The organism is Planosporangium mesophilum (genome assembly GCF_016863255.1).
In the GTDB taxonomy this organism is placed as follows: Bacteria; Actinomycetota; Actinomycetes; order Mycobacteriales; family Micromonosporaceae; genus Planosporangium; species Planosporangium mesophilum.
Window position 1 is genome coordinate 1 of sequence record NZ_BOON01000013.1, and the last position, 51,098, is coordinate 51,098.

The 51,098-nt window shown below is 72.4% G+C and carries 46 protein-coding genes and 1 pseudogene; 22 read left to right on the forward strand and 25 right to left on the reverse strand.

The window, feature by feature from the left end:
* Window positions 1-56: 56 nt before the first annotated feature.
* The gene (locus Pme01_RS06925) at window positions 57-1,019 is read right to left on the reverse strand and encodes a TIGR03557 family F420-dependent LLM class oxidoreductase (RefSeq protein WP_168114120.1); all 963 of its coding nucleotides are present in this window, start codon (window positions 1,017-1,019) and stop codon (window positions 57-59) included.
* Window positions 1,020-1,031: 12 nt separating this feature from the next.
* Window positions 1,032-2,663, reverse strand: coding sequence for a RecQ family ATP-dependent DNA helicase (locus tag Pme01_RS06930; RefSeq protein ID WP_168114121.1), 1,632 nt, complete (start codon window positions 2,661-2,663; stop codon window positions 1,032-1,034).
* 86 nt (window positions 2,664-2,749) lie between these two features.
* Here Pme01_RS06930 and Pme01_RS06935 point away from each other — a divergent pair, with 86 nt between their 5' ends.
* The gene (locus Pme01_RS06935; protein ID WP_239088062.1) at window positions 2,750-3,760 is read left to right on the forward strand and encodes a radical SAM protein; all 1,011 of its coding nucleotides are present in this window, start codon (window positions 2,750-2,752) and stop codon (window positions 3,758-3,760) included.
* Here the strand turns inward: Pme01_RS06935 and Pme01_RS06940 are convergent, their stop codons facing one another.
* From Pme01_RS06940 to Pme01_RS06955, 4 genes are all read right to left on the reverse strand, one after another.
* A complete protein-coding gene (locus tag Pme01_RS06940) occupies window positions 3,761-4,432 on the reverse strand; it encodes a response regulator transcription factor (protein WP_168114122.1) in 672 nt (223 codons plus the stop codon).
* A complete protein-coding gene (locus tag Pme01_RS06945; protein ID WP_168114123.1) occupies window positions 4,413-5,273 on the reverse strand; it encodes a sensor histidine kinase in 861 nt (286 codons plus the stop codon). Before Pme01_RS06945 ends, Pme01_RS06940 begins: the two co-directional genes overlap by 20 nt.
* Window positions 5,274-5,414: 141 nt before the next feature.
* On the reverse strand, window positions 5,415-6,098 hold the full coding sequence (locus Pme01_RS06950) for a response regulator (protein WP_168114124.1): 684 nt from the start codon (window positions 6,096-6,098) through the stop codon (window positions 5,415-5,417).
* 49 nt (window positions 6,099-6,147) lie between these two features.
* The gene (locus Pme01_RS06955; protein ID WP_239088063.1) at window positions 6,148-6,597 is read right to left on the reverse strand and encodes an SRPBCC family protein; all 450 of its coding nucleotides are present in this window, start codon (window positions 6,595-6,597) and stop codon (window positions 6,148-6,150) included.
* A gap of 86 nt (window positions 6,598-6,683) precedes the next feature.
* On the opposite strand from Pme01_RS06955, the gene Pme01_RS06960 reads away from it, so the two are divergent.
* A complete protein-coding gene (locus tag Pme01_RS06960; RefSeq protein WP_168114125.1) occupies window positions 6,684-7,697 on the forward strand; it encodes an SDR family oxidoreductase in 1,014 nt (337 codons plus the stop codon).
* A 123-nt stretch (window positions 7,698-7,820) separates the two neighbouring features.
* Here Pme01_RS06960 and Pme01_RS06965 read toward each other — a convergent pair whose 3' ends face one another.
* A complete protein-coding gene (locus Pme01_RS06965) occupies window positions 7,821-8,414 on the reverse strand; it encodes a DUF5709 domain-containing protein (RefSeq protein ID WP_168114126.1) in 594 nt (197 codons plus the stop codon).
* Window positions 8,415-8,569: 155 nt separating this feature from the next.
* Here Pme01_RS06965 and Pme01_RS06970 point away from each other — a divergent pair, with 155 nt between their 5' ends.
* Window positions 8,570-9,904, forward strand: coding sequence for a tetratricopeptide repeat protein (locus tag Pme01_RS06970; RefSeq protein ID WP_168114127.1), 1,335 nt, complete (start codon window positions 8,570-8,572; stop codon window positions 9,902-9,904).
* A gap of 30 nt (window positions 9,905-9,934) precedes the next feature.
* Here the strand turns inward: Pme01_RS06970 and Pme01_RS06975 are convergent, their stop codons facing one another.
* Window positions 9,935-10,612, reverse strand: coding sequence for an HAD family hydrolase (locus Pme01_RS06975; protein ID WP_168114128.1), 678 nt, complete (start codon window positions 10,610-10,612; stop codon window positions 9,935-9,937).
* Between the two features lie 131 nt (window positions 10,613-10,743).
* On the opposite strand from Pme01_RS06975, the gene Pme01_RS06980 reads away from it, so the two are divergent.
* The 5 genes from Pme01_RS06980 to Pme01_RS07000 all read left to right on the forward strand — a co-directional run bounded on the left by Pme01_RS06980 (window position 10,744) and on the right by Pme01_RS07000 (window position 15,236).
* Window positions 10,744-11,049, forward strand: coding sequence for an STAS domain-containing protein (locus tag Pme01_RS06980; protein ID WP_205863897.1), 306 nt, complete (start codon window positions 10,744-10,746; stop codon window positions 11,047-11,049).
* Window positions 11,050-11,197: 148 nt separating this feature from the next.
* On the forward strand, window positions 11,198-12,934 hold the full coding sequence (locus Pme01_RS06985) for an amidase (protein WP_168114130.1): 1,737 nt from the start codon (window positions 11,198-11,200) through the stop codon (window positions 12,932-12,934).
* An 86-nt stretch (window positions 12,935-13,020) separates the two neighbouring features.
* Entirely contained in the window at window positions 13,021-13,374 is a 354-nt protein-coding gene (locus tag Pme01_RS06990) for an STAS domain-containing protein (protein WP_168114131.1), read from the forward strand.
* A gap of 92 nt (window positions 13,375-13,466) precedes the next feature.
* Window positions 13,467-14,903, forward strand: a complete 1,437-nt coding sequence (locus Pme01_RS06995) for a PP2C family protein-serine/threonine phosphatase (protein WP_168114132.1) — start codon at window positions 13,467-13,469, stop codon at window positions 14,901-14,903.
* A 102-nt stretch (window positions 14,904-15,005) separates the two neighbouring features.
* The gene (locus Pme01_RS07000) at window positions 15,006-15,236 is read left to right on the forward strand and encodes a hypothetical protein (RefSeq protein WP_168114133.1); all 231 of its coding nucleotides are present in this window, start codon (window positions 15,006-15,008) and stop codon (window positions 15,234-15,236) included.
* A 15-nt stretch (window positions 15,237-15,251) separates the two neighbouring features.
* Here the strand turns inward: Pme01_RS07000 and Pme01_RS07005 are convergent, their stop codons facing one another.
* Both Pme01_RS07005 and macS read right to left on the reverse strand, forming a co-directional pair.
* Window positions 15,252-15,902, reverse strand: a complete 651-nt coding sequence (locus tag Pme01_RS07005) for a response regulator (protein WP_168114134.1) — start codon at window positions 15,900-15,902, stop codon at window positions 15,252-15,254.
* Between the two features lie 5 nt (window positions 15,903-15,907).
* Window positions 15,908-17,092, reverse strand: coding sequence for a MacS family sensor histidine kinase (gene macS, locus Pme01_RS07010; protein ID WP_239088064.1), 1,185 nt, complete (start codon window positions 17,090-17,092; stop codon window positions 15,908-15,910).
* Window positions 17,093-17,377: 285 nt separating this feature from the next.
* Between macS and Pme01_RS07015 the strand changes: the two genes are divergently transcribed.
* From Pme01_RS07015 to Pme01_RS07025, 3 genes are all read left to right on the forward strand, one after another.
* Window positions 17,378-18,865, forward strand: coding sequence for a catalase (locus tag Pme01_RS07015; protein WP_168114136.1), 1,488 nt, complete (start codon window positions 17,378-17,380; stop codon window positions 18,863-18,865).
* Between the two features lie 161 nt (window positions 18,866-19,026).
* Window positions 19,027-21,267: a putative bifunctional diguanylate cyclase/phosphodiesterase gene (locus Pme01_RS07020; RefSeq protein ID WP_168114137.1), complete on the forward strand. Its 2,241-nt coding sequence runs from the start codon at window positions 19,027-19,029 to the stop codon at window positions 21,265-21,267.
* Between the two features lie 119 nt (window positions 21,268-21,386).
* Window positions 21,387-21,977: a flavin reductase family protein gene (locus Pme01_RS07025; protein ID WP_168114138.1), complete on the forward strand. Its 591-nt coding sequence runs from the start codon at window positions 21,387-21,389 to the stop codon at window positions 21,975-21,977.
* A gap of 101 nt (window positions 21,978-22,078) precedes the next feature.
* Here Pme01_RS07025 and Pme01_RS07030 read toward each other — a convergent pair whose 3' ends face one another.
* Window positions 22,079-24,007 carry a putative bifunctional diguanylate cyclase/phosphodiesterase gene (locus Pme01_RS07030; protein WP_168114139.1) on the reverse strand — a complete coding sequence of 643 codons (1,929 nt, stop codon included), beginning with the start codon at window positions 24,005-24,007 and terminating at the stop codon, window positions 22,079-22,081.
* Window positions 24,008-24,306: 299 nt separating this feature from the next.
* On the opposite strand from Pme01_RS07030, the gene Pme01_RS07035 reads away from it, so the two are divergent.
* The 5 genes from Pme01_RS07035 (at window position 24,307) to Pme01_RS07055 (ending at window position 27,961) form a co-directional block, all read left to right on the forward strand.
* Window positions 24,307-25,515 carry an FAD-dependent oxidoreductase gene (locus tag Pme01_RS07035; protein ID WP_168114140.1) on the forward strand — a complete coding sequence of 403 codons (1,209 nt, stop codon included), beginning with the start codon at window positions 24,307-24,309 and terminating at the stop codon, window positions 25,513-25,515.
* A gap of 28 nt (window positions 25,516-25,543) precedes the next feature.
* Window positions 25,544-26,755, forward strand: coding sequence for a GNAT family N-acetyltransferase (locus tag Pme01_RS07040; protein WP_168114141.1), 1,212 nt, complete (start codon window positions 25,544-25,546; stop codon window positions 26,753-26,755).
* A 109-nt stretch (window positions 26,756-26,864) separates the two neighbouring features.
* Window positions 26,865-27,059: a hypothetical protein gene (locus Pme01_RS07045; RefSeq protein ID WP_168114142.1), complete on the forward strand. Its 195-nt coding sequence runs from the start codon at window positions 26,865-26,867 to the stop codon at window positions 27,057-27,059.
* Between the two features lie 116 nt (window positions 27,060-27,175).
* Window positions 27,176-27,322, forward strand: coding sequence for a hypothetical protein (locus Pme01_RS07050; RefSeq protein WP_168114143.1), 147 nt, complete (start codon window positions 27,176-27,178; stop codon window positions 27,320-27,322).
* Between the two features lie 315 nt (window positions 27,323-27,637).
* Window positions 27,638-27,961, forward strand: coding sequence for a peptidase inhibitor family I36 protein (locus Pme01_RS07055; RefSeq protein WP_168114144.1), 324 nt, complete (start codon window positions 27,638-27,640; stop codon window positions 27,959-27,961).
* A gap of 56 nt (window positions 27,962-28,017) precedes the next feature.
* Here the strand turns inward: Pme01_RS07055 and gad are convergent, their stop codons facing one another.
* The 5 genes from gad to Pme01_RS07080 form a co-directional block, all read right to left on the reverse strand.
* A complete protein-coding gene (gad, locus tag Pme01_RS07060; protein ID WP_168114145.1) occupies window positions 28,018-29,436 on the reverse strand; it encodes a glutamate decarboxylase in 1,419 nt (472 codons plus the stop codon).
* An 82-nt stretch (window positions 29,437-29,518) separates the two neighbouring features.
* Window positions 29,519-30,913, reverse strand: coding sequence for a helicase-related protein (locus Pme01_RS07065; protein WP_168114146.1), 1,395 nt, complete (start codon window positions 30,911-30,913; stop codon window positions 29,519-29,521).
* A 201-nt stretch (window positions 30,914-31,114) separates the two neighbouring features.
* Window positions 31,115-31,738, reverse strand: a complete 624-nt coding sequence (locus Pme01_RS07070) for a nucleoside/nucleotide kinase family protein (RefSeq protein ID WP_168114147.1) — start codon at window positions 31,736-31,738, stop codon at window positions 31,115-31,117.
* 4 nt (window positions 31,739-31,742) lie between these two features.
* Window positions 31,743-32,675 carry an NADP-dependent oxidoreductase gene (locus Pme01_RS07075; protein ID WP_168114148.1) on the reverse strand — a complete coding sequence of 311 codons (933 nt, stop codon included), beginning with the start codon at window positions 32,673-32,675 and terminating at the stop codon, window positions 31,743-31,745.
* A 133-nt stretch (window positions 32,676-32,808) separates the two neighbouring features.
* Window positions 32,809-33,102 (reverse strand): DUF6401 family natural product biosynthesis protein, encoded by a 294-nt coding sequence (locus Pme01_RS07080; RefSeq protein ID WP_168114590.1) that lies wholly within the window; start codon window positions 33,100-33,102, stop codon window positions 32,809-32,811.
* Between the two features lie 149 nt (window positions 33,103-33,251).
* Between Pme01_RS07080 and Pme01_RS07085 the strand changes: the two genes are divergently transcribed.
* Both Pme01_RS07085 and Pme01_RS07090 read left to right on the forward strand, forming a co-directional pair.
* Complete coding sequence (locus Pme01_RS07085) at window positions 33,252-34,070, forward strand: MBL fold metallo-hydrolase (protein WP_168114149.1); 819 nt, start codon at window positions 33,252-33,254, stop codon at window positions 34,068-34,070.
* Window positions 34,071-34,166: 96 nt separating this feature from the next.
* On the forward strand, window positions 34,167-36,062 hold the full coding sequence (locus Pme01_RS07090; protein ID WP_168114150.1) for a propionyl-CoA synthetase: 1,896 nt from the start codon (window positions 34,167-34,169) through the stop codon (window positions 36,060-36,062).
* 126 nt (window positions 36,063-36,188) lie between these two features.
* Here the strand turns inward: Pme01_RS07090 and Pme01_RS07095 are convergent, their stop codons facing one another.
* Both Pme01_RS07095 and Pme01_RS07100 read right to left on the reverse strand, forming a co-directional pair.
* Window positions 36,189-37,322, reverse strand: coding sequence for a serine hydrolase (locus tag Pme01_RS07095; RefSeq protein WP_168114151.1), 1,134 nt, complete (start codon window positions 37,320-37,322; stop codon window positions 36,189-36,191).
* An 86-nt stretch (window positions 37,323-37,408) separates the two neighbouring features.
* A complete protein-coding gene (locus tag Pme01_RS07100; protein WP_168114152.1) occupies window positions 37,409-40,639 on the reverse strand; it encodes a penicillin acylase family protein in 3,231 nt (1,076 codons plus the stop codon).
* Window positions 40,640-41,065: 426 nt separating this feature from the next.
* Between Pme01_RS07100 and Pme01_RS07105 the strand changes: the two genes are divergently transcribed.
* Window positions 41,066-42,280 carry a helix-turn-helix domain-containing protein gene (locus Pme01_RS07105; protein ID WP_168114153.1) on the forward strand — a complete coding sequence of 405 codons (1,215 nt, stop codon included), beginning with the start codon at window positions 41,066-41,068 and terminating at the stop codon, window positions 42,278-42,280.
* Window positions 42,281-42,308: 28 nt separating this feature from the next.
* Here the strand turns inward: Pme01_RS07105 and Pme01_RS07110 are convergent, their stop codons facing one another.
* From Pme01_RS07110 to Pme01_RS07125, 4 genes are all read right to left on the reverse strand, one after another.
* Window positions 42,309-42,458 (reverse strand): hypothetical protein, encoded by a 150-nt coding sequence (locus Pme01_RS07110; protein ID WP_168114117.1) that lies wholly within the window; start codon window positions 42,456-42,458, stop codon window positions 42,309-42,311.
* Window positions 42,459-42,584: 126 nt separating this feature from the next.
* Window positions 42,585-43,832, reverse strand: coding sequence for a zinc-dependent alcohol dehydrogenase (locus tag Pme01_RS07115; RefSeq protein ID WP_168114154.1), 1,248 nt, complete (start codon window positions 43,830-43,832; stop codon window positions 42,585-42,587).
* A 134-nt stretch (window positions 43,833-43,966) separates the two neighbouring features.
* Entirely contained in the window at window positions 43,967-44,743 is a 777-nt protein-coding gene (locus Pme01_RS07120; protein ID WP_168114155.1) for a DUF72 domain-containing protein, read from the reverse strand.
* Between the two features lie 29 nt (window positions 44,744-44,772).
* On the reverse strand, window positions 44,773-45,114 hold the full coding sequence (locus Pme01_RS07125) for an STAS domain-containing protein (protein ID WP_168114156.1): 342 nt from the start codon (window positions 45,112-45,114) through the stop codon (window positions 44,773-44,775).
* Between the two features lie 143 nt (window positions 45,115-45,257).
* Here Pme01_RS07125 and Pme01_RS07130 point away from each other — a divergent pair, with 143 nt between their 5' ends.
* Window positions 45,258-45,797, forward strand: a complete 540-nt coding sequence (locus Pme01_RS07130) for a DUF2231 domain-containing protein (protein WP_168114157.1) — start codon at window positions 45,258-45,260, stop codon at window positions 45,795-45,797.
* Window positions 45,798-45,834: 37 nt separating this feature from the next.
* On the opposite strand, the pseudogene Pme01_RS07135 reads toward Pme01_RS07130, so the two are convergent.
* Window positions 45,835-46,515: pseudogene (locus Pme01_RS07135) on the reverse strand (S1C family serine protease); the annotation flags it as partial.
* A gap of 371 nt (window positions 46,516-46,886) precedes the next feature.
* Between Pme01_RS07135 and Pme01_RS07140 the strand changes: the two are divergent.
* Complete coding sequence (locus Pme01_RS07140) at window positions 46,887-47,195, forward strand: antibiotic biosynthesis monooxygenase family protein (RefSeq protein WP_168114159.1); 309 nt, start codon at window positions 46,887-46,889, stop codon at window positions 47,193-47,195.
* 14 nt (window positions 47,196-47,209) lie between these two features.
* Here the strand turns inward: Pme01_RS07140 and Pme01_RS07145 are convergent, their stop codons facing one another.
* A complete protein-coding gene (locus Pme01_RS07145; RefSeq protein WP_168114160.1) occupies window positions 47,210-48,085 on the reverse strand; it encodes a serine hydrolase in 876 nt (291 codons plus the stop codon).
* Between the two features lie 279 nt (window positions 48,086-48,364).
* On the opposite strand from Pme01_RS07145, the gene Pme01_RS07150 reads away from it, so the two are divergent.
* Window positions 48,365-49,993 (forward strand): ABC-F family ATP-binding cassette domain-containing protein, encoded by a 1,629-nt coding sequence (locus Pme01_RS07150; protein ID WP_168114161.1) that lies wholly within the window; start codon window positions 48,365-48,367, stop codon window positions 49,991-49,993.
* A 349-nt stretch (window positions 49,994-50,342) separates the two neighbouring features.
* On the opposite strand, the gene Pme01_RS07155 is transcribed toward Pme01_RS07150, so the two are convergent.
* A complete protein-coding gene (locus Pme01_RS07155) occupies window positions 50,343-50,873 on the reverse strand; it encodes a GNAT family N-acetyltransferase (protein WP_168114162.1) in 531 nt (176 codons plus the stop codon).
* Between the last annotated feature and the right edge of the window lie 225 nt (window positions 50,874-51,098).

Here is a 51,098-nt window from a genome sequence, read left to right on the forward strand (position 1 = left end):
GAAGGCCGCGACCGGAGGTCGCGGCCTTCCGCTGTCGATGGGGTGATCAGTGACGGTCAGCTTCCCCGCAGGGCCGGCAGGAGCTCGCGCTCGGCGAAGTCGAGGAACGCGCCCTGGCCCTCGGCGCCGACCTGGACCACGGCGACGTGGGTGAACCCGGCGTCCACGAATGTGCGGACCGCCTCGACGTGCTTGTCGAGATCGGGGCCGCAGGGGATCGCCTCCGCGACCTCCTCCTCGCTGACGGAGGCGCTGGCATGGGCGAAGGATCGGGGGTTGGGCAGCTCGGCGTTGACCGGCCAGCCGAGGCCGAACCAGCGGAACTGCTCGTGTGCGATCTTGCGGCACTGCGCCTCGTCCGGGCCGTAGCAGACCGCGACCTGCCCGTACCGTGGCTTGCCGGAGCCGCCCGCGGCGTCGAACATCTCGCACAGCTCCCGCTTGGGCTCCACAGCGATCATGACGTCGGCGAACTCGCCGGCGATCTCGCAGGACGACGGGCCGGAGACCGCGATGCCGATCGGGACGCGCTCCTCGGGGAGGTCCCAGAGCTTGGCCTCGGGCGCCTCGAAGTACTCCCCGCCGTGGTGGATGGTCTCGCCGGCCAGCAGCGGCCGGATGATGTCGAGCGCCTCCACCAGCATGTCGTGGCGCTGGGCCACGTGCGGCCAGGCCCCCACGACGTGCTCGTTGAGGTTCTCGCCGGCGCCCAGGCCGAGCGTGAACCGGCCGCCGGACATGACGCCGATCGTGGCGGCCTTCTGCGCGACCACCGCCGGGTGGTAGCGCCGGATCGGCGAGGTCACGAAGGACATCAGCTCCATCCGGGACGTCTCGTACGCCACCGCGCCCAGGACCGACCACGCGTACGGTGAATGACCCTGCTCCTCCAGCCAGGGGTAGTAGTGGTCGGAGATGACCGCGAAGTCGAAACCGGCGCGCTCGGCCCGGATCGCGTCGTTGACCAGTTGGGTCGGTCCGGCCTGCTCGCACATCAGGGTGTAGCCGTAGCTGGCCACGAAGATCCTCCCTTATCCCAGCTCCGTCAGTAGTCCCTGCTCCTCGACGACCGGGACCGACAGGGTCTTGTACCCGAGGTCGTCGAAGAGCACCGTCATCTGATCGCCGGAGTAACGCAGGACGGTCCCGTCGCCCCACTCCGGATGGGCCACCCGGCCGTTCACCGGGTAGGGGCCCTCGTCGCGAGCCGCCTCGACCTCGTCCGCCGCGCCCGACAGGCAGTTGTCGCAGTGCCCGCACGGCTGGTCCAGGTGCTGGCCGAAGTAGGCGAGCAGGGCCTGGCCCCGACAGCTCAGCGTCTCGGCCAGGTTGCGCATCATGTCCAGGCGCGAACGCTGTACGGTCTGCCGCCGCTCCGCCTGCTCGACTGCTGCCTCGGCGGCCTCGGCCGGGCCCGGCGCGTACGCCGCGGCCCGCCACTTCCCGCCCCGGCCGGCCACCGCCGCGCCGACCTCCTCCAGCAGGGACAGGTGCTCGCCGAGCTTGCGGGGGCCCAGCCCGGTCTTCTCCCGCAGCGCGGTCCGCGTCGCCGGGCCGATGCGCAGCGCCTCCGCGAGCCGGGACAGGCCGTCGACGGCCGGGATGCCCCCGGTGAAGAACTTGCGCAGGCCGGTGTCCTCGGTGCGGAACAGCAGCAGGGCCTGTGCCGGTTCGCCGTCCCGGCCGGCCCGGCCGATCTCCTGGAAGTAGCTGTCGGGGGAGTCGGGCAGCGAGACGTGGTTGACCCAGCGGATGTTCGGCTTGTCGATGCCCATGCCGAAGGCGCTGGTCGCCACCATGACGGGTACCTCGTCGGCGAGGAACGCCTCGTGGCGGCGGGTACGCTCGCGCGCCGACATCCCACCGTGGTACGCGGCGGCTTCGATCCCCGTGTCGGTCAGCCATGCCGCCAGCTCCTCGGCGGCGCGACGGGTCGACACGTACACGATTCCCGGTGGTTGCGACTCCCGCAGCCGGCCGAGCAGGCGCTGCCGGCGCTGCTCCTCGTCGACGCACTGGACCGCCTCCAGGAGGATGTTCGGCCGGTCCAGGTCGGAGATCACCACCTCCGGGTCGCGCATGCCCAACCGGCTGAGGATGTCCTCGCGTACGGGTGGGGAGGCGGTCGCGGTCAGCGCGACGACCGGCGGGTGCCCCAGGTCGCGGACCGCCCGCCCGAGCTGAAGGTAGTCGGGGCGGAAGTCGTAGCCCCAGGCGGAGATGCAGTGCGCCTCGTCGACGGCGACCAGGCTGGGCCGGGCCTCGCGGATGGCCGCCAGTTTCTCCGGGTCGGCGAGCTGTTCGGGGGTCACGAACACGTACTCGACGCGCCCGGAGTGCAGTGCCTCGACGGCGGCGCGCTGTGCGGACGCGCTCTCCGCGGAGCTGAGGCGGACGGCGGCCAGGGCGGCGTCGTCGCGGTCGGCGAGCCCGGCGATCTGGTCGTGCTGCAGCGCGAGCAGCGGTGAGACCACGACGGTCGGGCCGGCGAGCAGGGTCGCCGGTACCTGGTAGATCGCGGACTTCCCGCCGCCGGTGGGCGCCACCACCAGCGCGTCACGGCCGGCCATCAGGGCCCGCATCGCGGTCTCCTGCTCCGGGCGCAGTTCTTCCCAGCCGAAGCGCTCGCGCGCCGCGGCGCGCAGTTGAGCTGTCACGTCCATCGAACCTGCGCCGTACCCGTACGCCGCATTGGCAAACCATCGCGGTTGGGTGGGGTGGCGCAGGGTACCCGGGAGCCGTGGTATCCGTGGCCCGGGCGTGGCCGGAGGCTCCGCCGCTGCCTACCGAGTTGCAGGTCGAGATCACGTCCGCCTGCAACCTGCGCTGCACGATGTGCCTGGTCAGCTACCGGCCGCCGGTCAACAAGCTGGCCGGGGCGATGACGCCGGAGCTGTTCGACCGCGTCCTGGACGGGGTGCCGACGCTGCGCCGGATGACCATGCAGGGGCTGGGCGAGCCGCTGCTGTCGCCGTACCTGCTCGACCAGGTGCGGCGGGCCAAACGGCGCGGGTTGACGGTCGGCTTCAACTCCAACGCCACCCTGCTCAGTCGTGGCCGCGCCGACGAACTGGTCGGGGCCGGGCTGGACTGGCTGCACGTGTCCCTGGACGGCGCCACCGCCGGTACCTACGAGAGCATCCGCCGGGGCGCGACCTTCGACACCGTCGTGGCCAACCTCGCCGGGCTGGTCGCCGCGAAACGGGCCGCGGGCAGTGAGACCCCGTGGATCCGGGCGGTCTTCGTCGCCATGCGCCGCAACGTCGCCGAGCTGCCCGACCTGGTACGGCTGCTGGCCGGCATCGGCGTCGACGAGCTTCGGGTGCAGAACCTCAGCCACGACTTCTCCGACACCGACCCGGCGGGCCGCTACGCCGGCATCCGCGAGTTCGCCGGCGCCGAGGCACTGTGGACGGACGGCGTGTCGGACGGGGTACGCACCGTCTTCACCGCCGCGCGGACAGCCGCCGACGCGTACGGGCTGACACTGCGGCTGCCGCGACTGTCGGCAGGACCGTCCGAACCGGGCCGGCCGGGCTGCACCTGGCCCTGGGACTCGGTGTACATCACCAGCCAGGGCGTGGTGCAGCCGTGCTGCATGGTGATGGGCGACGACCGGGTGTCGCTGGGCCGGCTGACCGACCAGACCTTCGCCGAGATCTGGCACTCGGCCGGCTACCGGGACTTCCGCCGCCGGTTGGCGGCCGACGACCCGCCCGACGTGTGCCAGGGCTGCGCGCTGTACCAGCGGACGTTCTGACTAACTGCCCTGCCGGCCGCAGCCCAGCCAGGCGCCGGTCTCGGGGTTGACCATGCCGTGCCGTACCGCGCTCGTCGCCGCCTCCACCCGGGAGTGCGCACCCAGCTTGGTCAGCACGTTCTGGATGTGGCAGCGTGCGGTCGCCGCGGCGATGCCCAGCGAGCGGGCCAGCCTGGTCGTGTCGTCGCCGCGTACCAGGGCGCCGAGGACCTCGCGCTCGCGCGGGGTGAGGAACCCGGCCAGCCGCTGCATGTCACCGCGTGGATGGACGGTCGTGCGCGGCTCGGGCGCCCGGACGATGGCGTTGACGCACACCACCGACTCGCCGGCCCGTACCCGTCGCAGCAGGTCCAGAATCTCGGCCGGGGACCGTCGCTTGTCGGCGACGCCCCGGACGCCGGCTGCGCGCGCGGCCGCGAGCGTCGCGTCGTCGACCTCGCCGGTGAGCAGCACGACGGGGATGCCGGGGGAGGCCTCGCACAGGTCGGCGAGCCGGTTCTCCGGTCCGGAGCCCACATCGACCAGGCAGACCTCGACGGCCTCGCGCCGCAGGACGGCGACCGCCCGGTCGGGGTGGTGGGTCACCGCCACGACCTCGGCTCCGGCCGCGGTGAGCAGGTGGGCAAGGGCCTCGGCGAAGACGACCTGCTGGTCACAGATCAGCAGTCGCATCGCACTCTCCCGGTACCGGGCGCGCCTCGCCAGGCGGCGCGGCCCGCATCCGCAGCCGGACCCGGCAGCCGCTGGGGCTGCCCTGGCGGATCTCGACCTGGCCGCCGGCCGCGACGGCGAACTCCCGCACGATGCTCAGGCCCAGCGAGTCGGTGCCCGGCGGTACCGCGCCGAAGCCGGGTCCGTCGTCGTCCACCTGGGTCACCGTCCAACCGGCGGACTGGTAGATCCGCACGTCGACGTGGCCGTGCGGGCCCGCCGCCCGTACCGCGTTGCCGATCACGTTGCGCAGCGCCCGCCAGAAGGCGAGCCGGTCGGCGTACGCCCAGGTCTCCTCCGCCCGGAACCGGATCGTGGTCGAGGTGGACAGCCCGACCGCCGAGACCACCTCGGCGGCGAACCGGTCGAGTCGGATCGGCTCGGCGACGGCCGGCACGGACTCGTTCAGCCCGCCGAGCGTCTCCTCGTACGCCCGCTGCAGTTGCTCGAGCCAGCGCGTCTCGTCGAGGATCTGGCGGGCTCGCCGGCGGCTCTCCGGGCCGACGTCGGCGGCGGAGTCCAGCAGCGACGCGAGCAGGATGATCGTGGCGAGCTCGTGCCGGATGTCGTGGCCGAGTTGCCGCCGCCGCAGCCGGGCCCGGTCGCCCAGGCGGCCGTCGGCCGAGGGCTCCACGTCGCGCGACCGCGACACCGTCCCGTGCGCCAGCCCGCCGGCCACCGGCGCGGAGCGGCCCGGGCGCGCCACGTCCGGGAGTCCGGCCGGCGGCCCGGCCGTCGTGTTGGTGCACACCGTGGACACGCCGGTACCGGTCAGCCCACCCGTCGACTCGGAAACGCCCACGACATCCCCTTTGTACTCTCACATCGGTCGCCGTCGTCGAGCGGCGAGCGGCGGACCCGGACGGGCCACGCGCTACCCCTTGGCCCTGTTCCGAAACCGGCGCCGCGCCCGCCGCCGCGCCCGCTGTCACGGAGGTGTCGGCTAGTTCAGGGCGTCGGAGGCGCGCAGGCCATTGCGGAGCGCCACGGCGACGCACTCCAGTGTGGAGTGAACCCCGAGCTTCGCGATCAGATGCTGGAGGTGCGTCCGTACCGTGTTGCCGGAGACGCCCAGCCGCGCGGCGATCTCGGTACGGCTCAGACCGTCCACCATGAACTGGAGCACCTCGCGTTCGCGGGGACTCAGGCCGGCGAGCGGTGTGGACCGCCGGGTCGTCGTGCGCGCGGCCAGGTCGGCCAGTACCCGGCCCAGCAGGTCCGGCGCCAGCCAGGCCTCCCCGCGGTTCACGCCACGGATGACCCGGACGAGGTGGCCGGTGTCGACGGTCTTCGGCAGCCAGGCCCTGGCTCCGCGAGTGAGCGCCGCCACCACGTCGTCCACGGACTCCACCGCCGTCAGCATCACGACGCGGCTGGTCGGCGACGCCTCGCGCAGGTGGTCGAGCACGTCGATCCCGCTGCCGTCGTCGAGGACGACGTCGAGGACGACGACGTCGGGGTGGGTCACGGCGACCCGTTCGGCCGCCTCCCTGGCCCCGTACGCCACCGAGACCGGGCCGAGGTCGGGCTCCTGGGTCAGCCGGGCCCGCAGCGCCTCCGTGAAGAGCGCGTGGTCGTCGACGACCAGCACGGCGATGTCGGACGGCGCCATGTCGGACGGCGCCATGTCGGACGGTGCGGTGTCTGTCGATGGGGTACGCATCATCGGGCGCCCATCAGTGGCTGACCGGCACGCGCCGGGTCGCGAGATCGTCCAGGCGCCGCAGGGACTCCTTGTTGCGCCAGTGCATGGCGAGGTCGTTGATCCGCGTGTACAGCCACCGGATCGGGCCACCGGGGAAGTGTTCGATCATCGTGACCCGGGTGGCCCCGTCGCCGACCGGAGTGAGGATGAGCCGCACCACCCCTTCGCCGATCGGCCAGAGCCCGACCCGCAGCAGCAGCATCCGGTCCGGCTCCCGGTCGAGGACCACGGACTTGTCCCGCACCGCGAGCGGCCACGGGCCGACCTTGTGGTGCAGGGCCGTGCCGGGGTCGGGGTAGTCGCGGTCCACCGCGCGGATGTGGGCGGTGCCGACCACCCAGTCGCTGTACGTCCACCCGTCTGCGAGGACCGCGAAGACCCGGTCCGGGGTGGTACCGATGGTGTGCTCCGTTCTCGCCACGGCTACCCGATGCCCGCCGCGACCCCCGTTAACCGCCGCGCCAGGTCGGCCGATTGGATACCCCGCGCCGTGGGAAAGACCATGCCATGGGTACCGATGCGCATGATCAGGTGGTGGTGGTCACCGGGGCCAGTGGCGGGGTGGGCCGGGCCGTCGCCCGACGGTACGGCAGCCGGGGCGCCCGGGTGGCGCTGCTCGCCCGCGGGGAGGAGGGGCTCGAAGCGGCGGCCGCCGAGGTCCGCGCCCGCGGGGGCAAGGCCCTGGCGGTACCGGTGGACGTGGCCGACTTCGACGCGGTGGACGAGGCCGCCGAGCGTGTGGAGTCGGAGCTGGGGCCGATCGACGTCTGGGTCAACGACGCGTTCACGTCGGTCTTCGCGCCGTTCACCGAGATCGGGCCGGAGGAGTTCGCCCGGGTCACCGAGGTTTCCTACCTGGGGTACGTGTACGGCACCAAGGCGGCGCTGTCACGGATGCTGCCCCGCGACCGGGGGGCCGTCGTGCAGGTCGGGTCGGCGCTGGCGTACCGGGGTATCCCGCTGCAGACCGCGTACTGCGGTGCCAAGCACGCCATCCAGGGCTTCAACGAGGCGCTGCGCTGCGAGCTGCTGGCCACCGGCAGCCGGGTACGGACCACGATGGTGCAGTTGCCGGCGGTGAACACGCCGCAGTTCGACTGGGTGCTGTCGCGGCTACGCCGGCGCGCCCAGCCGGTACCGCCGATCTACCAGCCGGAGGTCGTCGCCGGCGCGGTCGTGTACGCCGCGGACCATCCGGAGCGCCGCGAGTACTGGGTCGGCGGATCGACGGTCGCGACGCTGATCGCCAACGCCGTCGCGCCCGGCCTGCTCGACCGGTACCTCGCCCGGACCGGCTTCTCGTCACAGCAGACCGACCAGGTGCGTGACGGGCACCAGCCGGCGAACCTGTGGGAGCCGGCCGACGCCGACGTCGACTACGGCGCGCACGGCGATTTCGACGACCGGGCGGTGTCGCGCTCGCCGCAGGTCTGGGCGTCCCAGCACCACGGCCTGCTGCTCGGCGGCGCGACGGTGGCGGCCGGCGTCATCGCGGCGACGATGATGCGGCGCTCACGCTGATCAGGCTGGGCTACAGGTTGTCGGCGGCGGCGACGTGGCCGTCACCACATCCCGACAGTCGTGGCCTGCCAAGGGGGTCGGAGGCCACGACTGCCGGGACGTTGTGACGATCAAGGGGGTCGGTCAGCGCGGGGGTTCCTCGTGGATGGCCATCTCCTCGGCGGTCGGGCCGCCGCCGTCCGGGCCGGCGTCCCAGGCGACCATGTCCTTCTCCCGGTCCTCGTGCACGCCCTCGTCGGGCTCGACCAGGCGGCCGATCGGCCTTCCGGCGTCGGGTACCACGCCCGGCCGGTCGTACATCGAGACCGGCGAGTCGTCGGCGTCCAGCGGCGGCTCCTGGGCCAGGCCGGCGTCCTCGTCGGGCCGGTCCACCTGGTCGTTGCCGAGGTCGACGTTGTCGCCCCGCTGGTCGTCCACGAGGTCGGCCTGTGCGCTCTCGCTCGGACTGGCCAGGCCGGCGCCCTCCTCGAGGGGATCCTCGCGGGCCAGCTTGTACTCCAGCGACTCGCCCAGGCGGCCCTCCTCGGGTGTCACCCCGTACAGGTCGATCGCCATCGGCGCGCGACCGGGCAGGGGCGCCGGGTCGGGGCCGTCCGCCTCCCGCGGTGACTCGGCCCTGCTCTCCTCGAACGCGATGTGGTCGTCGTCGGCCACATCCGGCAGGCCCAGGGACTCCGGGTCGGATACGGGTTCGGGGTAGTTGTCCAAACGTCGCATACCACCGATCTACCCATTGACCGGTTCTTGACACCTCGGCCTCCGTAGCCGTTTGCGCTGCCAGGATCGGATGCCACCTTGCGCACGCGGACCCTTCCCCTGCGTTATCCGCGCGCCTAGGCTCGGCGGGCGGCCGACGCGGGGAGGTGATCGCGGTGGCCACCCTGGCCGAAGGGCTGGCGGAGGCGGAGCGTCTGCGGGAGCGGTGGCAGTTCGCCGCCGCCCGGGACGTGCTGACCGCCCTGCTGTCCGAGTCGCCCGAGCCGGCCGACCGGCTGCCGATGGTGACCGGTCGGCGCATGCTCGCCGAGGTACTGCGCGACCTCGGCGAGGCCGACGAGGCGTACGCCGTGGCCCGGCCCCTCGCGGCCGAGTGCGAGGAGCGGTTCGGCGAGCGCCACCCGGCGACCGCCCGGGCGCTGACGGTACTGGCGACGGTCGTGCACGCTCGTGGAGACCTGGCCGCCGCCGCCGAGCTGTACGGGCGGGTGCTGGACGGCCGGTTGCGCGAGCAGGGCCCGACCGGGCGGGCAGTCCGCCTCGCGCGGGCGCACCTCGCCCTGCTGCACCGCGACCGCGCCGAGGCCGGCGGTCCCGAGAGTGCCGAGGCCGGGCGGGCGAGGGCCGAGCTGGACGCCGCGTACAAGGGGCTGCGCCGGGCGTACGGCATCACCGACCCGGACACCATCCGGTTCGGCCTGGAGCTGGCCCGGATGTACCGCAGCGCCGGGGACGGCGCCGTGGCGCGCCGGCTGCTCACGATCGCCCGCGCCGGCTGCCAGGCCGCCCTGGAACCGTGGCATCCGCTGTCCAGTCTGGTCCGGCGCGAGCTGGCCGAGCTGGAGCCGGCGCCGGCTCCCGCGCCGGCTCCAGCGCTGGCCATGGCCCCGGTGCTGGAGCTGGAGCCGGCGCCGGCTCCAGTGCAGGCGCCACTCGACGGCCCACCGGGCCGCCCTCCCGTGCAGCTGTGGACGGCTGCCGGGATGCCGGAGCAGCCCGCCGGGGCCCGGTACCTGCCCGCCCCGGTCACCGCCGAGGACCGCCGGCGCCGGGCCGGGCGGCGGCGCCTCGTGGTCCTGCTCGCCGTCGCGCTCGCGGTGATCGTGGCCGCGGTCGTCACCGTCACCGTCACCGTGGCCGTGCTCACCGGCGGGCGCGACGGGGGAGCGGCGCGGCGACCGGCCGCCCGTCCCGCGCCGGCCCCGCCCAGTGGTCACGAGCGGCTCCGGGTCGAGCTGCGCGACGAGGGTACGACGCTCGTCGCGAGCTGGCGCGACCCCGCCGACGGGCCGGCGCCGGTGGTGGTCGCGGTGGCCCGCGACGGCAAGGAGCCGGCCGTGGTCGCGAACCTGCCGGCCGGCACCCGGGAGTACACCCTGACCGCTCTGGATCCGAGGGCCGAGTACTGCGTGATCGTCGGCGCGATCTACCCCGGCGAGGCCGTCGCCGAGCCGACCACGACCTGCACCCGCCGCGCCCCGGGCGCCTGACCGGGGTGACTGGGCGCCTGACGGGGTGACTCAGCCCGTCAGCTTGGCGATCGCGGAGCGGTCCAGCTTCTCGCACAGCTCCGCCGGATCGTCGTACGTCTCCACCGCGCCGGCCTCGCGTAGCTCCGCGGCGTTGGTGCCGCCGCAGGTCAGCCCGATGCACCTGAGGCCGGCCCGTTCGGCCGCGAGCACGTCCCACACCGAGTCGCCGACCATCACCGCCCGGTCCGCGGACAGCCCGGACTCGGCCATCGCGACGGCGAGGATGTCGGGGTCGGGCTTGCTCGCGCCGGCGTCGCTCTTGCTGGTCGCCGCGGAGATGACGTCGTCGGCGTCCAGCGCCCGCCGCAGCACCCCCAGCTCCTTCTTCGACGCCGACGAGGCGAGGACGACCCGCAGGCCCCGGCCGGCGCAGGTGCGCAGGAGCTCCGCCGCGCCGGGCAGCGGCCGTAGCCGTTCCCAGTACGTGGTGTAGAGCGTCAGGTGCGCGGCGCGCAGCTCGTCGTCGGCCTCCCGGTCGCGGTCGGCGTCGAGGAGGTGGTCGAGCAGCTTGTCCGAGCCCATCCCGATGGCCCGGTGGATGCGTGCGGTCGGTACGGTGTGGCCGCCCTGCCGAAGCGCCTCCCACCACGACACCGCGTGGAGATAGTTGGTGTCGACGAGGGTGCCGTCGACGTCGAACAGCACGCCGCGAGCTGATTGGTCCATGCGGCGACTGGTACCCAGGAGACGCCGCCGTGATACGTTCCGGCGACCCGGTCCGGGCGTCGATAGCTCCGTACGGTAGAAATCTGGACGAGTTACCGGATTCTAGGAGTGCGACCGTGCCGGAGTGGCTGATGAACACGCGCCGTCTTGCCGACGGGACGGTGGTCATCGAGGTGCGTGGCGAGATCGATCTGGGCAACGCGGAGCGGTTGCGCGGCGCGCTCGCCGACACCGCCACCAGTGTCCGCCCGGTCCGCGTCGTCGTCGACCTGATGCAGGTGACGTTCATCGACTCCACCGGCATCGGCGCGCTCGCCGTCGGCCGCAACACCGCGCGCTCGGTCGGCGCGGCGTTCGAGGTCCGCAACCCGCCCCCGTTCGTACGCCAGCAGTTGCGCATGATGGGCCTGACCGAGGCCTTCGGCGTGCAGGGCTGACGCGGGTGGGTCGGATCACGGATCGCTTTAAAGATCAAGTACTGACGGCCGAATTCGCACCAGGCGGAATCGTCGGCCACGCCGGTTGGAAAGCGAGATCGACGGGTCTAAACACAACGGGGTCTGCCCACCGGCCCCGGAGGTGTCCATGCGACGGCTGCGCTCACCCGTCGTCCTCGTCAGTACCCTCGCGCTGCTCGGCGCCGCGGGCGTGACCGCCCACGCAGCCGGCGCGGAGACGACCTCCGCGGCCGCCGGCACCCGGCTGGCCGGCGTCGATCTCGACCGCGCGACCGTGCTCGACCTGCAGCGGGCGATGGACGGCCGCCGCTTCGGCTCGGTCGCGTTGACCGGGTTCTACCTGGCCCGCATCCGCCAGCTCAACCCGAAGCTCAACGCGGTGATCGAGACCAACCCGGACGCCCTTCGCGAGGCGCGGGCCAGCGACGAGCGGCGCCGCCACCACGGCGCCCGGTCCGCCCTCGATGGCATCCCGGTGCTGCTCAAGGACAACATCGACACGGCCGACCGGCAGCACACCACCGCCGGTTCGTACGCCCTCGCGGCCTCGACGCCGGCCCGCGACGCGCACCTCGTCTCCCGCCTGCGCGACGCCGGCGCCGTGATCCTCGGCAAGGCCAACCTCTCCGAGTGGGCCAACTTCCGCTCCACCAACTCGACCAGCGGCTGGAGCGGCCGCGGCGGGCAGACCAACAACCCGTACGTCCTGGACCGCAACCCGTGCGGCTCCAGCAGCGGATCGGGGGTGGCCGCCGCGGCGACCCTGGCCGCCGTGACCATCGGTACCGAAACCGACGGGTCGATCGTCTGCCCGTCCGGGATCAACAACGTCGTCGGGATCAAGCCGACGCTGGGGCTGGTCAGCCGGGGCGGCGTGGTACCCATCTCGGCGCAGCAGGACACCGCCGGGCCGATGACCCGTACCGTCACCGACGCCGCCGCGGTGCTCTCGGTGATCCAGGGCGTGGATCCGGCCGACCCGGGAACCGCCCCGGCCGGACCGTACGCGCGCCGCGACTACCTGCGCGCGCTCGACCGCGACGCGCTGCGGGGCAAGCGCATCGGCGTGTGGCGGGAGGCCGCCGGTACCAGCGCGGACGCGGCCCGCGTCCTCGACGCGAGCGCCGCGAAGCTACGTGAGCTCGGCGCCACCGTGGTCGACGTGACGCTGCCCGGGCTGGACGAGGTCGGCAACGCGGAGTACCCGGCGCTGCTGACGGAGTTCAAGCACGACCTCAACGCGTACCTGGCCCAGCGGCCGGGGCCCCACCCGGCCGACCTCGCCGGGCTGATCGAGTTCAACCGGCAGCACGCCGACTCCGAGCTGCGCTACTTCGGCCAGGAGATCTTCGAGCAGGCGCAGCAGACCACCGGCGACCTGTCCGACCCGCAGTACCGCGCGCTGCGCGCGACCGCGACGAACGGCGCCCGGGCGGCGATCGACGACACCCTGCGGGCCGGCCGGCTGGACGCGATCCTCGCCCCCACCAACAGCCCGGCCTGGGTGACCAACCTGGGCGGCGGTGACGACTTCACCGACTTCGCCGCCTCGTCCACGCCGGCGGCGGTGGCCGGCTACCCGAACATCACCGTGCCGGCCGGGTACGCGCGGGGCGAACTGCCGATCGGCGTGTCCTTCTTCGGTACCCGGTGGAGCGAGCCGCGGCTGATCTCCTACGCGTACGCGTTCGAGCAGGCCACCCAGGTCCGCCGGCCACCGCGCTACCTGCCCACACTGCCGAGCGCGGCCGCCGGTGGCGCGGCTGTCCCGGACGGCCCGGCTCGATCCGACGGCCCGACCGCGGACGGCCCGGCTCGATCCGACGGCCCGACCGCGGACGGTCCGGCGATGGCGACCCGGTAGTCGGCCGAGGGACCGGGCGGGGGGTGGCGGAAGCGGCCGTCACTGCCATCATGGGAGCGAGCAGAAACCGGCCTTTGGAGTTCTGGATGGCGACCCCCCGCACCTTCCTGCTGGTCGACGAGCAGGCCGGCGACCCGGACGGCGATACCGTGCTGCGGATCCGCGGTGAACTGGACCTCAGTACGGCCGAGCAGCTCCGCGCCGCCGCCGCGCCGTACCTCACGGCCGGCGGCCGGCTGGTGCTGGATCTTTCCGAGGTAACATTCTGCGACTCCACCGGCCTCGCCGTTCTGGTCGGTTTCCACAAGCGCCTCGCCGCGTCGGGAGGCGGTCTGGAGTTGTACGCACCGGTCCAGCGGGTGCGGCACCTGCTCCACATCACCGGGCTGAACCGGGTCTTCCGGGTCCGTACCGAGGGTGAGGAGGCCGCGCCCCGCTGACCCGCCCGTCCACCGGCCACATCCACCCGGGAACCGTCAGCGGCGCCCCGCGGCATCCGAGTCAAGTCACGCTACGTGTCAAGGAGGACAAGATGCCCAGGTGGCGGGCGGCGAGGCGAGCACTCGCCGCCTTCGGGCTGGGCATGGCGGCGGGCCTGGCCGTGTCGTACCGGTCGTCCGTGACGGCCTCGCGGCGGCCGGCTGTACCGCAGCCGCGGGCCGGCGGGGAGGCGGCGTTCACCCTGGACCGGGTGCAGCACATGGCCGGCTTCGCGACCTGGGAGTACGACCCGAAGACGGGGAAGGTCAGCTACTCCCGCCAGTTGAGCGCCATGATCGGCGTCGACGGGATCCCCGGCAACCTGGCCACGGTGGGCGCGTACGTGCACCGCGACGACGCGGCGCGGGTACGGGCGGCCCGCGACGACCTGGTGGTGCACCACAAGCCCTTCACCATCGAGTTCCGGCTGGTGTGCCCGGACGGCCGGGTGCTCGACGTCATCAGCTCCGGGGAGGCGGTGCGCGACACCTCCGGGCGGCTCGAACGGCTGTGGGGGACCATCCACGACGTGAGCGAGCAGCGCGCCGCCGAGCGCGCGGCGCGGGACTCGGCCCGTCACGCCGAGGAGGCCCGCGCGGATCTGGAGGTGGAGCACCAGGCGCTGCAGATGTTCCAGCGCGCCATGCTGCCGGCCGACCTGCCGCGCCTCGGCGGCGTCGACCTGTCGGCGGTGTACCTGCCGATGGCCGAGCGGATCGACATCGGCGGCGACTGGTACGACGCCTTCCTGCTGCCCGACGGCCGGCTGGCGCTCGCCGTGGGCGACGTGACCGGTCACGATCTGCGCGCGGCGACCGTGATGGGGCAGGTCCGCAACGCGGTACGCGCCTACGCCACCGAGTGCCCGGATCCCGGTACGGTCCTGGGGCGGGTCAACCGGCTGCTGGCCCGCCTGCCCGACCTCGACCTGGTGACGATGATCTACGGCGTGTACGACCCGGTCCGGTACGAGCTGGTGTGGAGCAACGCCGGCCATCCTCCGCCGCTGCTGCGCCGCGGGGGTACGGTCACCACCCTCACCGTGGAGGGCGGGCTGCTGCTGGGCGTCGTACCCTCCGACGAGCCGTACCCGGAGCACCGGTTGCGCCTGGGCCCCGAGCACTCGGTCCTGTGGTACACCGACGGGATCGTCGACCAACGCTCGGTCGATCCGGACGAGGCGCTGGAGCGGCTGTGCCAGGCGTACGCGCGGGCCGGCGGCGGGGCCGGTGAGCTGCTCGGCACGGTCTCGGTCGAGATGCTCGCCGAGGGGCAGCGCGAGGACGACGTCTGCCTGCTCGTGCTGCGCCGGGCGGCGCAGGACGTCGGGGGTCGGCCTTCCGACGCGCAGCCTTCCGACGCACAGCCCGCCGGCGCGCAGCCTTCCGACGCACAGCCCGTCGGCGCGCAGTCCGCCACGCCGGCCCGGGACGCCGGGATCGTGCCGGTGGACGACGAAGCGGACGCTGCAGCCGCGGCCCGCTCCTAGCGCCACCTCGCTCCTGGTGGGCCCCGGACGGCCGGGCCGGTTGGCCGGTCGGCCGACGGGTAAGCCCCCGGGGACGGAGGATCAGCAGGAGGGTGCGCGCGGATGGTCGACGAGATCGAGTCGCTACGGCGGGCGCGGGCGGCGGCCCGCAGCTACGCGGCGGTCACGCAGGACATGGTGGAGTTCCTCGACCGGACCTCGGCGGTACCCAGCCCGGAGCAGGAGGCCGAGTACGCGGCCCTGCTGGGCCGGGAGGAGCTCCAGTTGAAGGAGCGCCAGGAGGCGCTGCACGCGCTGGGCCTGGTGGTGCGCAGCCTCGAAGCCAAGGAGTGAGAGGCCGGAGAGTAGCTAGGAGTCCGTGTCGAGCCCGCGCTCGATCGCGTACCGCACCAGCTCCACCCGGTTGTGCAACTGCAGCTTGCCCAGCGTGTTCTGGACGTGGTTCTGCACGGTGCGGTGGGACACGACGAGGCGCTCGGCGATCTGCTTGTACGACAGCCCCTTCGCCACCAGCCGCAGGACCTCGGTCTCGCGGTCGGTGAGCCGGGGCGCGTCGTCGGCGGGCTGCGCCGCCGTGGCCAGCCGCCGGTACTCGCCGAGCACCAGGCCGGCCAGGCCCGGCGTGAACACGGCGTCACCGTCGGCGGTGCGCCGCACGGCGTCCAGGAACTCCTCGCGGGCCGCGGACTTGAGCAGGTAACCGGTCGCGCCTGCCTTCACCGCGTCGAGCACGTCCTGCTGCTCGCCGCTGGCCGAGAGCATGAGCACCCGTACCGGAGGGTGGGCCGCCAGCAGCCCGCGGATCACCTCGACGCCGGACAGGTCGGGCAGCTGCAGGTCCAGCACCACCACGTCGGGCCGGGCCGCGGCCGCCACCCGGACCGCCTGGCCGCCCTCGCCGACCGCGGCGACCACCTCGTACCCGGCCTCGTCGAGGTCGCGGGCGACCCCGTCGCGCCACATCGGATGGTCGTCGACGACCATGACCCGTACCGTCATGCGCGTCACGATAGCGAGCGGTACGGGATCGTGAGCTCCACCTCGGTGCCCTGGCCCGGCGCTGAGGTGATCGTCACCGTGCCGCCGAGGTCGCGGACCCGGCCGCGGATCGACTGCGCGACCCCCAGGCGCCCGGCGGCGGCGGCCTCGTCCAGCCGCCCGGCCGGGATCCCGGGGCCGTCGTCGCGTACCGACACCGTGACCGTGCCGCCGCCGATCACCCCGTCCTCGGACTCCACCAGTACCCACGCCCGCGCGTCGGGTCCGCAGTGCTGGCGGACGTTGGCCAGCGCCGCCCCGACGGCCGCCGCCATCTCGGAGGCGGCGTGCGCGGGCAGCGGTACCGGGTGGGCGGGGGTGGCGAGCGAGACCGTCGCGGTCGCGTGCGCGGCGAGCAGGGGCCGCAGGTCCACCGGCCGGTGACGATCCCCGGACGAAGGATCCCCGGACGCGGGGTGGCCCGATGCGGTACCGATCAGCGACCGCAGCGCAGCCTCCTGCTCGCCGGCCAGCCGCCCGAGTTCGGCGGCGTCCCCGCCGATCTCGGTACCGCGCCGCTGCACCAGGGCGAGGACCTGCAGGACCGAGTCGTGGATGCCGCGCGCGAGCCGCTCCCGCTCGCGGTTGGCGGCCTCCAGTTCGGTGGCCCGCTGCAGCGCCTCCTGGGCCCGTACCGCCAGCCGGGTGACGTGCCCGACGGCGATGCCCGCGAGCAGCATCAGGACGTTGCCGTCGAGGCTGTTCGGGGTGATCCGGCCGCGCAGCCCCTGGTCGCAGATGGTCAGCAGGACGGCGGCCGCCGCACCGCGCCGACGCCCGCCGCTGATCGCCCAGGCCAGGACCGGCCCGGCGATCCAGGCCGCGGGCAGGGTGGCGAAGCCCCGGGAGAGCCCGCTGGGGCCGAGCACCCACGGCGAGACCACCACGCACGCCGCCGTGACGGCCAGGTCGGCGCCGAGCAGCGGCCAGGCGCGCAGCCGGGGCCGGGCGTACCCGGTGATGGTGACCACGCTCCAGGTGGCCATGACCCCGGTCACGAACCAGCCGATCGCCGGGTGCTCGTAGTGGCGGAAGTTGAGCGCGACGAGCAGGCTCGCGTACCCGAGCGCGGCCAGCCGGAACACGGCCAGCGCCCGCCACAACGGCTCCTCCGGCGACTCCGAGTTCCTGGCACCTTTCGGGTCGAGCACCGGGTCACTGTACCGGCCACCGCACCCGTCATGATCCACTTTTCGTTCCCGGAGCGGCGGGATGCCACGCGTCGGTGCCGTCACTGTCGGCAAGATCATGCGTGAACCCGCGCGCCAGCCCGCCACTATTCTTGACTGATTCCAGAAAATAGGGTGGGCTGGAACAGTTCGTGATCAGTCCGCAGGTCACCCACGCGACGGTGCGGGCCATCCGCGGAACGCCGACAGGCGCCCGCCCGGGTGGCCGGCACCACGGGGGCCACGAGAGGTCAGGAGACGGTCTTCATGTCCGACAAGCCGGTGTTGACCACACGGCAGGGCCATCCGGTCTTCAACAACCAGCAGCAGCGCACGGTTGGCACCCGGGGTCCGGCGACGCTGGAGAACTACCAGTTCCTCGAGAAGATCAGCCACTTCGACCGGGAGCGCATCCCGGAGCGCGTGGTGCACGCCCGCGGCTTCGTCGCCCACGGCGAGTTCGAGGCGTACGGGACGATCGGTGACGAGCCCGCCAGCAAGTACACCCGGGCCAAGCTGTTCCAGGAGAAGGGTAAGAAGACCCCGGTCACGATCCGGTACTCGACCGTCATCGGCGGTCGGGACTCCTCCGAGGCAGCGCGTGACCCGCGCGGGTTCGCGGTGAAGTTCCGCACCGAGGACGGCAACTGGGACATGGTGGGCAACAACCTCCAGGTCTTCTTCATCCGCGACGCGATCAAGTTCCCGGACGTGATCCACTCGCTGAAGCCGGACCCCGTCACGTTCCGGCAGGAGCCCAACCGGATCTTCGACTTCATGTCGAACACGCCGGAGAGCATGCACATGCTGACCTGGCTGTTCTCCCCGTACGGGATCCCCGCGAACTACCGGACCATGCGCGGCTCGGGCGTCAACACGTACCGCTTCGTCAACGCGCAGGGCGAGGGCGTGCTGGTCAAGTTCCACTGGCTGACCCAGCAGGGTGAGCACAACCTGACCCAGGAAGAGGCCAACGCGATCCAGGCAGGCGACCTGGGCCACGCCTCCAAGGACCTGTACGAGGCGATCGAGCGCGGCGACTTCCCCAAGTGGGAGCTCAACGTGCAGATCATGAGCGACGACGAGCACCCGGAGCTGGACTTCGACCCGCTCGACGACACCAAGATCTGGCCGCGTGAGCAGTTCCCGTACCTGCCGGTCGGCATGATGACGCTCAACCGCAACATCACCGACCACCACAACGAGAACGAGCAGGCCGCCTTCGGCACCGGCGTGCTGGTCGACGGCATCGACTTCTCCGACGACAAGATGCTGATCGGCCGCACCTTCTCGTACTCGGACACCCAGCGTTACCGGGTCGGCCCGAACTACCTGCAGCTGCCGGTCAACGCACCGCGTCCGGACGTCGTGGTCAGCACCAACCAGGGTGGCGGCCAGATGTCGTACGGCGTCGACAACCGGGGCGACAACCCGCACATCAACTACGAGCCGTCGTCGATCGCGGGGCTGCGCGAGGCCGACGAGTCGTACCGGGAGTACCGCCCGTTCGTCTCCGGTCAGATCATGCGGGCTCCGATCGAGCGACAGAACAACTACAAGCAGGCCGGCGAGACGTTCCGGTCGTTCACCGACTTCGAGCGGGACGACCTGATCGGAAACCTCGTCACCAACCTTCAGCAGTGCGAGAAGCACATCCAGGAGAAGATGGTCTGGCACTTCTCGCAGTGCGACGAGGACTACGGCCGCCGCGTCGCCGACGGCCTCGGCCTGGACTACACCACGGTCCGCGCCTGAGCCGGCAGACGCCGGCCTCGCGGTAGCACCCGCCGGTGGCGAGCCTTCGGGCCCGCCACCGGCGGTCCGTACCTCCGGGCCGTATCTTCCAGGCCGTTGTCCTCCCCGAACGCTCTCGGCCGTTCCGCTCAGGTTCGTCCGTTCGGTACCGATGGCGCAGCGTGCGGAAGAGGACCGGTGCGCCCCCTGAGCGTCAGATCGAGGCCTGGCTACGCCAGGTACGCCTCGGTCTGCTGCTCGTCGGTGCCCTCGCCGGGCTCGGCGCCGTCCTCGCCCTCGCCGGCTGGTACCCGGCCGACCAGCCCTGGATCGTCCCGACGCTCGTCACCGGCGTGCTGGCCCCCGCCGCGCTCCGGCTGCCCTGGCGGCGCCTGTACCCCAACCGGCTGATCCGGGCGACCCCGTACGCGTTCGGCGTCCTGATCTGGCTCGCGGTTACCGCATTCGGCGTGGCCGACCCGCACGGCCCGCTGTTCTACGCCGCCGCGTACACGTTCGTGCTGCTGTACGCGCTGGTCGGCTACCCGCCGCGGATGGTGGCCGGCTTCGGCGCGCTGTGCGTGCTGGGGTACGGGGGCCTGGTCGCCGGCGTCGGGCTCGCCGAGCGCGAGCAGGGGATCGCCGCCGGCCTCGCCGGCGTCCTGCTGGTGCTGTCCGGCCTGACGGTGGCGCTCGCCAGCGCCCGGCAGGCCCGCGAGCACGCGCACCGGCTGGGCGACGTACGGGTGTGGGCGCTGATGAACCTCGCCTCCGACGGTGTGGTCATCGTCGACGCGAAGGGCCGGGTGGTCTACCAGAATCCGGCGATGAGCCGGACCTTCGGCTATGACCAGGGCGAACTGCTCGACCTGGAGTCGATCACGCTCGTGCACCCCGACGACGCGCCCCGGAGCCGGGCCTGGTTCTGGCAACTGGCCGCCTCCGCCCCGGGTACGGTCGACCGGATCGAGATCCGGGTGCGCACCGCCGACGAGGCCTGGCGCCATGTCGAGGTGGCCGGCACGAACCTGCTCCACGACCCGGACCTGCGCGGGATCATCCTGACCGGGCACGACATCACCGACCGCAAGCTGCTCGAGGAGCAGTTGAGCCACCAGACCTTCCACGACTCGGTGACCGGCCTGGCGAACCGGGCGCTGTTCCGCAACCGGGTGGACCACGCGATCGCACGTGGCCAGCGGTCCGGTGCCGCGATCGCGCTGTTCCTGGTGGATCTGGACCACTTCAAGCTGGTCAACGACGGGCTGGGCCACAGTACCGGCGACCGGCTGCTGGCGGCCGTCGCCCAGCGGCTGCGCGAGGAGCTGCGGCCCAGTGACACGGTCGCGCGCCTGGGCGGTGACGAGTTCGCGGTGCTCGTCGAGGACGACGTCACCGAGCTCACCGCGGCCGCGGTCGCGGAGCGCCTGCTCGAGGCGGTCCGGCCGGCGTTCCACGTCGACGGGCAGGAGGTCGCGACGTCCGCGAGCGTCGGCGTCTCCATCCTGAAGGTCCAGGGCCCGGACAGCCCGGCCGGCTCCGACGGCGACGAGCTGCTGCGCGACGCCGACCTCGCGATGTACGCGGCGAAGGCCGCCGGTGGCAACCGGTACGCGCTCTTCGACCCGGCGATGCACGCGGACCTGCTCGACGAGGCGCGCCGGCGCGCGGAGCTGGAGCGGGCGCTGGCCGAGGGGCAGTTCGTGGTGCACTACCAGCCGATCGTGGAGCTGAAGACGTCGCGGCTGGTCGGCGTCGAGGCACTGGTGCGCTGGAACCACCCGGAGCGGGGTCTGGTGGGGCCGGGGGCGTTCATCCCGCTGGCCGAGGCGACGGGTCTGATCGTTCCGCTCGGGCACTGGGTGCTGCGCCAGTCGTGCCAGCAGCTCGCCCGCTGGCGGGTCGCCTACCCCCACGCCTGTGACGTGTACGTCAGCGTCAATCTGTCGGCGCGGCAGTTCCAGGCGCCGGGGCTGGTCGACGACGTGGCCGCCGCGATCGCCGACGCCGGCATCCCGGCCGGGAACGTCACCCTGGAGCTGACCGAGACGCTGCTCATGCGCGACACCGCGGCGACCGCCAACGCGCTCGCCGCCCTCAAGAGGATCGGTATACGGCTGGCCGTCGACGACTTCGGCACCGGGTACTCCGCCCTGGGGTACCTGAGGAGCTTCCCGGTCGACATCCTGAAGATCGACAAGTCGTTCGTCGACGGGGTCGCGACCAACCACGAGGACGCGGCGCTGGCCCAGACGATCGTGCAGCTCGGGCGCACGCTGAACCTGCAGACCCTGGCCGAGGGCATCGAGTCGGTCGAGCAGTCGTCGCAGCTGGAGGCGCTGGGCTGTACGTACGGGCAGGGCTACCTCTTCGCCCGCCCGACCGCACCGGAGCAGGTCGAGACGCTGCTGCGCCGCTCCTGACGGTGTTCCCGTCGGTCGTATCCCACGGATCACACAAACAGGGACCGGACGCCCCGGGACGAACCGGAGAGCCGCACACTACCGTTACGCGGGGACGTGACGACAGGAGGCGGTCGACGGTGAGCGATACGGGGAACGGCGACGCGTGGACGACCGCCGGCCCGGACGCTCCGGTGGCGGCTGACGTGTTCCGGGAGGCACTGCGCCATCACGGCGGCGGAGTGGCGGTGGTCACCGTGGCGGGGGAGGACGGGCCGAGAGGCTTCACCGTCACCTCCCTGACCGCGGCCAGCCTGCGGCCGCCGCTGCTGTCGTTCTTCGTGAACCACGACTCGCGTAGCTGGCCGGCCCTCAAGGCCGCCGACCACCTCGGCGTACACCTGCTCGGTGCCGCGCACCGTGACCTCGCCGCGCTGTTCGCCCGCCGGGGTGCGGACCGCTTCGCCCCGCCGACCCGGTGGTGGCCGGGTCCCGGCGGAGTCCCGCTGCTGACCGACGCCACGATCCGGATGATCTGCGCCCGCCGCGAGGTGGTACCGGTGGGCGACCACTTCCTGGTGGTCGGCGAGGTGCTCGGCGTCGAACGCAACGGCGCGGGCGGCGACCCGCTGCTGTACGCCCACGGCGAGTTCGGCCGCTGGGTACCACTGGGCGAGGCGCCCGGCCTGCCGATCGACGAGCTGGACCTGGCCGACACGATCGACGAGTAGCTTCGCGGTCCTCAACGCTCAGGCCGCCGGCGCGCCACGGGGCCCGCGGGCGGTCCCGTCGGGGTCCCACCGGGTGACTGGGCTGGCCGGAATACCGGTGCTCAGGCCACGCCGTACACGGCCCGGGTCTCGGCGTACCAGCGGTCGAAGGCGTCGGCCGGCAGCGGGCGCGACATGTGGTAGCCCTGGGCCACCGCGCAGCCGTTCGACGCCAGCGCGGTGAAGGTGTCGGCGTCCTCCACCCCCTCCGCGACGGTGGTGAGGCCGAGGTTGCGGGCGAGGTCGACGATGGCGCGCACGATCAGCCCGTTGCTGCGCTCGACGGTCATCGTGCCGACGAAGGTACGGTCGATCTTGAGCTCGGTGATCGGCAGGTTCTTCAGCTGGGCCAGGCTGGTGTACCCGGTGCCGAAGTCGTCCACGGCCAGCGAGATGCCGGCCGCACGCAGCCGGGTCATCAGGTGCAGCGCGTGCTCCGGTTCGGTGGTGATGGCGCTCTCGGTGAGCTCCAGGCAGAGCAGGTTCGCCGGTACCCCGTGCTCGTCCAGCAGGCGCAGCACGTCGTCGCACAGGTCCGGGTCGGCCAGGTTGCGGGCGGCGAGGTTGACCGCGATCGGCAACGGGTGGCCCTCGTCGAGCCAGCGGCGCGCCTGCCGCAGCGCGACGTCGAGGACGTAGCGGGTCAGCGGCCCGATCAGGCCGGTGTGCTCGGCGAGCGGGATGAACCGGTCCGGCGGCACCATGCCCCGCCGCGGGTGCTCCCAGCGGACCAGCGCCTCCACCCCGGACACCTCGCCGGTGGGCAGCGAGATCTTGGGCTGGTAGTGCAGGACCAGCTCCCGCTGGTCGATCGCGCGCCGCAGTTCGGTCAGCAGGGCCAGCCGACCGGGGTCGTGGGCGTCCTCGCTCGCGTCGTACACCGCCACGCCGCGGTTGCGCTCCTTGGCCACGTACATCGCGACCTCGGCGCGGCGCAGCAGGGACTGCGCGTCGTCGCCGTGCTCGCCGGAGACCACGACGCCCATGCTGGCCTCGACGCTCAGGTCGGCGCCGACGATCTGGATCGGCAACTCGATGGCCGTGCGCAACTTCTCGACGATGGCGAGTACGTCGTCGAGGGAGGTGACGTGGGGCAGCAGTACGGCGAACTCGTCACCGCCCAGGCGCGCCACGGTGTCGGTGGCCCGTACGGTCTCCGCCAGGCGCGGGCCGACGCGCGTGAGCAGTTCGTCGCCGCAGCGGTGGCCCAGCGTGTCGTTGATCTCCTTGAACCGGTCCAGGTCGAGCAGGACGAGCCCGACCCGCTCGCTGCTCTCCACGGCGTCCTGCAGCCGGGTGGCGAGCAGCTGCCGGTTGGGCAGTCCGGTCACGCTGTCGTGCAGCGAGTCGTGTACCGCCTGCTGCCGCTCCGCCTCGAGGTCGCGCCGGAAGCGGCGCAGCGTGGTCGAGACCATCACGGCGGCGGCGAGCCCCACCACGAACAGCAGCGGTACTCCCCAGGTCAGGGTGTTGCTGACCCGGCGCATCAGGTCGAGCTGGTTGCGCGCTTCCTCGCGGTGCTCCGCGATCCCGCGGTCGACCGCCTGCTGCAGGCTGAACAGGAGCTGGCTCTGGCTGTACTCGATCCTCTCCGCCAGTTCCGTGTCACCGCGGTCGGCTGCGGCGAACAGGACCCCGGCGGATCCGGCCAGGTCATTGTGGAGCTGCTGGATGGCGCTCACGTTGCTCCGGTCGCTGGGGCCGCCGTCCGTCCGTATCTGGTCGAGCTCGGCCTTCAGCAGCCGCTGCGCGGCCGAGTGGGCGGTGCGCGTCTCGGTGCTCGGGTTCATCCGGTACCGCTGCTCCAGGGCCAGTTCCTCGCTGGCGGCGTGTGATACCTCGAGGTAGCACGAGGCCAGGCGGTTGGCGGTGGCGGCGCCGTTGGCGGCGCGGGCCGTGGTCTGCGACGCCCACAGGGCGACGCCGCTCATCACCAGGACCACCATGATCAGTCCGACGACGGCGAACCTGGACGACGTCGGGGACGGCACCCGGGATGCGCGGCGTACCCGGTCGCGCGCGGCAGCGGCGGTGTGCGGTCTTGGGGCGCGAGCCGACGAGAACCGAGCCGTGGAGAACACAGCCTCCCCCAAACATGGTGACGAGGTCCCGGTGGACTACTGAGGTATCGGTCATCCCGCCGACGAGTTGAGGGAGTTCGCCGACCAGGTGGGCAACGTCTGGCGAGGTCGAGGGTCGCGGACACGGGGGAGCGGGCGTAGTATTTCACTACCTGATGAATTATCTGGGGGCTCCGAACCATGGGAGGCCCTGAATGACGGGAGGCTCAGTGGACACCGATGTCTGCGTCGTCGGCGGCGGGCCGGCCGGCCTGATGCTCGCCCTGCTCCTGGTCCGGCGTGGGATCCGGACCACCGTCCTGGAGAAGCACGTCGACTTCCTGCGCGACTTCCGCGGTGACACCGTCCACCCCTCGACCCTCGACGTCCTCGACGAGGTCGGCCTGGGCGACCGGGTCGCCGCGCTGCCCCACCGCAAGGTCGAGGGCCTGCGCTTCACCTTCGCCGACGGCGACTACCGCATCGTCGACTTCGCCGGGCTGGCGGTGCGCCACCCGTACCTGCTGTTCCTGCCGCAGTGGGACTTCCTGGAGCTGCTGGCGGCCGAGGCGGCCCGGTACGACGGCTTCACCCTGCTGCGCTCGCACGAGGTCGTCGACCTGCTGCGCTCGGATCGGGTGGTGGACGGTGTCGGTGCTGTGGAAGGGGTCGTTGCGCGTGGGCCGGACGGGCCGGTGGAGGTCCGCGCGCGGCTCACCGTCGCCGCCGACGGGCGCCATTCGACCGTACGGTCGAAGCTCGGCCTGCGGCCCCGGGAGTTCGGCGCGCCCATGGACGTGCTGTGGTTCCGGGTCCGCCGCGAGCCGGACGACGGCGAGGGCGTGAACGCGCGGCTGGGCGCCGGCCGGATGCTGATCGGCATCGACCGCGGAGAGTACTGGCAGATGGCCTACGTGATCCCGAAGGGCGGCTACGACCGGGTCCGTGCCGCGGGCCTGGACGCCTTCCGCGCCGGGGTGGCGGAGTTGGCGCCCCGGCTGGCCGATCGGGTCGACGAGGTCCGCTCCTGGGACGACGTGCGGATGCTGACCGTGCGGATCGACCGGCTCCGGCGCTGGCACCAGCCGGGGGTGCTGCTCATCGGCGACGCCGCCCACGCCATGTCGCCGATCGGCGGGGTCGGCATCAACCTCGCGGTGCAGGACGCGGTCGCCACCGCCCGGCTGCTGGCCGGTCCGCTGCTGGCCGGCCGGCTCAGCGAGGACGACCTGGCCCGGGTACGGGCCCGGCGGGCCTTCCCGACCGCCGGCACCCAGCTGCTGCAGCGGGTGGTCCAGCGCGCGGTCATCGGCCGGGTCCTCGGCTCCGAGCGGCCGATCCCCGCGCCGCTGCCGATGCGGGTCCTCCAGCACGTCCCGGCGCTGCGGAGGGCGGCAGCCCGTCTCGTCGGTGTCGGCCTGCGCCCGGAGCACGTCTGAGCCGATCAAGACGTGACACGATGGCCGGGTGAGGATCCGTCGTATCGGCGCCGCGGAGCGCCCCGCGCTGTCGCTGCCCCTTCAGGCGTACGCCTTCGACCGCACCCCGATGCCGCCGGGTGAGCTCGAGGACCTCCGGAAGCACGCCCGGTACAGCGAGGGCAACGTCACCCTGGTCGCCGAGGTCGACGCCGAGGCGGTGGCCGTCGCTTCGGCGATCCCGATGCGCCAGAACGTCCGGGGCCGGGTGTACCCGATGGCCGGCGTCGGCGGCGTCGCGACCCACCCGCTGGCCCGCCGCCAGGGCCACGTCCGGGCGCTGTTGACGCGACTGCTCGGGGAGGCGCGCGACGCCGGCCACGTCGTCAGCGCCCTGTACCCGTTCCGCCCCTCGTTCTACGAGCGCTTCGGCTACGTCGGGCTGCCGCAGACGGGTACCGTCACGTTCTCGCCCGCAGACCTGGCCGGCCTGCTCGCGCACGATCTGCCGGGCACGGTCGCGGTCGAGCGGATCAAGGACGGGTACGACAGCTACCGGGCGCTCTTCGAGCGGCTGCTCGCCGACCGGCACGGGTTCGCCACGCTCCCGGAGTACCGCGCGGTCCGGCTGCGCGACGACGACGAGCACTGGCTGGCCACCGCCCGGGTCGACGACGAGGTGGTGGGAGCGGTCACGTACCGCATCTCCGGGCACGCCGGCACCCTGCAGGCCGACCACCTGCTGGCCACCGGGCCACTCGGCCGGGCGCTGCTGCTCGGGTTCTTCGCCCGCCACGTCGACCAGGTCGCGACGGTCGAGGCGACCGTCGCGCCGGACGAGAGGCCCGAACTGTGGGCGACCGACCTCGGCACGGTGACCGAGACCCGGGCGCGGTTCCCGGAGAACGCCCCGATGGGCCGGGTGCTCTCGCTGGACGCCCTGGCCGGGCTGCCGGTCGGGCCGGGCCGGGTAGCCGTCGAGGTCGTGGACGACCCCTTCGTCGCCGGGCGCTACCTCCTCGACGGCACCGGCGGTGCCCTGTCGGTCGAGCGCGGCCAGGCAGTCGGCGCGGCGTCGGTACCCGCGTCGTCGATACCGACGGCCACGCTCACCGCCGCCGGGCTGTCCGGGCTCGTCTACGGCGTGCTCGACCCGGACGACCTCGTCGTGCGCGGGCTGGGACGTGTCCCCCGCGACGCCGCCCGGCAGCTCCGTACACTGTGGACACGATGCGTCCCTTACCTCGCCGTCGGGTTCTGATTCACCCGGAGCAGGTGGGGCCATCGGGTTGAGTGGTCGACCGGTGCGGTGGTCGAGCCGGATGTCGAAGTCGCCGTAGTTCGACGAGATGTGTACCAGGTCCTCGGAGATGAACCGCGCCGTCGCGGTCGGCCCGCAGGGTGAGCCGGCGTGGCCCACGTCGCGCAGCGTCAGCGAGCCGCCGGACCAGATCCTCAGCTCCCGGCTGTCGCCGTGGATCACGAACGCGGCCTTGCGCGCGCCGCTGGGGGACCGGGCGACCTCCCTGGTCGCGACCGTGAAGAAGCTGTGGAAGAGGCCGTAACACATCAGGTTCGGCAGCAGTGCCAGGATCAGCAGCCAGCGGATCCGGTGTCGCCGGCTCTGCGCCGCCTCGCTGTGGACCGGTGCGAGCAGCCAGAATGCGGCCAGGGCGGACACGTGCACCACGAGCAGCCCGAAGAGCGGGTCGTTGAAGAACTGCTGCAGCCGCACCAGCCGCCACGGGTTCCACGCCCCGGCGGCGAACCCGATCGCCGCGCCGCCGGCGACCACCGCCGCCAGTACGCCGACCACCCGGCGCGGTAGCGGTACGGGCGGTGCCACGGCATCGATGGTCCTCGCCATGCCGGTATCCTGCCAGACCGGTCGGCCGGCCTGCTCCGATCTAGCGGGAAGGCGATCTCGGTGCCCCCCACGCGGCGAGTTGGCCGGGTAGAGTCAGCGGCGCATCGATGCCGGTCGTTGTTCTGCGACTGCCTGTCTCATGTCCACGTCCATACCGTCGGTCCACGCGGTCCGCGGGCGTTGCCGGCGGTGCTGGTATTGCCGGCTCTGCCGGCGGTGCTGGGATTGCCGGCTCTGCCGGCGGCGGCGCTGACCGACGGGTGTCGAAGGAGGACCATGAAGAAGACGATTGTCGCCCTGGCCGTCGGCGCCGCGGCGCTGGTGGTTCCCGCCGAGGCCGCACACGCGGCCGCGCCGTGCCCGACGGGTTCGGTGTGTGGCTGGACCGGGACCAACTTCACCGGCTCGGCGTTCATCTCGCGCGGTGCGCCGGGCAACTGCGTCTCCGGCACGTCCGGGTTCAACTCGGTCGCCAACTCCGGCACCGGGACCGTCCGGTTCTACAGCGGCCGGGCCTGCAGCGGCACGTTCTTCGACGTGCCGCCGGGTGGCTCCTCGCCGGACACGCCGTTCCCCGTGACGAGCCTGCGCGGAGTCTGAATGGCGCGACCCGGCGGCCGGGGGCGGGTCGCCGGGTCCGGGTCAGGGCAGGGCGGCTACCGCCGGCCCGCCGCCGTGACCGCCCGGTTGGACGAGCCGACGCCGTGCGAGAAGGAGACCGAGTCGGGGCCGCGCAGCGGCGCCGGCTGCCGTTCCAACTCGGGCAGGCAGTCTCTCAGGTCGCGCAGGAACTGGTCGGCCAGGTCGTGGGTGAACCCGTTGCGCACCACGACCCGTAGCACGGCGAGGTCGGCCCGGTTCTCCGGGAACGTGTACGCCGGGACCAGCCAGCCGCGCTGCCGAAGCGCCGCGGACACGTCGAACACCGAGTAGTTGCGCACGTCGCCCGCGAGCGTGAACGCGACCACCGGTAGCTCGTCACCCCTGGTCAGCAACTGGAACGGCCCCAGCTCGCCGATGCTGATGGCCAGCGCGCGGGCCACCTCCCGCGAGTACTGCTGCACCCGGCGGTAGCCCTCGAACCCCAACCGCAGGAAGTTGTAGTACTGCGCGACCACCTGTGATCCGGGGCGGGAGAAGTTCAGCGTGAAGGTCGGCAGCTGGCCCCCGAGGTAGTTGACGTTCAGCATCAGGTCCGCCGGCAGCGCGTCGGGGTCGCGCCACACCACCCAGCCCACTCCGGGGTAGACCAGGCCGTACTTGTGCCCGGACGTGTTGATCGAGGCGATCCTGGGCAGCCGGAAGTCCCATACCAGTTCCGGGTCGCAGAACGGTGCGATCATCCCGCCGCCCGCGGCGTCCACGTGGACCTGGATGTTCCAGCCGGTGCGCTCCTCGAGGTGGTCCAGCGCGGTGCAGATGTCGAGGACGGGCTCGAAGCTGCCGTCGAACGTCGAGCCGAGGACGGCGACGACGGCGATCGTGTTCTCGTCGCAGCGGGCCACCGCCTCGTCCGCCGACAGGTGGAACCGCTCGCCCTCCATCGGTACCTGTCGCGGCTCGACGTCCCAGTAGTTGGCGAACTTCTCCCAGCAGACCTGCACGTTGACGCCCATGACGATGTTGGGACGGTCGGCCGGCCGGCCGACCGCGCGCCGGGCGTGCTGCCAGCGGCGCTTGAGCGCGAGCCCGCCGAGCATGCACGCCTCGCTCGACCCGGTGGTCGAGGTGCCCAGGGCGTTGTCGACGTCGGGGGCGTGCCACAGGTCGGCGAGCATCCGTACGCAGCGCGTCTCCAGGTCGGCCGTGTGCGGGTACTCGTCCTTGTCGATGAGGTTCTTGTCCTTGCCCTCATCCATCAGACGGCCGGCCTGCGACTCCATCCAGGTGGTGACGAACGTGGCCAGGTTCAGCCGGGGGTTGCCGTCCAGCATCAGCTCGTCGTGCACGACCTGGTAGGCGACCTCCGGATCGAGTTCCCCGGCGGGGAACCGGTCCCTCGGGATGCGCACCGGCGCTCTGGTGAAGATCGGGTTGACCGACAGGTCCGGGCGGCGGGTACGAGGCGCGGCCATACCGGCGACGTTACGGCCTGCGCCGGGTCTGCGCAGGCTGGGCGGGCGACCGGCGTCACCGGCGCGTGGGCACCGTTCCGGCTCAGGCCGGCGCGAGCACGTTCTCGGCCGACCGCCGGGGGGCCGGGATGACGCCGCGCCGGCAGTTGTCGCAGTGCCCGCACGGGCGGGCCAGGCGTTCGCCGAAGTGCGCCAGCAGGTGCTGCCCGCGGCAGCCGTGCGCCTCGGCCAGCTGGAGCATCGCGTCGATGCGCGACTTCTGTACGGTCTGGTGGCGGCCGATCTCCCGCAGCGCCAGCGACACCGCCTCGTCGGGTGGCGGCGCGTAAGGCGGCGTCGTCACCCGTCCGTTGACGAGGGTCACGGCGGCGCCGACCCGCTCCAGCAGCGCGAGGTCCTGGGCCAGCCGGCGGGTACCGAGGCCGAGGTCGGCGGCGATGTCGGTGCGGCGGGCCGGACCGTCGCCCAGGGCGCGGATCACCCGGGCCAGTTCGGCGCGGTCGGGTGCGCCGCCGACGAAGAGGCGCTGCGGCGCCAGGTCCTCGGGCCGGTACAGCAGCAGCGCGCGGGCCGGCTCGCCGTCGCGGCCGGCCAGCCCGATCTCGTGCAGGTAGGCGTCGGGGGAGTCGGGCAGCCCGACGTGCACGACCCAACGGACGTCGGGCTTGTCGACGCCCGTGGTGAACGCGCTCGTGGCCACCATCACCGGGGCGTCGCCGGAGCGGAACGCCTCGGACCGGCGGGCGCGCTCACCGGCGGCCATCCCACCGTGGTACGCGGACGCCGCGACGCCCTCGCCGACGAGGCGCTCGGCCAGGTCCTCGGCGGCGCGCCGGGTCGGTACGTACGCGATGCCGGCCCCCTCGGCCGCGCGCAGCCGGGTGAGCAGTCGCCGCCACCGGTCCTCCTCGCCGGCGCAGCCGACCGCCTCCAGGTACAGGTTCGGCCGGTCCAGGCCGGCGACGACCAGCTTCGGGTCGCGCAGCCGCAGGCGCGCCACGATGTCCTCGCGTACCGGCGGGGAGGCGGTCTCGGTCAGCGCGATGACCGGCGGGCTCCCCAGGTCGCGTACCAGCCGGCCTAGCGGGAGGTAGTCGGGGCGGAAGTCGTGCCCGAAGGCCGAAACGCAGTGGGCGAACTCCACGGCGACCAGCGACGGCCGTAGCGCGCGCAGCTCGGCCAGCCGTTCGGGCCGGCCCAACTGCTCGGGCGTGACGAACAGGAGCCGGGTGGGGCCGTCGGCGGGGGCAGCCCGGTCGGCCCGCGGCGAGATCACCACCGTCGGGCCGGGCAGCAGGGTCGCCGGCACCCGGTACCCGGCCGATCTGCGCGGGCCCGCCGGCATGACCACCAGCGCGTCGCGTCCGTTGAGCACGGCGCGCGCGGCGGCGAGCTGCTCACCGCAGAGTCCGCAGCCGAAGTGGCGGCGGGCGGCGCGGCGCAGGCGGATGCTGTTGGGGAGGAGGCTCACGGTCATCGCGCACGCAGCGTACCGGACCCTCGTGGCCTATAACGACCAGAGTGGATGCCGTCCATCCACTGAACGGCCAGCTGTCCACAGTGGCCGACGTATCTGCTGCGCCACCTGCGCCGGGTGGCGAGGCACCCGGCTGCGCCACCTGCGCCGGGTGGCGAGGCACCCGGCTATGCCACCTGCGCCGGGTGGCGAGGCACCCGGCTATGCCACCAGCGCGGGGTGGCGAGGGTCGTCGACGCGCACGACCACGTCGGCCAACATCGGCGGGTCGACCTCGTCGGCGTAGCGCCGGTACGCCGGCAGTGTCCAGCGGTCGGCCTCCACGGTGCGGCGGGCCAGCGCGGCCGGCGACATCTCCAGGTGCACCACCAGGTCGAGCGGCAGGCCGGTACCGAGCAGCAGCGCGCCGCTGAGCAGCAGGACGCCGCTGTCCGGCACGGTCACGTACCCGGCCCGGGTCGCCCGGTCCCTGTCGGCGTCCCAGAGCGTCGGCAGGATCCGGCCGGTACCGGCGCTGCCGAGCGGGTCGAGCACCTCGCGCGTGAGGCCCCGCACGTCGAGCCAGTCCTCGTAGAAGGCGTCCGGGTCGGTACGGCCCCGCTCCAGGCGGAGCGAGGCCGGGCGCAGGAAGTCGTCGGCGCGTACCCGCTGGACCGGCCGGCCCCGTACGCGCAGCGGGGTGACGAGGGCGTCGGCGAGGTCGTGCGGTCCGGCCGGCGGTGGGCCGTCGACGCCGACCCGCAGCCACCGGCCGCTGGGTGCGCCGGCGACGATGTCGGCCAGTTCCTCGACGAGGATGCCGGGAGAGACGGGTCGGACGGGCACGGGCTCAGTCGACGGTCAGGACGACCTTGCCGCGGACGTGGCCCTCCTCGAGCAGTCGATGCGCCTCGGCGGCCTGCTCGAGCGGGAACTCGCGCGAGATCTCCACCTGCAGTCGGCCGTCGTCGGCCAGGTCGCCCAGCGCCTTCAACTGGCCGCCGTTGGGGCGTACGAACACGTACCGCCCGCCCTGCTCCTTCGACCTCGGGTCGACGACCGAGACGTGGCGCCGAGGCGACCGTACGATCGCGGGGGACTGCTCCAGGGCCTGCCCGCCGACGTAGTCGGCGACCGCGTCTACCCTGCCGTCGCCGCCGACCACCTTGGCCAGCCGTTCGGGCAGGTCCGGCCCGTACTCGACCGGTTCGCCGCCGAGTGAGCGGATGAAGTCGTGGTTGCGCAGCGAGGCGGTGCCGATCACCCGGATGGCGCCGAGCGCCCGCGCGATCTGGACCGCGAGGTGACCGACCCCGCCGGCGGCGGCGTGTACCAGCACCAGGTCGCCCGAGCCGGTGTCCACGGCGCTCAGCGACTGCAGCGCGGTGAGCCCGGCGAGGGGGAGCCCGGCCGCCTGGCTGAACGTCAGCGAGGCCGGCTTCGGCGCCACCGCCTCCTCGCGGACGCGGACCAGTTCGGCGTAGGTGCCCCACTGGATGTGGTCCTTGCGGGCGTACGCCATGACCGCGTCGCCGACGGCGACCCGGGTCACGGCAGGGCCGACCGCCACCACCTCGCCCGCCACGTCCCAACCGGGGATGAGTGGGAAGTGGTACGGAAACGCGTCCTTCAGGTAACCGGCACGGATCTTGTAGTCGACCGGGTTCACGCCGGCGGCCCGTACCCGGATCACCACCCCGTCCGGCCCGGTCACCGGGTCGGGCAGCTCCTGCACCCGTAGGACGTCCGCATCGCCGAACTCGGTCAACGCAACAGCCTTCATGCCCGCTCCCCACTCCCGGTACCGGCTCGTGCCAGTCTGGCACGCGCCGATCATCTACGTACCCACCCGGGGGCGGATCAAGAGTCGGCGGGTGAACCGGCCTGAGGTCCCGGCAGCCGGATGTCGGGACCGTCTACAGCTCGCGACCGTCAGCGGCGAGCGCGCAGACCGCCAGCAGGCGTAGCGCCCGCCAGTCGGCGTGCACCCAGTCGATCGGCTCCGGCAGATCCCAGCCGGTCTCCTCGGCGGCGTGGATGAACCCCTCGGCGTACCCGGCGAGGGCCACCGTGCTGGGGGCGGCGCGGCCGTCGCCCAGCGCGTCGCGGACCTCGGCCGCGTGCTGGTCCACCGCCGCCAGCAGGCCCGGTAGCAGGGCGGCGATCGCCAGGCCGCCGGTGCCCAGCACCGTCATCAAGTCGCGCAGCATCTCCCGCGAGGCGCACAGCCGTCCGGGTACCGCAGATCCCTCGTACACGCGTGTCTGTCGGTAAAACCTGCCCGTGGTGAACCTATGTGACCGCATCGAAACCCACCGGCACCGCACATGATCGCCCCGGCGGTGGGTACCGCGGGGGGATGCCGCAAGACGCCTCGGTCACGTTCATCGGGACCGCCACCACGCTGCTGCGTCTGGGGGAGTTCACCCTCCTGACCGACCCGAACTTCCTGCACGTCGGCGAGGCGGCGTACCTCGGGTACGGGCTGTGGTCGCGGCGCCGTACCCAGCCCGCGCTCGACATCGACGAACTGCCCCAGCTGGACGCGGTGGTGCTGTCGCACCTGCACGGCGACCACTTCGACCGGGTCGCCAAGGCCCGGCTGCCGCGGGCCCTGCCGATCGTGACCACCCCGTCGGCGGCGGTACGGCTGGAGCGGTCCTGGCGCTTCCGGGACACGATCGGCCTGCGGGTCTGGTCGCGGACCGAGTTCAGCAAGGGCGACCAGACGGTACGGGTGACCGCGGTACCCGGCCAGCACGGGCCGGCCGGCGTCCACCTGCTGCTGCCCGAGACGATCGGCAGTGTCGTCGACTGGGAGGTGGCCGGCGAGCGCCGGCTACGGCTGTACATCACCGGCGACACCCTGTGCCGCCCGTGGCTGCGGGAGATACCGCAGCGGCTGCCCGGCATCGACGTGATGCTGGTGCACCTGGGCGGCACCAAGGTGCTCGGGCTGCTGCTGACGATGGACGGCCGGCAGGGCGCCGATCTGGTCGAGCTGATCCGGCCGTCGCTGACCGTACCGATCCACTACGACGACTACACGGTGTTCCGCTCGCCGCTGGGCGATTTCGAGGCGGAGGTGCGCCGGCGCAACCTTGATCATCTCGTCCGGCCGATCCTGCGGGGGCAGACGGCGGGCCTGACGCCGGTGGGTCGGTCCGCGCCCCGCTGACCGCTGGCCTGCTGACCACGGGCCTGCTGGCCGCTGGGCGCATGTGGCTTTCCGCACAGCGAGACGGTCTGGTCACCGGCGGTGTCCGTGACCAGGATGACAGGCATGAACGGGTACCGGCAGGCGCATGGGCAGAGCATCAGCGACCCGGAGGAGTTCTGGGGTCAGGCGACCAAGGGCCTCGACTGGAGCCGTCCGCCGAGCCGGGTCCTGGACCGCAGCCGGGAGCCGTTCTTCCGCTGGTTCCCCGACGGGGAGCTCAACACCTGCCACAACGCCCTGGACCGGCACGTCGACTCCGGTGCCGGCGACCGCACCGCGTTGATCTACGACAGCCCGGTGACCGGTACCGTCCGCACGTACACGTACCGGCAACTGCGCGACGAGGTGGCCCGCTTCGCGGGTGCGCTGAAGAACCTGGGCGTGCAGCGCGGCGACCGAGTCGTCGTGTACCTGCCGATGGTGCCTGAGGCCCTGATCGCGATGCTCGCCTGCGCCCGGCTGGGCGCGGTGCACTCCGTCGTCTTCGGCGGGTTCGCCGCCCACGAACTGGCGGTGCGCATCGACGACGCGAAGCCGACCGTGGTGGTCTCGGCCTCCTGCGGCATCGAGGCGGGCCGGGTGCTGCCGTACAAGCCGCTGCTGGACGCCGCGATCGAGGAGTCGGCCCACAAGCCCCGGCACTGCGTGATCCTCCAGCGTCCACAGTGCACGGCTGAGCTGGTCTCCGGCCGCGACCTCGACTGGGCCGAGGCGATCGCCGGCGCCGAGCCCGCAGCCTGCGTACCGGTCGCCGCGACCGACCCGCTGTACATCCTCTACACCTCGGGCACGACCGGCCGGCCCAAGGGCGTGGTACGCGACAACGGCGGCCACGCGGTGGCGCTGCACTGGTCGATGGGGAACATCTTCGACACCCGGCCGGGGGAGGTGTTCTGGGCCGCCTCCGACGTCGGTTGGGTCGTCGGCCACTCGTACATCGTCTACGCGCCGCTGCTCGCCGGTGCCACGACCGTGCTGTACGAGGGCAAGCCGGTCGGCACCCCGGACGCCGGCGCGTTCTGGCGGGTGGTCTCCCAGCACCGGGTGACGACGCTGTTCACCGCGCCGACCGCGTTCCGTGCGATCAAGAAGGAGGACCCCTCGGGTACCCTGATCGCCTCCTACGACCTGTCGTCGCTGCGGCACCTGTTCCTCGCCGGCGAGCGCCTCGACCCGGAGACGTACGCCTGGGCGGGGGAGCGGCTCGAGGTGCCGGTCCTCGACAACTGGTGGCAGACCGAGACCGGCTGGCCGATCGCGGCCAACCCGCGCGGTCTGGAGCCGCTGCCGACCAAGCCCGGGTCGCCGAGCGTTCCCGTGCCCGGCTACGACGTCCGGGTGGTCGACTCGGCCGGCAACGACGTGCCGCCGGGCACCGACGGGTCGATCGTGATCCGGCTGCCACTGCCACCGGGCTGCCTGCCCACGCTGTGGGGCGACGACGACCGGTTCGTCGCGTCGTACCTGTCGGCGTTCCCGGGCAACTACCTGACCGGCGACGGCGGCCGCTTCGACGAAGACGGGTACCTGTACGTGATGGGCCGTACCGACGACGTCATCAACGTCGCCGGGCACCGGTTGTCGACCGGCGCGATGGAGGAGGTTCTCGCCGCGCACCCGGCCGTCGCCGAGTGTGCCGTCATCGGGGTGGCCGACACGCTGAAGGGCCAGGTGCCGCGCGGCTTCGTGGTGCTCAAGGCGGGCGTGGAGGCCGATCCGGCCACGCTCACCGCCGAGCTGGTCGCGATGGTCCGCCAGCGCATCGGCGCGGTCGCCGCGCTTCGCCAGGTCGACGTGGTACCCGCGCTGCCCAAGACGCGCTCCGGGAAGATCCTGCGGCGCACCATGCGAGGCATCGCCGACGGCCGGGACGAGCCGGTACCGTCGACCATCGACGACCCCGCGGTGCTCGACACGCTGCGCCCGGTGCTCATCCGCTCGACGCCGTAGGGCCCCGACAACATCGGCGGCCCGCCGCTCGACGAGGACCTCGTCGAACCGTCCATCGAGGACGGATACCTGCTCCTCGATCGGGGCGAGGAGGCTACGGGGCGAGGAGGCTACGGCGCGAGGAGGCTACGGCGCGAGCTGCCGGGTCACGGTGCGGCACACCTCGGCGCCGTGGGCCAGGCCGAGGCTCGCCGGGTACCGGATGAGCACCGAGAGTGCCCAGCCGTCGGTGACGCCGAGGCAGTTGACGTGCCAGGTGCCGTCCCACCACTTCGTCCAGCCGTTCTTGACGGCCACCCCGGGGCGCTCCTGGACGATGCCGAATCGGCCCTCCCCGCGTACCTGGCGCATCTCGCCCAGCAGCCACGAGGTCCAGCGGCCGTTGGTGGCCTTGCCGTCGGCGATGCAGTCGCCCATCCGGACCGCGTCCCGGGCGGAGATCTGCGTCAGGCTCCACCAGCCGGAGTACAGGCGGGTGTCGGTGAGCCCGCAGGTGGAGATCAGGCGCCTGATCACGGCGTCGCCGCCGCGGCGTTCGTACAGCTTCTGCGCCGCCTGGTCGTCGCTGTCGCGGATCATCCGGCGCAGCAGGTCGGTGTCGGCCGCGCTGGGCTCCTTGCCGGCGAGCCCCTGCAGGAAGTCGGCCGCGATCCAGGCCTTGACCATCGACTCGGTGGAGTTGGTGCCGGTGTCGCCGCCGGTCGTCAGGCCGCCGGTGCTCCGGTCGAGCAGGGCCCAGCTCACCCATTCGCCCGAGGCCCGGGCGAGGGTCACCGATCCCGGGCCGGCGGCGGCCGCCGCCGGTGGCTGGAGCTGCACCGGTACGGCGTGCGGCGCGGCGTCGACCGGACGCCAGGACACCGGCTGTGCGCCGTCGGCCGGGTCCGGGATGGTCCGGCTCACCTGGGGCGCCAGCGCCACCGCGGGTCCGTGGGACGTCGACAGCCGGGACACGCACGCGCCGGTGATGAGCGTGGCGAGCAGCGTCAGCGACAGGGCGAGGCCGGCCGGCCGGCGCGTGGTGGTGGCCGGCTTGCGTGCGCGTACCGGGTAGTCGGCCTGCGTGTGTCGCGCGGCGGCGGCCTGCGGGCCGGACCGTCGCGGCGCGGTGGCGCGTCGCCTCGCGGCGGCCTGCCTGCCGGCGCGTGCGGCGCTGGTCTGGGTGTCCGCGCGTGCGGCGTTCGTCTGGGTGCCGCCTCGCGCGGCGCCGGCCCACCCGGCGGCTTGGCCGGGGCGCTGGCGGTGCGCATTGCTGGACATCGCCTGCTGACGTTAGCAGCAAGGATGGGTCAAATCCGGCAAATAACTCTAAAGTGGCGAAGTGTCCGTGTCGCGCGAGGGGCACGTCAGCGCGCGTACACCTCGAACTCGTACAGCGAGTACCCGTACCCGGTGGCCCGTTTCAGGCCGGTCATCCGCACGTACCGGGCGGTCGTGGCGGTGAAGGTGTCGTTGTCGACGCCGCCGTCCCCGGCGCTGGTCGACCACACCGGCCGCCAGGTGCCGCCGTCGTCGGAGACCTCGATGCGGTACCCCTTCGCGTACGCCGCCTCCCAGCGCAGCACGACCCGCGAGACCGGCTGCGTACCGCCCAGGTCGACGCGGATCCACTGGTCGTCACTCCAGCCGCTGGACCACCGGGTACCCCGGTCGGAGTCGACCGCCGCCGCGGTCGAGAACAGCAACTGGGTGCTTGACGCGTTGACCGGACGGCCGGCGGCCAGGTTGGCGACGGGGCTGCCCTGCGCCGCCGGGTACGACACCACCTGCTGGTATGTGGGGCGGTTCTGCCAGGCGATCGGCGGCTGGGTGATGCCGCCGAGCGGGGAGTGAACGATCGAGTCGGCGCACCACTGGTCGCCGGCGGAGCAGGTGGCGTCGCCCGGGTACACCTCGGCGGCGGGCTGCGCGGCCGCCCGGCCCAGGGTGGTCAGCAGCGTCTGCCGGCACGCCGACACGGCGCCATTTCCGCAGAAGCGCCGGGGGAGCGGGCCGCTCACCGGGTCGCCGAGGACCGCCCGGAGATCCTTGTCGACATAGCCCCACCAGCCGTACTGGAACGACGAGCCCTTGTGCGCCTGCGCCTCGTTGACCGACGACGGGCCGCCGGCGTCGCCCTGCTGCCCGCCGGACGGCGACTCGTTGATCTGCATCGCGCCGGCCAGCGACGCGTACAGCCCGTCGCCCAGGTCGCCCTTGAACTGGCCTGACACCAGCAGCGGCCACCACGCGTCGAAGATGCGGATAGCGTCGGCGTGCCGGTACACCTTGGATCCGGGGGCGGTCTCGACGCGTTTCGCGCCGGCGTTGCGCCACGCGGTCAGTTTGGCCACCGCGTCCGCGGCCCCCGGGTCGGTCACCGGCTGGCTGGTCAGCACCCGCAGCAGGGTGCCGAGAACCTTCTCGCCGCGCAGGTCGGTGACTGCCGCGTCCTCGACCAGGCGCAGCGTGCCGGCGCGGTCGAGCGTGCCGCCGCCGGCCAGCGCCGCCCGTACCCGCGCGTCCAGCAGGTCGCCGCGGTGCACCGACCCGAAGCTGAAGTTGCCGTCGGCCGCCGAGTAGTCCTTGGCCTGCTTGTTGTTCCAGCTGACGAAGTAGTCCTGGTTGACGCCCTGCGGGTGCTGGGCGGCGCCCTGGTAGGTCGCGGTGTTGGCGGCCGGGTCGAATCCCTGCCACTCGTACCGCTGCTCGGCGCGTACCGGCAGGTTGGGGTCGTGAACGGCCGAACGGACCGGGTTGAGGCCGGAGTTGACGTACGCGCTGTCCTTCGAATTGACGAAGAACCAGTTGAAGGCGTACCCGATCTGGGCCGCCGCGTTCGCGAAGCCGGCCGGGGATGTCATCGCGGCGGGCTCGTTGAACATCTGGAAGCCGATCGCGGAGTCCGCCTCGTGCCGGTACGTCGAGCGCAGGCTGGTGAACGCGACGGGCCTGCCGTCGACCGTGCCCCGCCAGGTCACCAGGCCGTAGTTGGTGCGCAGCGTCCGCAGCGTGTACGAGCCGGCCGCGGTGCCGTCGGCGAGCGTCGGCTGCCACGAGTTGCGCCGCTCCAGTACCTCCATCGCCGTGCACTGCCCGTGCCACAGGTAGTGCTGCGACTGCACCGTCGGCGCCGACCCGTCCGGCTCGCACAGCGACAGCGCGTACGTGTCAGTGATGTCCTGGGTGGCCGAGGTGGCGCTCCAGGAGTAGTCGAGGCCCCGCCCGATCAGCACGTACAGGTTGAGCCCGGCGAACGCCGCGCCGCGCGCCGCGATGCCGGGGCCGCGCAACTCCTGGACCATGAGCAGTTGCGGCGAGAAGTACCCGGTCTGCGGGCCGAACACCGCGATCGGGTGCCCGGTCGCCGACTTCGCCGCCGAGATGACGGCGGCGTTGGACATCCCCTGGTGGGTGGCGCCGATCCGCAGCCCCGGCAGCACGCCGGCAGCGGCTGCGGGTCCGCCGGACACGCCGGCGGAGCCGCTCTTGTCGTACGCCACCGGCTCGGGCTTCGCCGAGCCACTGTCGGGCAGGGCCACGCCGCTGGTGTCGGCCGGCGCCGCGCCGTACGGAAAGCTCTGTCCGTTGTGGAGGGTCAGGACCGTTTCCGGGTCGTTCTGCTCCCGGAAGCCGGCCCACACCCGGTCGCCCTCGTCCGTGCCGTACCGGGCCCGGGCCGCCACGCGTACCAGTGCGGACTGCATCTCCGCACCGCCACCGCCGCCGAAGATGCCGCCGACGACCCCGGCGGTGGCGATGAGGTCGGTCGGCGTGAACGGCTGCGGGCCCTCGAGGTGACCGGTCAGCGTGTACTCGCCGGGGCAGCTGAGGCTCGCCGTGCAGTCGGTGATGTACCTGTTGACGCCGGCCACGTACGCGGTCACGTCGTCGTAGAGCTGTGCGCCGCGGCTGCCCTGCCGGCGCAGGTGGTCGACCTGCGCCGCCAGGTCGGCCTCGGTGTACGGGGAGCTGCGCCACACGCTCTGTTCGAGGGCCTGGTTGCCCGGCGCGCCGCCGGCGAACGGGGTGAGCTGGCCCCGGCCGACGTGGCGCAGCAGGTCCATGGTGAACAGCCGGTCCTGCGCCCCCGCGTACCCGGCGCCGAACATCGTGCCCGCCCGGGTGGTACCGGTGACGTGCGGCGTGCCGGTCGCCCGGTCCCGCACGATCGTGACGTCGGGGCGCGGCCGGTCGGTGCGCTCCACCTCGCCGGCGGGTACGCCCAGCGAGGCGTCGTTGAAGAAGCGCTCGATCTGTCCGTCGGTGAGGCCGGCGTAGTTGTAGACCAGGTCGGCGTACCGGTCGAGCTGGTCGCCGGAGTGGGGTGGCCGGGTACCGAGGGTCTTGTGGGCGAGGATGTCGGCGAGGGTCGCGTTGCCGTTCTGACCCGGGGGCAGGATGTCGCCGCACTGGCCGAGGCAGTAGTCGTCGCCGGCGGCGGCGGCCGGCGCTGCGGCGGCGGTCGGCGCCGTGGGCGCCGGGGCCGCGCCCACGGGTTCGCCGGGCACCGACACCACGGCAAGGGCCATGGCCGAGGCCACGGTCAGCACCGCGAGTCGATGGGTCAGCCCTCTGTCGTCCGGTCGTGAGCGCATCGCGGGTTCCCCTCGGTCAGGCCGCCGATATGAGAAACATTCGAATAGACGAGCGTAACAACGAGTGCAGTCAATGTACGGCGAGCGTGCGCGAACCGCACGATGGCGAATAACAGTCCACTCCGGAGGGTGAAGAGCCTCCCGCGCCCCGCCGTGGGGCGCTTGTGCACGGATACCGTTGCGATTTAAGGCATCGGGGTCATGAGGATGCCTCAGTACCGGTGGCGGACTCCGAGACCTCGCGCCGTCGCGCAGTCCGCCCGTACCAAGCCCTTAACCCGCAATTTCGGTGACCGGGTACTGCTATAAATCGGCACGCGACGGTGCGCCGCGAAATCGAGTGGTAACTGAACGTTGGGAAACGAGCACAATTTGTGCAAGCTAGCTGTTCGGCCCACATTAGGCTGACCATTCGTGGGGCAGAGCATGGATGTTCGTAACCGGGACATCGGCCGGCGGGTCAGCTACTGGCGCGCGCGGCGGGGGCTGACCCGGCAGCAGTTCGGGGATCTGGTCGGGCGCTCCATCAGCTGGGTGGACAAGGTGGAGACCGGGCAGCGGGGGTTGGTACGGCTACCGATGCTCGAGGCGGTGGCGAGCGCGCTCCAGATCGACGTCGCGGCGCTGACCGACGACGACGTGGCCCGCAGGGCCGTCGCGAGCCCGGACGCCGTGGAGGTACGGGCGATCCGCGCGGCGCTCGGCTCGTACCGGGTGCTTCTGGGCGAGCGAGGCACCGCGCCCGACCTGGCCCGGCTGCGCGGACAGGTCGACTACGCCTGCTCGGCCTGGCTGTCGTCGCACTTCTCGACCATGGGCAGGGTGCTGCCGGGGCTGATCGCGGAGGCGCAGCGGGCGGTCGAGGCGCTTGAATGCGCCGAACGGGTGGAGGCGGTCCGCTGCCTGGTGATGAGCTACCGGCTCGCCTCGTCGACGCTGCTGAAGCTCGAGATCCCGGAGACCGCGTGGCTGGCCGCCGACCGCGCGATGATGGCGGCGCAGAGCGTCGACGACACGATCTGCCTGGCCCGAGCCACTCGCAGCGTGGCGCGGGCGATGGCCTGCCTGGGGCACCCCCGGGACGCCCTCGACGCGCTCCTGGCGATGGCCGACCGGATGGGGCCCGAGCTCGCCTCGCGCGACCCGCAACTGCTGTCGCTGTACGGCATGCTGTTGCTGCCCGCCGAGATGGCGGCCGCGCAGGACGGTGACAACGACCTGGCGCTGACGATGCACCGCCGGGCCGACGAGGTGACCCGCATGCTGACGCCCGGGTACTGCGACCCGGTCAACGTCTTCGGCGCCACCAACGTCGCCCTGCACCGCCTCGCCGCCCTGGTACGGATGGAGGAGGGCGGGCGCGGGATCGCCTACGCCAGCACCATCGAGCCGCAGTCGCTGGCCCGGCTGCCGCGCGAGCGCAAGGCGGCCTACCTGCTGGACATGGCCGAGGCGTACCGGCAGTGCCGCCAGTACCCGGAGGCCACGGTCGCAGTCTCGCGGGCCGAGCAGGTGGCGCCCGAGGAGGTGCGCCGCCGCCCGGCCAGCCACATGCTCATCCGGCGGCTGCTCGACGTCGCGTCCGGCCAGTCCTCGCTGTTGCTGCGGCAGCTCGCGGACCGGTGCGGCGTCGGGAACTGACCGCCGGCCCGGCTACGACGCGGCCCGGCTACTTGCGCCGGCCGAACATGGCCCGCATCGCGGCCAGCAGCAGCACCGTGCCGACCACGATGCCGAGCAGCTTGACGCCGTTGACCGCGGTGGACTCGGGAGACGCGAGCGGAGGGAGCGGAGTCAGCGTCAGCGAGGTCAGTGGCATGGGTCAATGGTGCACCCGGGCGCCCCGGACCGGTCACCCGCCCGCCATCGTCTGCCAGCCGCGGTCCCCGGTCAGCGGCAGCGAGGTGACGGTGTTCCGGTCCATGCGGCTCCCCAGGGCGTGCGCTCACCTGTTGGTGCGCACGCTCCGCTGCTCATACCGCTCCTCGCTCTCGCGGTTCTTGCTCTCCTGCGGCTTGAGGAGCACCTTGACCGTGCCGTCCACCTTCTTCTGGAAGTTCTCGTACGCCTGCGGCGCCTCGTCCAGCGGCACCCGGTGGGTGGCGAAGTGCTCGACGCCGAGCGGGTCCTCGTCGTTCAGCAGCGGCATGATGTCGTCGACCCAGGTCCGCACGTTGGCCTGGCCCATGCGCACCTCGACCTGCTTGTCGAACATCTCCAGCATCGGCAGCGGGTCGGCCAGGCCGCCGTACACGCCGATGACGGAGACGGTGCCGCCGCGCCGTACCGTGTCGATCGCCATGTGCAGCGCGGCCAGCCGGTCCACGCCCGTGATCTCCTTGAGCTTGGTGACCAGGGCGTCCGGTTTCGGGCCGCCGAGCTTCTCGCCGAGTTCGGTGCGCGCTGCCGCCCCGTGGGCCTCCATGCCGACGGCGTCGATCACGGAGTCCGGTCCGCGCCCCGCGGTCATCTCGCGGATGGTGGCGGCGATGTCGGGGTATTCGTTGAGGTCGAGGGTCTCCACGCCGTTGCCGCGTGCCCGCTCCAGCCGCTCGGGTACCAGGTCGACGCCGATCACCCGGGCAGCGCCGCGGTGCATGGCGACGCGGGTCGACATGTCCCCGATCGGGCCCAGCCCGAAGACGGCGACGCTGCCGCCGGGCGGGATGGCCGCGTACTCCACCGCCTGCCACGCGGTCGGCAGCACGTCGGACAGGTAGACGTACCGGTCGTCGGGCGGCCCGTGCGGCACCTTGATCGGGCCGAACTCCGCCATCGGTACCCGCAGCAGTTCGGCCTGGCCGCCGGGCACCTGGCCGTACAGCTTCGTGTAACCGAACAGCGCCGCACCCATCCCGTACTCGCGGACCTGGGTGGTCTCGCACTGCGTCGGCAGGCCCTCCAGACACATGAAGCAGTGCCCGCAGGCGATCTGGAACGGGATGACGACGCGGTCGCCCGTCTTCAGAGTGTTGACTCCCGGGCCGACCTCCAACACCTCGCCCATCGCCTCGTGGCCCAGGACGTCGCCCTCGGTCATGAACTGCCCCATCATCTCGTACAGGTGCAGGTCGGAGCCGCAGATGCCGGTCGACGTGACCTTGATGATGGCGTCTTCCGGCTCCTGGATCGCCGGATCGGGAACGGTGTCGACGCGGACATCCCGCTTCCCGTGCCAGGTGACTGCCTTCATCGCCGCTTCCTTCCGGTCGGGTGGGGGCGGTGACCACCTGCGCGCCCCGCAGGCGATGGACAACTCTGCTCACGCGAGCGGCTACCCCGGCTGGATCAGGCGAAACCGGGCAGCCGAGCCATGATCAGGGATGCTCAGTGCACCAACTCGGTCCTTGGGTCGTAATCGGCGCGGGTCACCGGGAGCCCTCGGCGGCGGGCCAGCTCGGCCAGCGCGACGGCGTCCCGGATGGCGGCACCGCCCGGGTCGTTGTTGAAGAAGACGTACGCCTCCCGGTCGGTTCCGAACGTCTCGGCGATCCGGCCGAGCCAGGTGCCGAGGGCCTGCCGGCCGTACGCGGGGCGGGGCCGGGCCCGCCCCTCGTGCAGCCGCAGGTAGCCCCAGTCCGCGGTCCGCCACAGCGGCGTGACCGGGCGGCCCAGCCGGTCCGCCCAGCACAGCGCGGCGCCGCGCCGGATGAGCGTCTCGCGGATCTCGGGCACCCACCACGATTCGTGGCGGGGCTCGACCGCGACCTTGACGTGGGCCGGGAACTCGGCCAGCACGGCGTCGAGCAGGCCGGCGTCCGCGCGCAGGGTCGGCGGCAGTTGCAACAGGACCGGGCCGAGCTTGTCGCCGAGGCCGGCCGCGCGGTCGAGGAACCGCGCCACCGGCTCCTGCGGTTCGCGCAGCCGCTTGATGTGGGTCAGGTAGCGGCTCATCTTCACCGCCACGACGAAGTCGTCGGGCGTACGCCGTCGCCAGTCGGAGAAGGTGGCGCGCTCGGGCAGGCGGTAGAACGCGTTGTTGACCTCGACCGTGGCGAACGCGGCCGCGTACCACTCCAACCACTTCCGCTGCGGCAGGTCGGACGGGTAGAAGCGCCCGCGCCAGTCGCGGTACTGCCAGCCCGACGTTCCAACCAGGATCATGGTTCGGGCGTACCCACCCAGGTCGTCATCTACGCCGACGGTTGATCGGTGCCCGCCTCCGCCCGCGGCGACAGGTGGGTCAGTGCGCCGGTGAGTTCGAGGACCCGCAGCACCACGCCGGTCGCCCTGATCACCACCAGGACGCACCCGTGGCGGCCGGTTGTCCGGTACGCCCGGTTGAGCGCGGCGACGCCGGTGGAGTCCATGAACCGGAGGGCGCCGAGGTCGACCTCGATCCGCTCGGTCGGCTCGGACTCGGCCAGCCGGCAGAGCATCGAGCCGAACGGCCCGCCGGCGGCCACGTCCATCTCGCCGCCGGCGGTCACCGACACCGTGCGACCCTGGCGGTTGACGGTATAGACAAACGTCATACGAATCTCCGCTCCACCCGTATGTGCCCGCATGGACATTTTTCGTCGCCGCCGTCCGGCTCGCATTCCGGCCGTACGGATGACGTCTACCGGCCCGTCGGCGGTTGGCTGCTCCCAGCTTTTTCCTAGGATCGAACGGCAGAATGACGACGATCGAACGCCGTACCCGACAGGAGGCCATCGTGCCCGACAGCATCAACGGTCTGCCCCTGCACCCGCTCGTCGTACACGCCGTCGTGGTCCTGCTGCCCCTGGCCTGTCTCGGGGTGATCGCTGTCGCGCTGCGTAGTTCGTGGCGGGCCCGGTACGGAGGGATCGTCGTCGCGCTCGCCACGCTCGCTACGCTCGCCATCCCGGTCGCGACCCACAGCGGGGAGCAACTGGCGCTCAAGGTCGGCGACCCGGGTCAGCACGCGGTCCTCGGCGACCGCCTCCTCTGGTTCGCGCTGCCGCTGCTCGTGGCCGCCGTGGCGCTGTACGTCCTGGGCCGGCGTGGCGCCCGGGCCGGCTCCGAGTCGGGCGGCGGTGCCGCGGTCGGTGGTTCGTCTGCGCTCACGCTCGCCGTCGCGGCGGTCGCGGTGATCGTCGCCGGGGCGAACCTGGTCCAGGTGTACCGGGTCGGCGACAGCGGCGCCCGCGCCGTCTGGCAGGGCGTGCAGAACGTGCCGAGCCAGAACCGCTGACTCCGTTTCAGGAACCCGTCAGCTCTCAGGAACCCATCAGCCGATCGGCGACCTGCTTGGCGGTGTTGCTCGGGATGGCGAAGCCCACGCCGATGTTGCCCTGGCCCTGACCGGCGGTGGCGATGGCGGTGTTGATGCCGACCACCCGGCCGGCGCTGTCGACCAGTGCGCCTCCGGAGTTGCCCGGGTTGATGGCGGCGTCGGTCTGGATCGCGTCCGTGATCGAGAAGCTGCTGCCGTTGGCCCGGCCGGCCCCGCGCAGGTCGCGGTGCAGGGCGCTGACGATGCCGGCGGTCACCGTGCCCTGCAGTCCGAGCGGGCTGCCGAGGGCCAGTACCGTGTCACCCACCTGGACCCGCCGGCTGTCGCCGAAGGCGGCGGCGCTCAGCCCGGACACCCCGTTGGCCCGGACGACCGCCAGGTCGTGCGCGATGTCGGCGCCGACGATGCCGGCCGAGGCGGTCCTGCCGCCGGCGAAGGTCAACTGGACCGTGCGGTCCCGGGCCGTGGAGACCACGTGGTTGTTCGTGAGTACGTAGCCGTTGGAGCTGAGGATGATGCCGGACCCCTCGGCCGAGCCCGCGTCGATCGAGACCACGCTCGGCTGTACCGCGGCGGCGACGCCGGCCAGCGTCGACCGGTCCAGCACGGTGGCCGAGGCGCCGAGCCGGCCGGGCGAGAGGGCGGCCTCGTCCAGACGGTGCGCCAGGTAACCGCCGGTCAACCCGGCACACAGCGCGAGCAGCATCGCGGCGAACCCGCCCGCCACGCGCGTACGCCACCTGCCCGGCGGTGGTACGGCGGGTTGACTGGCGGCGGGTTCACATACGACGGGTCCATATACGACGGGTTGACTCCAGTACGGCTGGTGGGGCATCCATCGTGGCAGGAGGCCGACCGGCGGCTCCGGCCGAGGCGTGGCGGGGTGCGCCGGTCCTGCCTCGGGTTGCTCGCTAGCGGGTTCGATGGGTGTCATAGAGCGAGCGTGGCTCTGTTGGCTTCGCGCGTGCTGAAGTGCGCCTGGGAGGTGGCTGAGACTGCGCGGGCGCCCGCTGCGCCGGGCACACCGGGTGCGGATACGGTGGATCCATGGGGATTGTGAAGATTAACGCGATCGACGTACCCGAGGGCTCCGGCCCCGAGCTCGAGCGCCGCTTCGCCGCCCGCCACCGGGCGGTCGAGGGCGCGCCGGGCTTCCTCGGCTTCGAACTGCTGCGGCCGGTGAAGGGCGAGAACCGGTACTTCGTCTACACCCGCTGGGAGAGCGAGGAGGCTTTCCGGGCCTGGGCCGACAGCGGCGCCCGCGAGGCGCACGCCGGCGAGCGGGAGCGGCCGGTGGCGACCGGTGCGACCCTGCTGGAGTTCGAGGTGGTGCAGAGCAGCGGCCCGGAGAGCTAGGCGTGTCGGCAGCGCTAGCTACGGGGACGGAGCTGACTGGTGACGCTTCGGCAGATACCGGCCCCGTAGTCCAGCCCCAGCTCCTCCGGGTACCGGGTGAGCACCGCCAGCACGTACCGGTCGACCACGGCCATGCAGTTGACGTGCCACTCGTCGCCCACGACGGTCCAGCCGTTCTTGATCGGGATCCGGTTCGCCACCTCGGTGGGCAGCGCCTCGACCACGCCGAAGCGGCCCTCCCCGCGTACCTGACGCATCTCGCCCAGTACCCAGCTCGTCCACTTCGGGCCGGCGGCGCGCCCGTCGGTCAGGCACGCGCCGAGGCGTACCGCGTCCCGCGCCGAGATCTGGGTACGGCTCCACCAGCCGTCCACGACCGACGTCTCGGTCAGGCCGCAGACGCTCACCATCCGCTGGACGACCGCGTTGTCGCCGTCGGCCTCGTAGATGTCCTGGGCGGCCGCGTCGTCGCTGTCACGGATCATCCGGCTCAGCTCGTCCAGCCGCTCCTGGTCCGGCCCGGCGGCGGTGAAGCGGCGCAGGTAGTCCGCGGTGATCCAGACCTTGATCATCGACTCGGTGGTGTTGGTCGCGGCGGCGGCGTTGGTCGAGCCGGTCATCGTGCCCGTCTTGCGGTCCAGCAGCGCCCAGGCGTAGAAGCCCTGAACGGACACGCTCACCGGGGCGGGAGCCAGCAGCGGGGGAGCGGCCTGGCCGGCCATGCCGAGCGTCGGGGAGGGCTCCTCGCCGCCCAGGTCCCGGGTGTAGCGCGCGAACGGGCCCGGTACGGTGGCGGCGTTCCCGGTGCCGGTGACGTCCGTCCATAGCGTGACCGCCGACAGCGCCAGGGCGGCGATCGTGAAAGCCGTGAAGACATTGCGAAGGCGCACCGGAATTGAGCTCCTCGGGGAGTGCGGTTTCCGGATATGCAAACCCAGCCTGCCCGGGTCACGCACGTAGCGACACCCGGAATTCACTGGGAGCAGCCTGGGAACGCCCGGTGGGTTCGTCCGGTGGTGGCGTAGCCGCCGCAATTGGGTTGCCGCCGCAGTTCTTGGCCGGCAGGGTGGAGTCCAACCGACGGCGTAGAACTGGAGTGATCCTCCCGATGCTCTGATCCGCGTGCCCGCAGACGAAACGTCCCGCCGCACGGAGTTCAGAGGATCAGCATGTCACTCGTCACGGTCACCGCGCTGTCCAAGCGGTTCCACGCCGACCCGATCTTCGCCGACGTCGACCTCGTCGTCGGAGCCGGCCACCGCATCGGGCTGGTAGGCCCCAACGGCGTCGGGAAGTCCACCCTGTTACGGGTACTCGCCGGCCAGGAGTCGCCCACGTCCGGGCACGTCCGGCCCGGGCCGGCCACCCGGCTCGGGTACGTGGCTCAGAAGGTACCCGACCCGCACGTCACCGTCGGTGCGTTCCTGAGCGAAGGCCTTGGGCCGGTGTTCGCCGCGGAGCAGCGGATGCGTCAGCTGGCCGCCGCGATGGCCGATTCCCCATCCGCGCCGGATGAATATGCGGCGGCGCAGGAGCGGTGGATGGCGCTGCGCGGCTGGACCGCGCACAGCCGACTCGCCGAGGTCCGCCAGCGGCTCGACGTCGCGCACCTGCCCGACGACGCCCGTCTGATCGAGGTCAGCGGAGGGGAGCAGGCCCGGCTCATGCTCGGGCGGGTGCTGCTGGCCGAGCCCGACCTGCTCCTACTCGACGAGCCGACCAGCCACCTCGACGCCGACGGCGCCGCCTGGCTGGCCGACTACCTCGTCGCCTTCCGCGGCGGCGTACTGGTGGTCAGTCACGACCGCGCCTTCCTCGACCGGTCCGTCAACCGCATCATCGAGCTGGACGGAATCGACGTACGGCCACAGCTCTACGAGGGCGGCTACACCGCCTACCGGGCGGAGAAGGCCCGGCGCTGGCAACGGCGACTGCTCGACTACGAGGCGCAGGAGAAGGCGCGCCGGCGCTGGGAAGCCGACATCGAACGCACCAAGGAGCAGGCCCGCCAGGTCGAGGCCAGCACCCGCAACGACAAGATCCGACGGTACGCGAAGAAGGTCGCCAAGAAGGCGAAGGCGCGTGAGCGGCGACTGTATCGACAGCTGCGGAGCGCCCGATGGCTGGCCGAGCCGCGTACCCGTCCGGTGTTGACGCTGGCGTTCTCCGGCGACCCGGCACCGCTCACCGTACGCGGCCTCACCGTGCGGCGGGGTCGCCGCACCATCCTCGACGACGTCGACCTCGACGTACGGGCCGGCGAGCGGATCCTGATCGCCGGCCCCAACGGTGCGGGCAAGACCAGCCTGCTGCGCGAGTTGGCCGGGCTCACCGGGGCTGTCCTGCTGCCGCAGACCCACGACGACATCCGCACCGGCATCAGCGTCCTGGACTTCTTCCGGTCGCGGGTGCCGGTCTACATCGACGATGCCGAGGAGCTGCTGGACGCGTACCTGTTCGACGAAGAGATGTGGAGCGCGCCCCTGCGTACGCTCTCCGCCGGCGAGCTGCGCCGGCTGCTGCTCGCCGTCATGGTCAACAGCCGGTCGCCGGTACTGCTGCTCGACGAGCCGACCAACTACCTCGACTTCGATTCGCTGGACGTGGTGGAGGAGGCGCTCCGGGCGTACCGGGGGACCCTGCTGGCGGTCACGCACGACACGTACTTCGCGCGGTCGGTCGGCTTCAACCGGCGCTGGGAGGTCGGCGGCGGTCGGGTGGTGACGTCGGCGGCCACTCCGGCGTGGGGCAACGGACGTCCTGGAAACAGCGGCTCGACCGGCTCGGTGACTACCTGACCGACCATCCCTGACCGACCATTCCGACGCGCCAGCGCAACGGGTCAGACCATGGCCGACCGCTACGTCACGCGCGCCACCAGGATGGACCGCTGCTGATGTTCGAGTCCGTGTACCACGACATCGTCCCGGGGGAGCGGATCGTCTTCGACTCGACCCTCCACCGTGGACAGAAACTGGCCACCGTATCGGTCACGACGGTGGAGTTCGGTCCGGTGGGGGACGGTCGCCGTGCTGACCATCCGCATGGGCAGCGCAGCCGGCGTGACCGCAGCCGCACGCGCACCAGGATGTGGGCGGCGCCGAACACCACCCTCTCGACGGCAGTTCCGGAAAGCCCAACAACCGGTCAATGCGTTGACGAGAGGGCAGCGAAGGCCAACCGGTCCCTCCACTGCCCTCGGATCAGCAAGTGCTGACGCAGATGCCCCTCGTACTGCATGCCGATCTTCTCGAGAACGCGGGCGGAAGCGACGTTGTCCGGGTCGCAGGTCGCGGTGATCTTACGAAGGCCGACCTCGTCGAACCCGAACCGGAGGATGGCCGCGGCGGCCTCGGTGGCGTAACCCCTTCGCCAATGGGGCTGAGCCAGGACGTAGCCCATCTCGCCACGGCGGTGGGCTCTGCTTGTCTCCTCCAGGTGGATCGCGCCGACGAGATCGCCGGTCGCATGAACGACGACGGCCAGGGTGTAGGCCGAGCGCGGCGCGGCCTGCCTATCCTGCCGCACCTCGGCCAGGAACGCGGCCGTGTCCTCCGGGCTGTTCGGTCCCCAGTCCATGAACCGCGTCACCTCGGGATCAGCGGCATACGCGTGGACAGCGTCAAGATCCGATTCGCTGAACTCCCGTAGCAGCAGACGGGACGTGACAAGTTCCATTGCCACGATCATCTCCGCACCGGACCCGCCACGCCACCGAAAATGCCCAGCATCCGCCTCGATCAGCTCCCACAGCTCAACGCACCCATTGGAACCCACTAATTGGCACATTCGTTCGAGAAAAGTGTCGTATCCGGTCTCTACTTTGGGCGGGTGGATGAGCGGTTGGACGGGCTGAGTCGGGTGCTTCGGGAGCACCTGGGGTCGGTGCCGTTTGTCTGTTCG

Bases quoted from the DNA above. Each gene is read 5' to 3' on its own strand.
- Pme01_RS06980 (WP_205863897.1), top strand. From the start codon at position 10,744: ATGAACACGCGCCGTCTTGCCGACGGGACGGTGGTCATCGAGGTGCGT.
- Pme01_RS07150 (WP_168114161.1), top strand. From the start codon at position 48,365: ATGTCACTCGTCACGGTCACCGCGCTGTCCAAGCGGTTCCACGCCGAC.
- Pme01_RS07080 (WP_168114590.1), bottom strand. From the start codon at position 33,102: ATGCTGCGCGACTTGATGACGGTGCTGGGCACCGGCGGCCTGGCGATC.
- Pme01_RS07095 (WP_168114151.1), bottom strand. From the start codon at position 37,322: ATGTCCAGCAATGCGCACCGCCAGCGCCCCGGCCAAGCCGCCGGGTGG.
- Pme01_RS06975 (WP_168114128.1), bottom strand. From the start codon at position 10,612: ATGGACCAATCAGCTCGCGGCGTGCTGTTCGACGTCGACGGCACCCTC.
- Pme01_RS07155 (WP_168114162.1), bottom strand. From the start codon at position 50,873: ATGGAACTTGTCACGTCCCGTCTGCTGCTACGGGAGTTCAGCGAATCG.
- Pme01_RS07115 (WP_168114154.1), bottom strand. From the start codon at position 43,832: ATGAAGGCAGTCACCTGGCACGGGAAGCGGGATGTCCGCGTCGACACC.
- Pme01_RS06990 (WP_168114131.1), top strand. From the start codon at position 13,021: ATGGCGACCCCCCGCACCTTCCTGCTGGTCGACGAGCAGGCCGGCGAC.
- Pme01_RS07125 (WP_168114156.1), bottom strand. From the start codon at position 45,114: ATGACGTTTGTCTATACCGTCAACCGCCAGGGTCGCACGGTGTCGGTG.
- Pme01_RS06930 (WP_168114121.1), bottom strand. From the start codon at position 2,663: ATGGACGTGACAGCTCAACTGCGCGCCGCGGCGCGCGAGCGCTTCGGC.
- Pme01_RS07065 (WP_168114146.1), bottom strand. From the start codon at position 30,913: ATGACCGTGAGCCTCCTCCCCAACAGCATCCGCCTGCGCCGCGCCGCC.
- Pme01_RS07105 (WP_168114153.1), top strand. From the start codon at position 41,066: ATGGATGTTCGTAACCGGGACATCGGCCGGCGGGTCAGCTACTGGCGC.
- gad (WP_168114145.1), bottom strand. From the start codon at position 29,436: ATGGCCGCGCCTCGTACCCGCCGCCCGGACCTGTCGGTCAACCCGATC.
- Pme01_RS07085 (WP_168114149.1), top strand. From the start codon at position 33,252: ATGCCGCAAGACGCCTCGGTCACGTTCATCGGGACCGCCACCACGCTG.
- Pme01_RS07140 (WP_168114159.1), top strand. From the start codon at position 46,887: ATGGGGATTGTGAAGATTAACGCGATCGACGTACCCGAGGGCTCCGGC.
- Pme01_RS07110 (WP_168114117.1), bottom strand. From the start codon at position 42,458: ATGCCACTGACCTCGCTGACGCTGACTCCGCTCCCTCCGCTCGCGTCT.
- Pme01_RS06960 (WP_168114125.1), top strand. From the start codon at position 6,684: ATGGGTACCGATGCGCATGATCAGGTGGTGGTGGTCACCGGGGCCAGT.
- Pme01_RS07005 (WP_168114134.1), bottom strand. From the start codon at position 15,902: ATGACGGTACGGGTCATGGTCGTCGACGACCATCCGATGTGGCGCGAC.
- Pme01_RS06950 (WP_168114124.1), bottom strand. From the start codon at position 6,098: ATGGCGCCGTCCGACATGGCGCCGTCCGACATCGCCGTGCTGGTCGTC.
- Pme01_RS07075 (WP_168114148.1), bottom strand. From the start codon at position 32,675: ATGAAGGCTGTTGCGTTGACCGAGTTCGGCGATGCGGACGTCCTACGG.
- Pme01_RS06940 (WP_168114122.1), bottom strand. From the start codon at position 4,432: ATGCGACTGCTGATCTGTGACCAGCAGGTCGTCTTCGCCGAGGCCCTT.
- Pme01_RS07120 (WP_168114155.1), bottom strand. From the start codon at position 44,743: ATGATCCTGGTTGGAACGTCGGGCTGGCAGTACCGCGACTGGCGCGGG.
- Pme01_RS07055 (WP_168114144.1), top strand. From the start codon at position 27,638: ATGAAGAAGACGATTGTCGCCCTGGCCGTCGGCGCCGCGGCGCTGGTG.
- Pme01_RS07000 (WP_168114133.1), top strand. From the start codon at position 15,006: ATGGTCGACGAGATCGAGTCGCTACGGCGGGCGCGGGCGGCGGCCCGC.
- Pme01_RS07090 (WP_168114150.1), top strand. From the start codon at position 34,167: ATGACAGGCATGAACGGGTACCGGCAGGCGCATGGGCAGAGCATCAGC.
- Pme01_RS07100 (WP_168114152.1), bottom strand. From the start codon at position 40,639: ATGCGCTCACGACCGGACGACAGAGGGCTGACCCATCGACTCGCGGTG.
- Pme01_RS07045 (WP_168114142.1), top strand. From the start codon at position 26,865: ATGAACCGCGCCGTCGCGGTCGGCCCGCAGGGTGAGCCGGCGTGGCCC.
- Pme01_RS06985 (WP_168114130.1), top strand. From the start codon at position 11,198: ATGCGACGGCTGCGCTCACCCGTCGTCCTCGTCAGTACCCTCGCGCTG.
- Pme01_RS06965 (WP_168114126.1), bottom strand. From the start codon at position 8,414: ATGCGACGTTTGGACAACTACCCCGAACCCGTATCCGACCCGGAGTCC.
- Pme01_RS07130 (WP_168114157.1), top strand. From the start codon at position 45,258: ATGACGACGATCGAACGCCGTACCCGACAGGAGGCCATCGTGCCCGAC.
- Pme01_RS06995 (WP_168114132.1), top strand. From the start codon at position 13,467: ATGCCCAGGTGGCGGGCGGCGAGGCGAGCACTCGCCGCCTTCGGGCTG.
- Pme01_RS07015 (WP_168114136.1), top strand. From the start codon at position 17,378: ATGTCCGACAAGCCGGTGTTGACCACACGGCAGGGCCATCCGGTCTTC.